This is a genomic window from Natronoarchaeum rubrum, from assembly GCF_024494695.1.
In genome coordinates this window covers 173,015-230,685 of record NZ_JANHDP010000005.1, presented here as the reverse complement: position 1 = coordinate 230,685, position 57,671 = coordinate 173,015, and the positions used below count along the sequence as shown (strand labels likewise).

Here is a 57,671-nt window from a genome sequence, read left to right as displayed (position 1 = left end):
ATCTTCCGGCGACGCTGGGTCTCGTCGATCGCGGCCTCCATCGCGTCGGTCATCTCGTCGGCGTACAGGACGACCTCGCCGTTGACGTTTCGCGCGGCGCGACCCATCGTCTGGACGAGCGTGGTTTCGGAGCGCAGGAATCCCTGCTGGTCGGCGTCGAGGATCGCGACGAGCGACACCTCCGGGATGTCCAGTCCCTCGCGCAGCAGGTTGATGCCGACGAGCACGTCGATCTCGCCCTTGCGGAGCGACCGGATCAACTCGTGGCGTTCGAGGGTGTCGGTCTCGTCGTGCATGTACGCGACGTCGACGCCGGCCTCCTCGAAGTACTCGGTGAGGTCCTCGGCCATGCGCTTGGTGAGGGTGGTGACGAGCGTGCGCTCGCCGCGCTCGATGCGCTCGTCGATCCGGCCCATGAGATTCTCGACCTGCCCGGTGGCTTCGGATACCTCGACTTTCGGGTCGACGAGGTGAGTAGGTCGGACGATCTGCTCGACGATCTGGGCGGAGCGCTCGCGCTCGTAGTCGCCGGGCGTCGCCGAGACGTACAGCGACTTCCCGGCTTTCTCCTCGAACTCCTCGAACGTGAGCGGCCGGTTGTCGTACGCCGTGGGAAGCCGGAAGCCGTTCTCGACCAGCGAGTCCTTTCGGGACTTGTCGCCCGCGAACTGGCCCTTGATCTGGGGGATCGTCTGGTGGGACTCGTCGATAACAGTGAGAAAGTCGTCGGGGAAGTAGTCCATCAGCGTGTAGGGTGCATCGCCCGACTCCCGGTTCGCGAGATAGACCGAGTAGTTCTCGATGCCCGAGCAGTAGCCCGCTTCGCGCATCATCTCCAGGTCGAACGTGGTGCGTTCCTCGATGCGCTGGGCGGCGAGCATGTCGCCCTTGCGCTCGAAGTAGTCGATCCGATCTTCGAGGTCGGACTCGATCATCTCGATGGCGTCCTGCAGGGTGTCGTCCTCGACGGAGTAGTGCTCCGCGGGGTGGAGCAGGACGGCGGGCTCTTCGCTTTTGACCTCACCGTGCATCGGATCGACCTTCGTCATGCGGTCGATCTCGTCGCCCCAGAGCTCGACGCGGACGGCGTAGCGGCCGTACATCGGGTAGATCTCGACGGTGTCGCCCCGAACGCGGAACGTGCCCTGCGTGAAGTCGACGTCGTTGCGCTCGTAGTTCAGATCGACCAGCCGCGAGAGCAGTTCGTCGCGATCGATCTGCTGGCCGTCTTCGAGCCGAAGGCTCATGGCCTCGTAGTTCGCCGGATCGCCCAGCCCGTAGATCGCCGAGACCGAGGCGACGACGATCACGTCGTCTCTGGTGAGCAGCGAGCGCGTCGCGGAGTGGCGCAGCTTGTCGATCTCGTCGTTGATCGAGGCGTCCTTGTCGATGTACGTGTCGGTCTGCTCGACGTACGCCTCGGGCTGGTAGTAGTCGTAGTAGGAGACGAAGTACTCGACGGCGTTGTCCGGGAAGAGATTCTTGAACTCCTCGTAGAGCTGGGCGGCCAGCGTCTTGTTGTGGGCGATGACCAGTGTCGGCGTCTGAATCTCCTCGATCACCCACGAGACAGTGTTGGTCTTGCCCGACCCGGTCACCCCCAGCAGCGTCTGTTCGTCGGCGCCGTTCCGGTAGCCCTCGGCGAGTTGCTCGATGGCGTCGGGCTGGTCCCCCGCGGGATCGAAGGGCGCCTCGACTCGAAACGGGCGTTCCTGTTCCGGCTGGTCCGGCGACAGCGGCCCGGAGTTGGCGTCGCTCATCTGCGCTTCCGTAGGTGCTCGAAGCACTTTACGGGCGCGCTCGCAGAATGAATCGTCTATTTATACACCCTGTCGGCAGGTAAGTTAGCAACTTATATACGAAGAAAATTATAGTAGTGTTCTATGTTCGATCTCAAACAGCAGTGGAGCAAAGTCACGCTGGCCGGCGCGATCGTCGGCATCGTCGGCAGTCTCGGACCGTGGATCTCCTGGGACATCAACGAGGCGGTCGCCGCGCTCGCGTCGATCGAGCCGGAGGCGACCGAGTACGGTTTCCAGGGCGACGGACTCATCACTCTCGCGATGGTGCTGGCCGTCGCGATCCTCGTCGTCTACCGCGACGAGGAGCTGATCGACGCCGCCGTCAGCGCCGTGCTGGGCCTCGCGGTGCTGGGCTTCGGCGTCATGAAGTACAACGATCTGATCTCGATCATCGGCGACATTCCGTCCGAACTTCAGAGCGAGGTTCAGGTTTCGGCTGGGATCGGCCTGTACCTCGTGATACTCGGCGGCACGATCATCGCGGCCGGCGGCATCTACGGCGTCGTGCAGACGCGGCGCGCCGAGGCCGAATCGACGGCGGTCTGAGACGGCGGGTCGACGACCGAAACCGGCGGCTATTATATTCGGGCGTGGATACTCGGAGATATGGCACACGACAAACTCGGCGACGCAAGCGACGCGCTCCGCGACGCGAGCGAGGCCGCAGGGACCGACGAACTACGCGAGCGACTCCACGAGCGCTCGGACGCGCTGGCGACGCTGGCCGACAAGGAGCGAAAGCCCGACCACGGGCGTCTGGCGCGCGAGGACGGGATCCTGCGCGACGTGCTGGCAGACCACGACGCCACCGAGGAGGTCAGCGAGAACGTCGAAACGGCACGCGAGAAGATCCGGGAGTTCCGCGAAGACCTGCCGGGCGTCTAGGATCGAGGACAGCGGAACGGGCGTTCGCGACAGCACTTTCTAGACCGGCGCGGATCACGCGTCCTCGGTCGCAAGCTCACCGAGCACGCGATCGCCAAAGGCGAGAACCAGCACCGCGCCGACGAGATCGAACAGCAGATCGAGGGCGGTGTCGGTCTTGCCGTACGTCACGAGCACCGGTTCGACGCCGATCCGATTGGCCGTGCGGTGGATCGCGTACTCGACGAGTTCCCACAGGACGCCGAAGCAGGCGACGACGGCGATGACGCGCGGGCGGGGATCGCGCCCCCTGCGGCGGCTGATCGCGAAGACGGCGCCGCCGAGGATCGTCGCGGAGTGGGTGTGCGTGAGGTGGTCCCACCACCGGGTATCGTCGTAGGGGCCGAGCATGCCGACGGCGTGCGTGATCATCGCGGTATCGACGTACACGTGCTGCCACGGCCGGAGTTCGAGGCCGTACGCGCGTTCGACGAAATCGGAGACGCAGGTGCCGATCGCGGCGAAGACCGCGTTCGCGACGGCGCCCGGATCTCGCTGGCGGATACCGACGAGGAGCACGGTGAACAGCGCGTACCGGATGCCGCGTTTCGCCGTGCGATCGGTCGATGCCATGGTCGATACTGTTCAGTCGATCTACATAGAGGTGACCGTTTCGGCGAGAGCCTCACGGATCGGGAACGTCGGGTCAGGCTTCGCGATAGCGCTCTGGCACGTACGGGCGGACGGACGCCGGAACCAGGCTGGCGAGGTACGCAGCGAGCGCCGCGAGGGGCTTTCGCAACAGGACGTAGACGGCCGACGCCGCCAGCAGCGCGACCGCGACGGCGGCGGTGCTCCCGTCGCCCGCGACGATCAGCGGCGTCGCCGCGATGCCGGCGAGTCCGAGGTCTTCGGGAGCGCCGTCGTAGCGGATCCACCGACGGGGCGGAATCCAGCGCCCGTGGTGATGGCTGTACACCGCCCGCTCCGAACTGGCCCGCCACGGCCGCAACTCCAGACCGCCGCCCGCGGCGTCGGTCGCCGCGTGGAGCGCCGCAGCGGCAAGGCCGACGGCGAGTGCGACAGTCAGGGTTGACGGCGCGACGATCGCGAGCACGCCCGCCGGGACGGCCGCGAGTGCGCCGTACACCGGATAGTGGAGCGTCTTCCGGTGGCCGGCGTAGAGATCGAGATCGGGAAACACGCCGCCGACGAGTCCGGCGCCGAAGGCGACCGGAGCGAACTCCGGGGCGATCGCGAGGACGGGAAGCGCGAGCGCCATCCCCCAGAGCGCGTGTGTCGTGGCCATCATCGTGACCCACAGTAGAGGACGGAATGTCTTAGGCGTTTCTCGTGGTCGACGTTCGTCCCGTCAATCGAGCGATCGGGCGAGCGGGACAGTACGGCGGGTGCAGAACCTGGATCGACACCTCCGAGCGCGATCGTCCCGAACGACCGCGTCGAGCGCGCTCGGAGGACTCTCGTCGCCAAACGGTGAAGAGCGTGAGGCGCCTATGTGAGAACGTGTACGAGCGCATCCTGCTTCCCGTCGACGGAAGCGACGACGCCGAACGGGCGGCGAAGCGCGGCCTCGAACTCGCCCAGACCCACGACGCGACCGCCGAGGTCCTCCACGTCGTCGATCGCAAGGCGCTTGCACTCACTCGGACGAGCGACGAGAAACGACGGCTACGAGAGCGCGGTGAGGCGGCGCTAGAGAGCGTCGAGAGCCTCGCGTCGGAGCGTGGACAGCACGTCACGACGACGCTGACCGAGGGAAATCCCGCCGCCGAGATCAGCGAGTACGCGGCCGAGCGGGACGCCGATCTCGTCGTCGTGGGACGACAGGGGATGACGGGCGTAGGCAGGCGGCTGCTCGGCGGCGTCACCGAACAGGTGCTCTCCCGGGGCGACGTGCCGGTGTTCGTCGTGCCGGATGACGACCGCGATCCCGAGAGCGACGACTCGTTCTCGCGCGTCCTCCTCGCGACGGACGGCAGCGATCCCGCGGACAGAGCAACCCCGCACGCGGCGGCGCTCGCAGCGAACTACGGGGCGAGCGTCCACGTACTGAACGTCGTCGACCTCCAGGGCGCGGGCGGCGCGTTCGACGTCGGCGGGCTCGAGAGCGAGTTCGTCGACCGACTCGAGGAACGCGGCCGCGACACCGTCGACAGGGTCGCGGCCGAGATAGACGCCACCGCGCCCGACGTTCCGATACGAACCGCCGTCGAACGGACGACCTCTCACAGAGGCGCTGCCGACGGCATCGTCGAGTACGTGGCGGAAAACGGAATCGATCTCGTGGTGATGGGATCGCAGGGCCGGTCGACGCTCAAGCGCCAGCTGCTCGGGAGCGTCGCATCGACCGTGCTCCGGACCGTCGACGTGCCGGTTCTCGTCGCGCAGCGACGATCGTGATCGTCACCACGCCGACCGTTAGCCGGGCAAAAAGAGATTGATCACGGCGACGACCAGGCCGGCGAGGCCCATCCGGAGCGCCGACACGTACCAGCGCTGTCCCGATATCGATCCCATGTAGGCGCCGAAGACGGCGAGGACGGCGATCCCGAGACCGACGCCGACGACGCCCGCCTCCGCCATCGAGAAGACGGTTCCCTCGAAGAGAAACGGCGCGAGCGGGACGAGGACGCCGATCAACGGGCCGAGGCCGCTCGCCGTCGCGTGGATCACGCGTGCGCCGCGCTGCTCGCGCTGCACGCGGGTGTCGTCGAGGTCGGTGAGCATCGCCTCCTCGATCCGCAGGATCTCGGCTCTCGTCTCGGCGCGTTCGATCTCCCAGACGCTCCAGACCGCGGACGTTCCCAGCCCGACCGCGGCGCCGAGGCCGATCGTGACCACCGTGACCCCCTCGGACACTCCCGAGAGGACCGCGCCGACGATCACCCCGATGCTCGTCAGCGTGCCGTCGAACCCGTTCGAGACGAAGTACCGGCGCGATATCGAGCGAACGTCTTCCCGACCGAGCAGCGATCGCAGGAGACGGCGCGTCGAAGACACGGTTGTCAGTCGTCCTGCGGGGTGGGTCGATCTTCGACGACGTACTCCCCGTAGGCTGCCTGATCGACCGAGTGGACGGTGCCGCCGAGTTCGCCGACCGCTGTCTCGATTGCCTCGTAACGCAAGTCCTCGCCCTCGATCGTGAGCTTGACGTTCTGGACCTCCTGATCGAGTTCGATCAGCGACGCCGAGACGCCGTCGACGTTCTCCACCGAGGAGATGCGCTCTGCGAACTCCAGCAGTGACGGATCGTGCGGTTTGAGGATGTCGAGCGCGACGCGGCGAAGGGTACCCATTGTCGTTGCAATCGGTAGCCACTCGCTTAAACTCCGGTGCCGTCCAACCCCGTGGCTGACAGGGTTCGGTCGGGATGATGGCCGACAGTCGTCGTCCGTCCGTTAGCAGACCGGCTTGGGGTTGACGCCCATATCCTCCAGGCGATCGGTGTAGGACTCGTAGGCGGCCTGGATCGCGTCCGTCGCAGCGGCCGCGACTGCGTCGTCGTCGGCGTCGAGGTCGTCGATCAAGTCGAGCACGTCTTCGCGAAGGTCCTCGACGTCGCCGCCGTACCCGCGGAAGAGTGATGCAGTCTGGGGATCGGCGTCGCCGACGAAGAAGCCGGTGAACTGTTCGACGAGCTTGCTGGCGACGAGCGTGTGCCCGAGCAGGCCGCCGAGGCGAGCCGCGGTGTCGTCGGCGTCGCGCAGTTGCGTCTGGATCGCCGGCACGTCGGCGGGGTCGTGGTCATCGAGCTTGCCGAGGACCTGCTCGTAGTGGTCCGCGGTGAGTTGGGCCGCGGCGTCGTAGTACTCGGTCGCGTCGTCGTCGTCTTCCTCGGGGACCCACGCGGCGAACGTCTCGCTGGCGGCGTGGGCGCGGTCCGCCGCGGCGGTGAGTACGGTCTCGCTCTCCATCTCGCCGCCGGTGATCGCGTACAGCGCCTTCGAGGAGCCAAGCCGGGACAGAGCGGTCTCGTTGTCGTCGCGGACGTCGTCGAGAATGTCGGTCGCGGTCATACGCCGTGGTAGGTGCGGCCGGGGTTTGTAAGCGTCGTTGTGTGCGGCGGTAGTGGGGAAGTGCGGTTCGACAAGGGCACAACCACCTCGGTTCCCCGGGGTAGAGAGACTCGTCGTCGAAGAGTGTAAGTACACCAGCCGGGAGATGACCGAAGGCGATTCGGCCGACCTCGAGCGGAGTACAGCACAGATCCAGTGGTCACCGGACGGTGCGACTCGTGAGGATCGCTACTGCTGTTTCTGCCGTTCTGGGGTCTCCGAGGGGTTACACAGGTGGCGGCAGAGCGAGACGACGTGTCGCTGTTCACGCCTACCGATATCGTTACCCAAGTCATTTGATAGAGTATCTAGATTAGTATCTTGAATCTTCACTGTGAAACTATGCAGAGTTTGATTTGTGTCTTCCCGCACGCAACCAGTAGTGCGAGCACAAGGTTTAGTATGCGAGAATATAATTTCCTTTACAATGACTCTCCTGCCGATCGATACGGATATCCTTGAGGATGTCTGCCGAGACATTGCTCAGGACAACTACGGGTTTGTCTACGTCGCAGACCACAAAAAGGAGCTCAAGTCCGGGTATGAGAGTGCTGATATTGGCCTACTCAACGCACGATCCTTGAGTTCGAGCGATATGCGCGAGGCGCTCACTGAGATGACCTCGGACGAGTTCGTCGACCTGGAACAGATCCGCGACGGCGTCTTCTACGTCGATCCGTTCGGCGTGAAAGGAAACATGAAAATCACCGGCGAGCTGACAAACCTGTTCGGACAGCGTCTCGTCGTCACGGGCGAGACACTCCGATCCCGGTTCTCGCTCGCGATCGACGATCTCGAGTTCTTCGTCGACGAACTCGCCGAGCGAGATTACATCAGGCGGATCACGGCCGGGAAACGCGACTACTACACGATCGGACCGCAGCTCAAAGAACACGCCGACGACGTGGGATTGGACTCGCGGCTCGCCCGCGAAGCCTCGAACGGGAAGATCGCCCACGCCGACCTAGAGAGCGTGATCGATGTCGCTGCGACGTCCGACGTGATACGGTATCTCGACCGTGAGGGATACATCGTCGACCTCGATGGCGAGTATCTCGTCGAGGAAGCGATCGACGAGTACGCCCAGTACCTCGCCGGCGAAATCGAAAACGCCGTCGAATCGGAGTTCGAGGAGTCGAGCTACATCCTTCGCGTGGGCGAATTCGAGCAGGTTGTCGAAAACGAGATCACACGCCAGTTCGACGTGCTTTCGGAGGCCCGCAGCGTTCGGCGTGAAATCATCGACGGCGTCCGAGAGACTCTGGTCGAGCAACTCGGGCTCAACGTGGGCCGCGAGATGGTAGAAGCGTCCGAGCCGTTCGCAGCTGTTACCGAGGACCACGCACAGCGGATCCTCACGGAAGTGAAAGCCGACGCAAACCAGCTTCCGGGTACGCTACCAGAATGGGTCGAGCTGGGCGAAGAGCATTTCGAGGAGCTGCGAGTGAGCAGCGCGGAGTCGGTGAACGAGCACGTCCGGGACGCCGTCCGAGAGCAGTACAGAACGCTTGTGAACGAAGAGGAGTTCGGCGGAATGGCCGAGTAACACGGTATCAACAATGCCTCAAAAATACGAATTCGAACGAATCGAAAGCGACGGACAGGAGTACGTAATCGCCGATCCATTGAATCAGACTGACGATCCGGTTCGCCTCGATGCTCAATGGGTCGAAGGAGACGATGTCGATGGGGAGTGGGAACGAGCCATTCGAGCGATCATCAAAACCGATCTGCTCGGCTCGATGGAACTTAAGGAGGGCAACGGCCGGATCGATCGTCGGGAGGCGATCGAGACACTCGCTGCGGCTAGCGACGACCAAGGCGAGATCGTTACCAGCGAACAGCAGGCCGAAGCGTTGATCGAGTTTTTCGCTTCAGAAAACATCCTCGAACGTCAGGGCGGACAGGTCGTGCTCCTTCGCAACCCCAGCGACGACCCCGACGAGATCAACGGGCGGATGATTCTCAACTGGGCTGCTGCGATCGATGCTTGCGTCGAAAAAATCTCCGAAACGATCGACCGAGTCGACAGCGCGAAAGAGAAGCTCGAAGACCGGATGGACGGTATCGAGCAGGACTCGGGGCAGATCGACGAGTACCTCGAGGAGACCGCACAGGAGCTCAAAAGTCTCGGAGACGGAGCGGGCGTCCCCGAGGACCCTTCCAAGCTCACTGAGGAGGAACGCGAGCGGTTTCAGCAGCTCAAGCGCAAACTCGTCTATCACAAAAAGATGAAAGAGGCCGACCGCGAGAATCTCGCGAAGAAGGTAGAGACCGGCGCTGACCGGCTGGCAGACAACATCGAGATGCTGAAATCGGCCAGAACCACACTGTCGAACAAGCAAGAACAGGTCCGAACGAAAGCCCTCCAAGAGCAGTCGTTCCCCGACGAGGCGATGAACATCGTGGATAACATGGGGGAACTGACGACACAGCTTGCCGGCGTCGGCGGTATCGAGGAGGCTGTCGACAACACCGCTGACCACGAGGTCGGGTCGATGGTCGACGACGTGCTCGGCGATATCGAGAACGTCGGCGAAACCGCCCAACAGACCGCGGGCGAGGAGACCCAAGAGACCGAAACGAGCGGACTCGAGATGTAGTCGGATGCGCGCCAACTCGCTGCTTCAGGGGGTTCGCCGGGTCGACCAACAGGGAGCGGCGCTCCTGTCGCTTCGGACGTTCTCCGGAGCAGGCCCAACGTGGCGGATCGACGTCGCAATGAGCGCGCTCGTCGATATCGCGGAACTCCTGCGGGCCGCCGCTCCGTTCCCGCCACACCAGAGGTCTGCGACGGCGATCGACGACTACCGGTCCGACGGCGGGGAAGTAGTCGACGAAGCAGCGGTACGCCGTGACGACCTCGTCCCCGCAGTGCTCGACGCCAGCTACGAGCGTGGCGGCGCGACCGTCGAATCGCTCGAGCCCGACGTCGCGGAGCAGGTCGAAGCCAGCCGACGGCTCCGAACCGTCGACTCGTGGATATTCGTTCCCCTGTCACCGAGCGGGCCGTACGCCCGCAACTGGAAACCGGTCCTCGAGACGTTGCTCGCCCGACTCGACGACGTTCTCGACGACTTCCGGCGGATCGTCGGGCGCGTGCGGGCCGACGACAGCGACGCCGCCCTGACATCGGGATGTGACGCGATCGTCGAAATGGTGGAAACGCTCGTTCGGATCCTTCGGCAGGCCGACGCCGGAACCCGGTACGTCCGCGAGCGCACCGACCACCGGCAGGGCGAACTGCTCTCAGCGATCGAACGCACCACAACACAACTACGGAGTGACGATAATGCTTAATCTCACGCCAATACTGAAACGCGACCAGCCGACGTCCCGGATCAAGATCGGAATCCAGCATATTCGACCCGATACCAGTACTGTCGAGGTCTGCCATAACGACAAGCGAGCGTTCTTTTACGTCGAACCGATCGTCGATGGAAGCGGAAATAAGGCACGACTCAACCGCAACGTCGAGGGAGTGTTCGACGAGATCGACCGGAGCAAGGACTTCCTCGTGGATCCTGACGTGACGACACACGACATCGTAGACTGTGAGGCTGCGAGAATCGTGCCGAATGAGATTGATCCCGACGATCTGGAGCGATTCCTTCGGAAAACTGGCTACTTGTTGCACCCGACAGAAGAGGTCATTCCGCACGGTGACGGCCTGGCGACGTTCGAGGTCGCCGAGATGGAGCCGTCCGGTCATACCACCCTACGAATCACTCCAACCACGGACCTTGAGTTCATTCACGGCAAGGAATCTGAATCTGGAGAGGGAGCGACTGCTGACGAGTCCTCCGAGACACCTTCCGATCGGATGCAGTCAGAAGATCGCCTCCACGAGGGCGTCCGCGAGATCGAAAAAGCAGTCGAGGAGACTGCCGACCATGAGGTCGCGTCGCTGGTTGACGACGTGATCGGCGACATCGAGACCATCGACCAAGATGTACAACAAACAACCGATGACGAAGCCGAAGAGGACGGATCAGAACCCGATACCAGCGATCTCGAGATGGATTAGTATGTACGGGGATTGGTTACTACCACCGACTTGCCGCGTCCCTGATGAATCTGGTACGCTCGTTGACGGCTCCATGAAGTCACCGGTTAAAACGTCGTGGTATGCCGTCCAACGGGCCGACGCCCGGACCTGGTACGTCCGCGAGCGCACCGACCACCGGCAGGGCGAACTGCTCTCAGCGATCGAACGCACCACAACTACGGAGTGACGACAATGCTTAATCTCACGCCAATACTGAAACGCGACCAGCCGACGTCCCGGATCAAGATCGGCGCGAAAAAAGTCGGACCGAACACGGAAACGATCGAAATCCGACACAACGACCGGCAAGCGTTCTTCTACGTGGACCCGGTCGACGATTCGATCGTCGACGGGATCGGCAACAAGGTGCGGATGCACCAGAACGTCAAGACAGTGTTCAACGGGATCGACCGCGCGACGGATTTCCTCGTCGATCCCGACGCGAGCAAACGCGACGTCGTCGAGTGTGACACGGCGAAGATCCACACCAGCGAGGTTTCGCCCGACGAGCTCGGGGCGTTTCTCCGCGAGAACGATTATCTCCTGCATCCGATGGAGGAAGTCGTTCCGAACGGCGACGACAGTCTGGCGACGTTCGAGGTCGCCGAGATGGAGCCGTCGGGCTACACTACCTTGCGCGTCACGCCGGAGACCGAACTGGAGTTCATCGACGCGGGCGAACTCAGAGAACTGCGAGCGACGCGGGACGCTGCCAGCCGTGTCGGGTCGGGGGCTGGCGGCGACGATCCCGATGGAGACGAGGAGATTCAGGTTTCCCTCGAACCGAAGAAGCCCACGGTGAGCTTCGAGGAGGACGTCGCGGGATTGCCGGAAGTGAAACGGACCGCCGAGAACCTGCTCGCGCTGTTCGACCCCGATGTCCGGGACGAGGTCGTCACCCGATACGGCGACGAGTTCGCCTCACGGGGCAACAGCATGCTGCTGTACGGTCCACCGGGCTGTGGGAAGACGCTCATCTCGGAGGCGATCGCCTACGAGGCCAAGTACAACTCGAATATCGAGGACAGCTACGGCGAGGTGAAGTTCCTGGAGGTCAAGGGCAGCGACGTGCTCTCGAAGTACTCCGGCGAATCAGAGAAGCGCGTCGAGGCGATCTTCGAGAAAGCCCACGGGATCGCACAGGAAGGGTTCGCGGTCCTCTTTTTCGACGAGGTCGATACGCTGATTCCGGATCGCGGCGACGACTCACTGCAACGGCACGAACGTTCCCTAACGAACGCATTTCTACAGGAGATGAACGAGATCGAGGACAATCTCCTCGTGATCGGTGCAACGAACATGCCGTTTACGATCGACCCGGCGGCGACCCGCCGATTCCCGATTCAGCAGTTCATTCCCCAACCCGACCAGACGGTGATGGCTGAGGTGTGGCAGAAACATCTGTCCGACATGAACGGTACCGACGGGATCGATTACGATCAACTTGGAAAGGCTTCGGAGGGGTACACCCCAGCCGAGATCGCCGACCGCGTCCTCGGTAGCGAACTGCAACGCGAGTTCGTCGAAAGCGTCCATCTCTCCGACCGGGAACCGATCGATCCAACCACTGATTACTTCCTCGAACGGCTCAACGGCACCGAGCCAAAAACCGTCCGTCAGTACGTTGCAAGCGTCCGGACGAAGGTCGACGACCTCGAAGGGTATCCCGAGCTTCGCAGATACGTCGAGGAGCAGGCCGACAGAGTGGGAATGAATCTCGGGACAGAAACCGCGACACTAGAGGGTCTACTCGGCGACGCCGCCGCCGGGGGTGGTGACGATGAGTGATCTCCGACAGTCGGGGTCCTTCGAGAGTTCGCGTGTGGATGGCGTCGGCATCGACGCCGACGCCGTCGCGATCGGGACGGACGGACGCGTCGAAATCGTCACCGACGACGGACGCGCTGATATCGATCATGGCGAGCGAATTCTCGACGTCGCCCTTGCGAACCGTGTCATCGTACTCTCCGGCAACGAACTGACGGCCTACTCGCGAGACGGCGAGCGGATCTGGAGTCGGCCGGCCGAAAACGCCGAGTCGGTCGCTGCGATCGGTGCAGAGGGGCTCTGTGGCGTTCTCGGTCCGGATCGACTCAGGGCGGTCGATATCGCCAGCGGCCGGGAGCGATTCGATATCGAACGCCCCCGGCCCGGGAACGGCGACGACGACTTCCTGGCCGCCCCGAGTGGCTTCGTGATCGCAACGTGGTCATTCCTCACGAAAGTCACCCCCGACGGCGAGGTGGGCTTCGACCGCGATCTCACCGCCGTCGTCAGAAGTATCGGCCGCTGTGACGGAACGGTGGTCGCGGCGTTACAGAGCGACCAGCTCGTCGGGATCGACGAGTCGACGGGCGAGCCCGAATGGCGGACCGAACTCGAAGCCGATCACGTAGCCCCGGCCGGCGGTGAGAGCCTCCTCGTCAGTAGCGCCGCCGGCCCTCGACGGGTCGGTCTCGATGGCTCTACTGATGCGATCGATTGGCTTTCCCAGGGTGATGTGTACGAGGCGCCAGCCGACTCCGTTATCTGTCTCGTTCGCGAGGGCACCGTCTCGACGTACGTCCCCGATCGGAGCCGGATCAGTGTCGATGTCGTCACTGGCACGGTCGGAGTCGGCGGAGCGATCAGTGTTGAGGTGACGAATCCGACCGAGGAGGAGCGGACGGTCGTAGTTACCGCTGATCTCGAGAACTGTTCGCTCTCGGAGCGCGAGCAGACGGTCACCGTCACGGGAGGCGAGACGACACTCATCGAATTCGGCGTCGATTCGGTACGGACGAAAGGCGACATCGAGGTCGAACTCTCGGTCGACGGTACGCCTGCCGGAGGTGAAACTATCACCGTCGAAGACGCTGCAAGCGGAGGGATAGACGTCGAGACGGAGCTGTCACCGACGCGGATAGACGACGGAACTGTCGAACTCGAACTCACCGTCGAGAACCCCGGGGCTGTCCCAATCGAGACGGTCGAGTTGCTCGAAAAGGATGCAGGAACCGACGAGATCGCTCCTGGTGGGTCGTGGACCGCACCGATCACCCGGTCGTTCGAGGCCGGACGACGCGTCTCCGTCGGTATCGAGGTTACTCGTGGAGAACGACGACGGGAGTATGCACCCACCTGCACGTTACCGTCAGCACCGACGATTGACGTCGATACCAGCGGCGAAACGGTACGGACCACAGTCTCGGTCGACGGTGACGTGACGATTTCCGATCGGCTCGTGATCGAGCTACCGGGCGCGGGGCGCGTTCGTCCACCGGTAACCGTAGCGAACGAGGAGCTGTTGCTGATCGTCCCGCAGTACGAGTCCGGCACCGCGAGAATCGGCTTCGATGCCATCGATGTCGAAGAGCGATTCCGAATCTCCGAGGACGGGCCGTTCATGACGCCGTCCCGTACACACACACAATCTGATAATTTCGGTCGTGAACCGTCCACTCGGAAGGAATCCACTCGACAGGAAAGTCGATCCGGGAGAACACGTACCGAACCGCAGGACCAACATACTGACACGGAGCTATCGGGCGCCAGCTCACCGGAGCCGGAGCTATCGGACCAGATCGCTGAACCAGATGACACGCCCACTCTCTCGGCAACTCGTTCGACTGAGGTCGAGGGAAGCGTCGTCCGAGATCGGATCGAGATCGAGTGCGACGACGCATCCGCCGATGTGATACTTCTGATCGGCGACGACGAAGTCACTCTCGGTCCCGTGATTGGCACCGAGACGCGCGAGCGACTCGTCGCGAGTCCCGCCAGCGAGTCGCTCGCTTTCGATTCCGTCGACGTGATAGTCGACGGAGAGACCGTCGAAACGCTCCCGAGTCGCAGTGTCGACCTTTCGGAACGACGAGTGAACGTTGCCGCAGTCGCCGACCCGATCGCGGAGACTGTGCACGCCGACATCGAGAACCGGGATGATCGGCGCTGCCAACTGCTCGGGGTCGAAGCCCCGAACTACGGGATCAGTGAATCCGTCGACAAGCGGCTCGATCCCGGCGAATCTGCGATCATCACTATCGGAGGAAAAGGCGGGTTCGATGCCGATGCAATCGAATTAGACGTTACCCTCCGGTACGAGGGCGACACTGCAGACACGTTGTCTACTGTCGCTACGGTCACTGATGTCGACGATAGCACTGACGAAACCGGCGACGAAACGACTGCGCTCGCGAGTCGGATCAGCGACGAAACGATGGCTGCCGGGGAGTACGGTTCGGCAGTCCTCGTTTTGGAGAACGAGGTCGAGCAGGTGCTGTCTGACGTGGTTGTGACCGCCTCTGGCGAATCAATCAACGAAACATTCTATTCCAGCGCGCGTTGTGATCGACTCGAACCGGGCGACCGGATCGAACACTTCGTCGATCTTGATCCCGATGCCACGGATCCGAGCTTCGAGGTAACCGTCAACTATGCGATCGATAGTGTCGAACACGAGTTCTCCCTCCGCGCATCCGGGCCGTCTACTGACGCCGAAAGCGAGTGGACCGACGAGCACCTCAATCGGTGGTCGGTCGAACAGATCGAGGAACCGACGACAACCGCTTCAGTCCCCGACATCACCGATACACTCTCGACGCGATTCCGGCGGACGGGTGGGACCGAGTAGTCTGGCGAAACGGCTGTGGAACTGTACTGCGAGCCCAGGGGGATACAGCGTCCTCAGAAATCGGAGCTTTCTGATGTGCGAACGAGACGCGGAGCGTCTCGTGAACGCCTGTGGAGACTACACTCCCTACGGGGACCACTTCGGTCTCTGCAAAGCGCGTCGTGGAAACAGGAAGCCCGTCCCTCAAGCGCGAGCCGTCAGGCGAGGGATGGGGTATTCACTGTATCAGGAAGTCGCCGCTCACGGCTTCCCGAGCGTCTCGAACGTACCAGTACATCCGACGGCCCGTGCGGACGACGATCCCAAGCATAATTACCACGTAGACGCCTGTCGCGACGAACAAGGAGAGCTCGGCGGTTTCGATCGCCTCCATTCGATCCTGTTGTTCCGCGGTGATCGCTTCGGCGCGGCTGGTCTCACCGGCAGACTCGAATTCTGCCGCCGCTTCGTCGTAGGATTCGTCCAGTGAGTCGGCGCGGTTGGTGAACGTATCGTACTCGGCAGGATTCAGCAGCAGCTGCTGCCCGGCGATGGAAACGAACTGTTCGTCTTCCAGTGCCGACCAACGTTCGTTGGCAGCCTGTGCTGCGCGTTCTCCATTCGAGACGGCTTCGGAGTAGCTCGCGAAGGCCTCGTCAGCATCGGCTTCGAGCGCTTCCGCGTTCTCGGTGTCCCCTTGCAGGAGAGCGATCTGTGCAAGCTGGCGTTGTACGGTCGCTTCCTCGAGTAACGAGAGTTCCCCGGAGTCGAGTTGCGTCTCGTAGTAGCGTTCCTGTTCGTCGATGACCGTACCGAGCTCTTCGTCGGCCAGTGTGAGGACGTCTTGACTGCTCGCTCGCTGCTGCCCGTCTTCGATCCGATCGGCGTAGAGCGACATCGAGTTGTACGCCGCGGCAGCGCGGATGATCTGGGACTGGGCTGCCTCGTGATCTCCGTCATCGACGAGCGATCGTGCGTCCTCGATCGAACCAAGATACAGGGTCGTCGACTCACCGAACGTGAGGATCGTCGGGATGTCGTCGCCCGCAGTTTTGCCGGCTTGCATTCGTTCGTCCATTCGATCGACGATCGTGATCGTTTCCGCGGCGACCGGATCGTCGTAGGTCGAGAGGTCGTTACGGATCGGGCCGAGATCCAGCGGAACCGGCGACGCGGTCACGGCTACCGTCTTCGTTTCGACGCCGTTGCCGGTAACGGAGTACTCCCACTGATAATCGTTGCCGAGTTCGGCGTCGGTGTCGAAGTCGAGGGCGAACGCGACCGTCGATGAACTACCTGCGTTCACCTGCGAGGGCTGGCTATCGATGGTCATCCAGTTGTTCGGCCCGCTTTCGAGCCCGATGTCGACGTTCTCGATGTCGTTGTATCCCAGTTCTTCCTCGATCGTTGCTGTACCCGAGTCGGATTCACCGATCGGAACGTCGCCGATTCTGACAGTCGTAGGAGCGGCGAGACGGGTCTCGTGGATCACCTGAGTCGCCGCTTCGTAATCGGTTGCTTCGATCGTGTAACTGAAAAAGGAATCCTGAATGGTTCCTTCGTATTCGGTCTCCTCGATGTTGAACTCCCCGGGCTCTGGCATGACGGAGATGGTGTACTCGTCCTCGCTGAGATCGGTGTCAGCTGAGATTCCGAGTTCGATCGTTCCACGGGACTGTCCGTCAATCTCTTCGGGGAAGTTCTCGACCTGGACGTCGAGCTCGTCGCTGGACGCTCTCACGTCCTCAAGCGGGAGTGCCAGGTCGCCGTCGTTGTTGATCTGGAACTCGTACGTCCTGTCGATCGTATTCACCTCGTCGCGAGGCTCGTCGAAGACGATTTCGTCGTCGATCAGCACGCCTTGCCCGAACTTGGGCAGAGAGATCACGCGTGCTTCGACATCAACCGTTCTAGTCGCTTGCGGATGATCTACGCTGTTGAGTTCGACGGTCCACGAGAGTTCCTCGTACTGTGGAGTCCCATCGTCAACTTCGATCACCCACTCGGCCGTATCTTGTCCGCCCGGAGACGTCTGGATGCCCTCGGAACTGAACCCACCCTCCATGTCATTGAAAAAGAGAGTGGCATCCGGATCAGCGTCGACGACTTCCGCTTCGACGCCATCGAGTCCCTGGTCACCGCCGACTTCCTCGACGACGAGCTCTCCGGCTGTCTCCTCGCCGACCAATACGTCGCCGATATCAATCGGCTCGTCCTCGAATCCAGGCAGCGGTGGATTCACGACCTCTACGTTGAACGCGAACGCCTCTCCATTGACAGTACCACGGATTTCGCCGCTGTCGGCTGTCGCCTCGGCGGTGATCTCGATGGAGACCCGAGTCGTTGCCCCCGGTTCGAGCCTTTCCGCGCCGAGGTGATCGACGGTGACCCCCGTGGGACTCTCAGTGATGGTTACGTCCGCCATCGTCGCGTTTTCGCCAGTGTTCTCAACGAAGAGTTCGTGTTCGATCGTGGTCTGCTCGCCGTCGATCACGATCTCGGTGTCGGTGGCGTCGACATTCGTTATCTCCGCCGCCTGGGCGACTGGCACCGTCGCCATCCCCACCGCGAACAGGATCACGAGGACTCCGACGATTCGTCTAGACATCGGTATCACCCACCGAAACGACTGCTCCGATCTGTGCCCGGTCGTACGTTCGTTGCCAGGTGAACACTCGGCCGAACAGCAGCGAGCTGAGTAGGCCGACGACCACGCCGTAACCCATCAGGACAGAGACCGATGCCAGCGCTAGCGACGTCCGAGCGTTACTGACCGTCTCGCTCCTCGCAGCGAGCTCCTCCTCGCGTTCGGAGAGGCCATGACTTTCGGCTGCCGCTTGGGCGTCCTGTACGTCCGCGTTGACCGCCTGTGCGGTACGGTAATGCTCGAACAGAGCCAGTACGTTCGGGTTCCCGGCGAGAGCGGCTGTGGTTTTCGTACAGTCGGAGCACCCCTCCAACAGCGCCCCGGCGGCCGCTTCCGTCTCGTTGATTTGCTCGAGATCGTTCTCGTACTCGGCGGAGAGCTGCTCGGCTCGGAGATTGAACTCCGCTGCCTCGTCTGGCAAGTTCGCACGTTCGTACGCAGTGACCGTCATCGAGAGTAGTTCGAGCCGGTCCGGTGTGCGTTCGGCAGCCTCTGCGTCCTCCCGGAGGCCGTCACCTAACCGTTCGTAGAACCGAGTCACCGCGAGATCCGCCAACGTCGCCTGTGTCTCGTCATACGTCTCGAGTTCCTCTATTGCGGCGTCGACGTCCTCGACGGTGTCGAGACTCGCCTCGAATTGGCCGTCCTCGGCGTTATTGTAGGCGCTCTCGAACGTCCGCATCGTTTCGAGGACCGCAGCGAGTTCGGCCTCCGCTTCGGCGTCGAGCGTACCGATCTCCTGTGTCTGCGAAATGGCAAACGTTCGAAGCGTCTCGAACTCGTCGTACTCCTCGTAGGCCGCTGTCCCCTCCATCGTACGGAACGTCTCGAAGTACTCTTCGGCGGTTTCGGGATCGTCAACCGCTCCGAGCCTATTGCGTTCGTCGGCGGCCGCTCCGGTAGTGGCTATCGGCACAACCATTGCGGTTACGACGACGAAAGCGGTGAATACTACTGCCACTCGGGCAGGAGTCGGTAGCGGGTCGTCGAGATTCGTTTCACTCATGTTGTTAAAACACCGTCCGTGAGAGTCGTTCGTGGAGGGCGTCGTGCTCGAAGAAAGACGCGACTGCATCGAGCACCAATAGGGAGGCGTAGGCGGTAGCGATCGTCTCTTGGCCACCGCTGGTTGCTCTGACCAGTTCCCAGGCTCGTTGGTGCATCTCTTTGACCGGCCCGATCTCGGAGACGTCACCGCGGGAGCGCTCGATCTGATCGGCAACCTCCTCGTACCGCTCTTTGAGCTCATTTCGCTGGGCCGTCGGCTCGGAGTCGAGCCGTTCGAGGAGGTCCGCGATGTCGAACTCCCCATCCCACCGGACGGTCGAACTCGGCATATCCGTACAGGCGGCAAAGAGGTCGACGTTTCTCTTCGTCGTCATCGCGTCGTTGATCGCCTCGACGGCTCGTTCCGCGGCGTCGAGCGTCAGGTCGGCGGCCGTATCCGGGTCCGTGCTGGTTCCGACGAAATGGTGGCCGGCGTCGGGCAACGATTCGACGCCGTCTAGCATCGACTCGACGACGGAACCGTAATACTGTGGGATCGTCGTATCGCGTCGGGAGTGATCCGACAGCGAACGGACCTCCGTGCGGATTGCGTCGATGCGACTGCGCTGTTCTCGCGAGAGCGTCCAGGTGAAACGCGCGTCGACTTCGGCTGTCGCGGTGCCGCCTTCCCGTACTGTCAGTCGTTCCTCGCCGCCTTTGAACACATCTGAACGGCCGCCCGGCGACGGGATCTCGATCCGATACTGACCCACCATGACATTCTCACGTGTCGCGACCCCGTTCCGGCCAGTCGTCGTTCGACTGCCCTCGGAGCGGTCCCGCAGGAATCGTTCTCCGCTCTCCGGTGTCACCCGAAGCTCCATCGATTCGGTGGGGGTGCCATCTATCTGCGAGACGATGCGGATGCTACCGGTTCTCGGGCGGAGTTCGACCGTGTGGTCACGTTGCTGCCCGAAGGATACCGTCGTCGTCGTGGCCTGATACTTTTCGTGATCGATTTCGATCGTCTCACTCGAATCGTCTTCGGGAGACTCGACCGTTACCATCCCATCCGCCCCTGTGGTGACCGTCGTCCCGTCTTCGCGCCGCACCGTCGCGCCGGTGATCGGCTTGCCACTCTCTCCATCGGTCACGGTCAGATTCGTTGGGAGCGAAATCGTCAGCGTCGCCTCCACGTTTCGACCGCTCACCGGAACGATATCGGATTTGTACTTGCCGTCATCGGTCTTGACGACTGCCATGAGCTCCCACGAACCGCTCCCGGGAATCGTTACCGTCCCGCTCCCGTTTCGGATCACCCGTTTATCTTTCCAGGAGTTGGAGTCCGGCTTTCTGTATACGACCGGTATTCGCCCACTGTGCTTGCGCTCTCCGTCCGTGATATCCACGCTGACGGTTGTTTTCGTAGCGCCGCCGCCTGGCTTCGACCCCAGGAAACGATAGGCTCCCGACGACACGACGGTCCCGAGTAACAGACCGACCACTGCCGATCCGTGGACTGCGAGATCGACCGAGTTTAGATCGTTCCCCGTTATCACCAGTATCACGGTCGTCAGGACCAGCAGGGGCAGGATCGTTAGCCCTGCTGCGAGCACGAGACGCCGCCGCTTCGGTCTCCCACCCAACACGCTGGCGGCCACGCCGAGTCCACCTCCGGCGACGAGCGGAACGCCGAGCAGCGCTCCGATCACCAGATACGGCATCCCGCTCTGGCTTACGCCTTCGGTCGTCGCTTTTGCGAGACTGACAGTGGCAGTTCCGGCGTCAGTCGACAGCAGCAGTTCGTCATCGTGACTCACCCCATCGATCGCGAGCGTTCGATCTTCGCCAATCGTCTGTCTCTCGTCGAGCAGTTGCCGTCCGTCGGATGCGTCCATCGCGGCGCTCACACCGAGCCCTGAAACGCCCTGTTCGAACACCAGCCCATCGTCGGTTACCGTCGCGTTGAGTTCGTGGACGACGAGATCGGTCCCATTGAGGTCGAACGAGAGCCCTCCACCGTCGACGCTGATCTCGTTTCCGACGGCGGTGTGGTTGTCGATCCTGATTTCGGCGTCACGCATCGAAAGCGATTCCGCGTCGACGGGGTCACCATTCACCTCGACCGTGTACTCGTCGCTCTCCTGAATGAGGGGGTGCCAGACGGCGAGTTCGTCGTTCGGAGCCCGCAGCTCCGGATTGTAAGAGATCGGCGCTTCTGCGATCCGGTCGCCGTTCGATCGGACGTCGAGCCTGATCGTCTCGGACGGCTCGACGGCGTCGACAAGCTCTGCGTGATCGATCGAAAGCTGCGTACCGTCATCGGTCACGTTCGCGTCGATCGGGTCGAACGCAGCCTCATCTCCGCTACCCGATGTAACTCCGACCGTCGCACTCCCGCCGAAGCCGGTGGTTGCGTCGCCGTCCATGGGCACACGGACCTCGCCATCGTCGATCCAGGTCGGCGCCGACTCGTCGAACGCCGCGTAGCTGAGATCGACCGTGGCGTTCTCGGCAACTGTTTCGCTACCGTCGTTGGTTTCGACGGTGACGGTTACCGTCGCGGCGGTCAGATCGGTCCCCTCTATCGTGCCTTCGGCGGGGTCTCGAACGTCGATTCTGATTTCGTCGCCCGCGCCGGTCGCGTTTTCGACGTACCGTAACTCGTCGGTCGGTTCGGTGACGTTCACGACGACCTCGTCGGGAGCGTTTATCCCCGAGATATCGACGATCAGGTCGGCGCCGTCTCGCTCCAGATCGCCGGTCTCGCCCGCTGCGACATCCGCGACGAGCGCACCGGCGGTTACGGCGGCGACGAGGAGTACCGCGACGGTAGCGACTCGAATCAGGGGCGAGATCCGATCACCGGCTGTAGATCCGTGTGCGACCATGTCACTCCGCGTTCCGTTCGACGTACGTTTCGAGGTTGTCGACGATACGATCGAGTTCAGCGCTACTGAGGTCGGCTCCGTCGCCGCGGCTCTGCCCGGCGAGACTGTCGCCGAGCATCTCAAACTCGTCTCTGGAGTGTTCCAGCAGCGGGTTCAGATCGAAGCCGCCGAGCAACAGGAGCACGTCGACGTCGCTTCCGCGCCCCCGCTTCGGGGTGAGACTCGCCTGCCCCGCGACGTTGATGTCGTGCTTTCCGGTCCAGTCGCGAAACGCGCCGTACACGTCCGGTTCGGTGATGACCTCGTTTTCGATCATCTTCTCGGGCGCACGGACGATCGCGTACGCGGCAGATGTCGTTCCGATGTCCATCGGAACGTACGTGTTCTCCGCGGCCTGATCGAGCATGTACTCCAGTTCGTAGACGTCCCCATTGAGATCCGTCGCGACGGCGGGCGAGAAGTGATAGGCGTCCATCTGGGAGGGGATCGTCACGTAATCTTTCACGTCGATCACGCTTCTGGTCTCCCGCCCCGCTCCGATCATCAGGTCGATCGCGGTGATGATCGCCTCGTTGATCGAGTCGTAGTGGCGGCTGCCGCCGTTTTCTTCCTGATCGAGATGGGAGTTCGCCGCGAGCAACACCATATCGGCGTTTTGCTTGTCATCCTGCGTTCGGAGCAAGCGGGAGAGGCCACAGACGGCGTTGAAATGACGTTGCGGATTCTCGTAGTAGTATGGCCAGATGCCGAAGGCGGTGTGGATCACGCTGTCCATCCACTCCTCGGAGGCTCCTGCATCGTCGAGGTCGTCGAGCCCGCTTCGGAACTGGTCGATCGTGTAGGGGATCGAGCCGTTGCCGGTGCCCCCGCCCAGCGTCGCGACGTGCATGAACGCGTCGGCGGTGTTGAACTCCTTGATCCGCCTGACGATGCGGTCGAAGTCCTCTCGGGCGCACGCCTCGCCGTTAGGGAAGAAGTTCCCCGCACCCTGTTGGGAGCCGAACTCGAGGGCGTGTGATTCCATCATCTCCTCCTCGTTTCCGTTCGACCCCAGCTGATCGCTCAGCCTGTCGATGGTGTTCCGGAGGTCCGCCCGGTTCGTGTTCATCACCAGTATTCGATCGTCGATACCTGGGTTTTCCGTCCGGTCAAAGAACTGTGAGGCGACCCGGCCGCCGCCCTCCCCGGACGCGATAACGCTCCATCTGGTGAATGTGTCGCTTTGTGCCATTTTAGTTGACCTCGATTGCTGTCTGTGTCGTCGTTACGTCGTACTCGCTGTCGACTCCTGCGACCACGTCCCGAATGACGGCGACGGGGACCGGCGCAGAGAGGAAGTTCTGTTCGAGCTCGTCGTAGGGGAGCTGCTCCCCGACCTCGACGTTGTATCGAAGTACGTTGGTAAGCTCGCGTTCGAGCTGGTCGCCGTCGTAGACGACGATCTCGTCGCCGTCGCGGCAGATGTCGTAGCCCGCCTCGTCGCACCAGACCGCGAGCAAACACGGTGCGTGAGTGTCCCGAACCGGCAGTTCCATCGCAGTCGAGACGTAGCCCTGTTCCTCGAACAGCGACTCCAGCCGCGGACTCATCTCGGGGACGAGCTCCTCCATATCGGCGTCGACGCCTTCACAGAGCTGGTCCCGGAGACTCTGCTCGGTGAAATCGACGCTCGCCGTCGTATCGCCGCCGATCGTTACGTCCCGCTCGACCCGACCGAACGCGCTGTCGCCGGGATCCGCAGAAAGGGTGTGAGTTCCTTCCGGGACCGCCTCGAACGTTACCGATCCGGCGATCCGCGTCTCGACGGTCTTGGTCTCGTCGTAGCCGCCGCCGGTGATCTCGACCGTCGCGGTGCGGGCGTCGCCGCCCCGCTCGTAGGTGAGATCGACGGTGAGATCGTGCGTTTCGACATCGCCCCGCCTGAGAACGGGGACTGCAGGATCGAACTCGACCCCGTCGTTGCGTCGGAAGTAGAGGCCGAGGAACTGGTCGGCGTGACGCATCGGCAGGTCGTCGTCGGTCACCTCGCCCTCGGCGTCGAGCGTGTCCTCGATCGTCACCGCGACGTCGTCGTACGCGTCGACGACCGCCGCCTTCGTGTTGGCCGTCTCGAGGGCGTCGCTCAGCCGCGTCACGACTTCGGACCAGCGCTCGGTGAACCGACCGAGATCGTCGATATCGTCGAGTTCGTCGACGAACCGCTCGTCGACGACGGCTGGCTCCCTGTAGTAGCCCGAGGGAAGCTCCGTATTCCGGAGCGTTCGGACGTCATCTTCAAGCTCGCGCTCCATCGACGCGACGATGTCGAGACAGGTGCCCCGAAGCTCCGAGCGTGGACGGCTCAGTTCGCCGAGATCGAGCGCCGAGTCCAGTTCCTCAATCGTTGCTTCGATCCGATCGACATTGTCGAGATACTCCGCATCAACGTGGCTCGTGATGTCGGCCCGGTCGACGGCGTCGACCAGCTCCAACACTGCATCCCGTTCTTCCTCGAACGAGCCGGAGTACTGATCGCGAAGCCGGTCCTGGGCGTCGAGTATCGACGCGACGGCACGCTCGAACTCGTCGTCGTCGATCGCTCGCTCCGCCTCGTCGAGATCGCTCTCTACGGTGTCGACGCCGCTGGGGCGGTCCTCGCCGCGGCCCATTTCCCGGACGGCCTCGATCGCCGTCTCGACCGTGTCAGTCGCCTCCTCGCGGGCCAGATCGAGCGTGTCGCGGTACTCGGGGATCGATTCCTCGTCGGACAGCGAGTGGATCCGGTCGGCTCGAACGAGTCCGGCCTCTTCGAGCCGTTCGAACGCCGTTTCGATCGCCGTCAACTCCTCGTCGACGAACTCGCGGAACGACGACTCGACAGTCCCCTCTACGTCGTCGATCTCGTTTGAGAGTCGCTCGAACTCCTGAAGGTTCGCATCCTTGATACCGTTTCCGAGGTTGAACGATCCCGTTTCGAGGTCGAACGTGACCGATTGTGATCGGAAATCTCCCTCGATCGACTCCAGTCTGGCGTCGACGCTCGGCGTCCACTTCGGATACGCATCATCAAGGTCGTTCACCTCGCGCACGCAGTCCTGGAACTCCTCGGCGGTCGTCCGGGCCTGCGTCTCGATGAACTGTTGTTCGCTGGTCCCGCTGCGGGCGATGACGCCCCGAACGTACAGTGCGATCGCCGTAACGACGAGGGCCGGAATACCGATAATCACGAACCAGGTCGCCGCTTGCGAACCGCGCCAGACGAAGATGCCGGCGCCGAGTCCGGCAGCGAGGACGATGAGTCCGCCGATGCCGAGTGCAGTTCGGACGTTCGGATTCATCGGACCACCTCCAGTAGCTCCGCGCCGCCGCCGAGAACGATGAGAACAGCGATCCCGGCGAGTGCAAGCGCAATGCCGACCAGAACCGGGATCAGCACGACCTTCCGATCGTAGCTCACGTCACGGCTGAGCTTCATTTTCTCGGAAACGCGCTTTGCTGCCACGATTGGGACGGCCGCTCCAGCAACGATTCCGACGACGAGTCCGCCAAGCAGCGAACCAAACAGCGTCATCCGAACGGTCGATCGGGGGTCCGATCGCCGGTCTTCGACCGCGGTAACGTACGCGTCAGTCGATGTCGCCAGCGCAGCCGTCCGGTCCTCCTGTCGGTCGTTGATCGTTGCTATCGCGTCGAAGGTCCCCGTCGCGTTGCCTTCGCTCGTCGCTGTTAGTAGATACTGTCTGAGTTCCGTTTCCTGTGTAGTCATGTTCTCGTGTCGATCGTCGAGCCGTTCGAGCATCGCCTCCGCCTCGCCGAGATCGCCATCGTTGCCGCCTTCGATCCGGTCGATCGTCGCATTGAGTTCGTCGAGTTCGGTCTCGAACGCTTCGGTCGCCGCCCTGTACTCGCCGACGTGAGCGGCCAGCTCCTCGTCGTTTGCTACCAGATGATCGATCCCTTCGAGCCCGACCGCTTCGGTATCGGCGTTCTCGGCGCCGTTGCCGGCCTCGTTGGCGGCAACGGGTGCGCCGACAGCGGTGGCCCCCACGAGCAACGCGATGACCACCAACAGGACGCATCTCCGCCCAGTCATTGTAACCGCCTCTCGATCCGCCGATTCTTGAGCCAATAGGTGATCCCCGCCGCGGCCACGACGCCGACGCCGATTCCGAGCAACAACCCGCCGCCAGCGATGATGACCATCTGTTCGGAGAGCGACCGGGTCGAACGGAGCAGTTCCGTCGCATCGATCGCGGCACTGATCGTCGAGCCATCACTCGCTGCCATGGCGAGTGTCGCCCCAAGAGTGGCGATTCCCACCGCACTCAGCACGCTGACTGCGATACGGCGTGACCACCGAGAGCTCATGTGAGTAGCTCCTCCGTCTCCTCCTCGTAGGCGTCGGCGGCCCGCTCGATCTCGTCGAGTCGATCCAGATCTTCCCGCTGGTAGGTCAAAAGCGTCGTCACCGACGCGAGGTTTCTGTCGCTGAGTGCGACGCCGATGTTAACCTCGTTCAGGCTACAACTGCGCTCTAGATACTCCTTTACCGTGCCGATCTCGACGCTGTTTGCGCCGGCGGTCAAGTTGCCGCTCGGAGCACGCACCAGGGAAATGGCCTTCTGTGCGTCCCCGGCGTCTGCCCGCGCGAGCGTCTGCTTCGATGCCGACAGGCGGGAGAGTGCCGCGCTGTCGATCTCGCGGTTTCCGAAAAACGGCATCAGATAGCCGGTCAGGGATTTGGTCATGGTCACCGACCGGCCGATCGCCCCGTAGCCCGGTTCGGACTCGTCGTTGCCGATACCGAACGACAGCGACGTCATGATGTCACGAACGTCGATATCGGGGGTGTCGACGCCGTCGACCTGGCTGGCGTCGACACTACTTAGCATCGGCCCCGCGACCATATCGTGGATCGCCGTGGCGACGTACTCGTTGTACTCCCCGAACTCGCCGCCGGCGGAGTCGAGGTACGAGATCCGCTGATTGTCGACGAGCACGATCCCGTCGACGGCATCCTCGAGACGGTCCAGCCCGTACCGGGCGTTCCAGGCCTGGCGTCCGGCATTTGTCTCGTCCGAGTCGTCCTCTCCCGTGCCTCTGGTGTTGGGAAGCACGGCGACCGCAACGACGTGCGTCGACCCGTCGGTAAACTCCTTGATTTGCTGTGCCAGATGCGGTCCGATCCCACAACCCGTACCGCCGCCGAGGCCGAGAAACAGAAACGCAAACTGAATATTGTCGGAGTTCTCGACTGCGGACGCCCCGTCGTCCTCGTTCTCGTCCTCGTCCTCGAGGTCTAGGTCGAGCCCGCCACTGCCGAACCGCTCATCGAGGATCGCCTGCAGCTGGTCGGTGTGTTCGCTCATGACCTCGTCGGCGTCCACCGGGTTCCGCCCGAACCCGCCGGTCACCATCTCCTCGAACCCCGGCTCGGTCCCCTGGATCAGTCCGTGGTCTTTTGCCACACCGTACTGGTCTTCCTCGGGAACGTTCGACAGGTTCTGGAGGTCACGCATCGTCGAGTTGAACACCAGCGGCCGACCGAGCGTCGAGATGTCGGTCGATTCGAAAAGTCCCAACATCGAATCGTCGGTGTACTCGAAGATAGCGTCGACGATTGCACCACCCGCCTGGCCTGCCCCTACGAACAGGTACGTCATGTGAACATCAGCTACTGTTTTGTTTACTTTGGTTAGTGACTGTCAGACGATACATGGTTCAACGCTACGTAGTACTCTATTATTACCTAATAAAGATAGTGGGTTCGCTGACAGTTTTGCCAGCGCTACGCTGAATTCAACCGCGAAGGCGGCGCAGCATGACGCTGTACTCGTTGCGTTCGTACAACTGTTCGACGTGTTCGAGGAGTTCATCCGACGCCGATAGGATCCCAGCCGCTCGCTCCGGCCGGTCGTCGCTGACGCTTTTGGCTTCGGCACAGAGATTCCCAGCCAGTGACAGGAAGTGGTTCGGGATCGTGTGATTGTGGTCGGCCCTGACGGTAACGTACTCGTCTTCGATCCGGGAGCGTCGCGACTCGACGTCGTCGAGTAGACCTCGTACGTCGACCGACTTCCCGCCAGTATCCTCCCGAGAGAGCCGCGGAAGCAGCGTCCGGTCGTAGAACGTACACTCCTGGTAGATGGCGTACAGCTGGACGCCGTCGATGTCATCCCGCTCGACCATCGTCTCCATCTCGCGGATGCGATCCGCGAGATGGCGATAAACCGCACCCTCCTCGCGCTGAAGTTCGTCGTCGAGCGAGGTCAGCCGCCGCCGAACGTCTCGCTGACTGATTTCCGCGACTGCCGCCTGAAGCTCGTCGTGCTCGTCGAGCGATTCTACCGTCGAGCGCAGTACTTCGGTCAACTCTCCGTCGTCGTGCTCGTCGAGTGCATCGAGTAGCTCCCGAGACTGCTCGGTGCGTGGACGCGCCGATCGTTCAACGTCGTCGACGACGGACGAGAGCGGTGCCGACGACGTTTCGGCCGTCGCCGCCGCAGTTTCGACCGCTTCGGTCGCCTGAGAGGCCCGTTCCGCGGCATTGTTCGCTCTGATGCGTACGTCGTGTTCGCGTTCGACGGTATCACAGAGCTCTCCGGTCGCTCCCGAAAGTCGTTCGTGGCGGGATTCACACTCCGCTAAATCGCCGATAAGACTCGACGTGCCGTCGAGAACCGGCTCGATAGCAGTCGCGAGGTCACCCTCCTTGCTGGCTACCGACCGCTGGGCCGACTCCACCTGGGTCTGATCCGTCGGATCGGTAATTTGGTCGACCGCGTCGGTCACGGCCGCCGAGCGCTCGATCGCCTCCACGGCATCAACTAGCGCCGTCTCGACACGCTGGCGATCGGGATCATCGTCGGCCAGCGCTCTGCATAGCTCATCGGCGGCTCCGGACCGTGGTCGACGGTTCGTGAGCACGGATTCCGCGACTGCGGTTACCGGATGATCGGCAGTCTCCGGTTCGGCCGTCCGGGTTGCTTGCATTCCTTCGGCGGTAGTGGCGTTGGTGTCGTCGGATGTGGTGGTCCCGGTATCTTCGGACTGCGAAGCGGTGAACGGGTCCTCGGTACCGCACTCGGGACAGAAATCGACGTCGGCATCGACGAGCTCACCACAGTCGAGACAGCGGTCACGCTTTGCGACGGTCGACGTTGTCGACTCGTCCTGTTGTTCTTGCTGTTCGCTCCGGCTATCGGACGATGAGCTGTTGTCGGTGGTATTTTGCGCCTGACGTCCCTGCTGTTGGTTCTGGCGCTGGCCACCCGTCTGCGTTTGCTGTCCGCCTGCTGGTGCCTGTTGTCCACCTCTCGGCGCCTGCTGTCCGCCTGCCGGCTGCTGATACCTCCCCTGACCGGGTTGGTTGGCAGCCTGCTGTTGTTCCCGAAGCGTCCGAGCGACTTCTTCGTAGTTGCCGACGCCATCGATGGTGAACTGCTCGCGGGCCGAGTCGGTGACCGAAACGGTTCCCTTGCCGAACAGTGATTCAATGAACCCCGCCTGAGTCGAGATCCCGTTTAGCGTCTCTAGCCGGGCTTCGTTCGTTGACGTCCCCAACAGTCCGGATGTCTGCTTTACGCGCTGGTTCGTGACGATGTACCGGCTGGCCCGCCGGGAGAAGTATACGCTAAGAAAGAGCACCAGCGCCAGCATCATCAGGAAGCCCCCAGGACTGCCCCCGATACTGAGTCCCAGAACGAGCAGAAATGCCGCAAAAAAGAGCCGCCGCAGCCAGTTGACCCACGACTGATGAGCGTTCTGCAGGACGATCTCGCCGTCGAGGGGGTTGATTCCGGCCGTGCTCGCCTTGTGTCCCTGATCGTCAGACATGGCTACACCCCCGAACTGCCGCTACCGGGATGGCCGCATCCGCGACGGCCGCCGGTACGGCGACGCTCGATTCCCTTTCGGTTCGACCGTTGCTGCGTCTCCACGAAGGACGCGGCGGATGACAATATCATAGCACTGTCGTGTTTCATTGTCGTCCTTTATTTAGCAAGTAACTGTAATACTTTTCATTTAATTTCCTATAACTTCCGCCGGCATTTCGTCCACTGACGCGGCTTGCGGTCCTCCGGTCGCCTCGATAGAGAGCGATCGACTCCCCGCGACAACTATGCCATGTTTTCTCGCCCGAGACAGGCGAACAGCGACTCGACTTCGTCCCAGACCCCGCGGACGTTTTCGGCTTGCTGGGTGTTGCCCTCCTGTTTGAGCGTGCGAGCGTGCTCGTACATCCCGTCGAGCGACGGCATTTCGGGGTTCCAGAGCGTTCCCCAGAGGTACACGTCGTCGAGGTAGGGAGTAACGAGCTGTTTGAGGTGGATGTCGACGGATTCGATCCCCGAGGTCCGTTCGGCGTCGAGGAACTGCTCGTCGGCGATGATACTCGACAGCGTCCCGTCGGCGATGAACTCCGAGACCTCCTGCATCTTCTCTTCGGGGCCGTAGACGAGGAACGTGCCGCCCCAGGCGGTCGTCGGATCGAACTCGGCGAGCTTGTTCTGGAACAAAGCGTTTCTGACGAGAATCTCCAGCTTCGATCGGTTGAACGAGTTCGCTCGCGAACGGCCCAGTACCGGTGCGAGGATCACCGCCGGTGTGAACTCCCGATCGGGATCCTGCTGGTACTTGTCCTGCACCGGTCGGAAGCTGTCGGCGGGGTCGAACACGTCACCCATGATCGACATCGTCGCCTCGCGGTCGAGGAACTGCGGTACCGACGACATCGTGAACGCTTCGAGAAAGGCTACCAGCGGTTTGTTGATCTCCTCGTACTGCGGCGGGTTGTACTCTCCGAGCCGATTGATTCGTGGCCGGATATCGGTCTGCACGTCGCCGAGACGGTTGTTATCGAACGGGACGATCGCATCGACGGCCCGCGACGCTCGGGCGAGACCGACGATTCCGTTTACTTTCGCTCGTCCACCGAACTCCGAGTACTCGGATCCCTCCGAGGGAATGACGATGCTGCTAAACAGCGGCTTCGGGACGACGAAGTCGTCGTTGAGGACCTGCGTCCGGATCTTCTCGGCGAGGGGAGGCGTCGAACCACAGCCGGTACCCTTCGTAACGCTGTGAACGAACATCACCGCTTGCGAGTCCTGGATATCCGACTTCTTCATGTCCCAGCGCTCCTGAAACGGGTCAGCGCCGGACTCGAAGTCGGCTTCGATGAGCTCCCGGCCGATGTCCCATCGGTAGCCAGCACCGGCGTAGTCGTGTTTTCCCCAGCCGATGATGCAGTTCGGAAGCAGATCGTTGCGGGAGTAGCCTTTCTCCTCTTGTGCGTAGTAGGTCTGTTCGAGTTCGCTCACGTTCGTGTTCAACAGCCCGTACCCTGCGAGTCCACCCTGCCAGATCCGGGCTCGCCGTTCATTGTTTTCGGCTAGCGTCTCCCGGCGCAGTAGGATCGCATCGAGAATATTGTTCCCCGCGCCGCCGACGCCGATCATATACCACTTTTTTCCGTAGGAATCGTCCATCAGGTCGTCGCTGGGGACTTCCGTAATCGGCTCCGGTGAGCTCGGGTCGTCCGACGTCTCTTGATTCTCGGTATCACTAAACACTTCCTCCTGCAGTTCCGGATACACCTGTTCGACCGACGCCGGTTCGTCGCGATGGGCCGCACGGAGGTGGTCGACGAGCGTCCGTTCCTGCCACTCGTTTGCGCGACGCATACAGATTTTGCAGACGTTACTCATCAGTCGTACTATCCGTGCGGCCGAAGTGTCTAAAGGATTACGTGCGTGATGAGCCGTGGCCGTGTTGTTCGGCAAACCGCTCTCTGAGCGTTTCGAGTCCATCTCGGGCGTTCATCCGGTCGGAAAACTCCACCTCGAAAAAGCCGGGTGGCGCATCCTCCTGTAACCGGACATCGTCGACGAGATCCGTCTGACGACGGCAGAACGTCGCCAGTTCCGTCAACACCTCGGGGGAGAGAATACTCTCGGGGAGCCCTTCAGTCTGACATTCCACCCGGTTTCCGTCGTCGCCATCGAGTTCCCGGAGGACGAATAGTATCTCGTCTGCGACATCTTCCGGCGCAACCCGCGAACGGCTCTCTGATTTCTCGGCGTCCCGATCCGCCGGCTCGGTAGACGCTCTCCCTGTGGTGCCGTCCGATTCTGTCTTTTCCCTCGACTCTTCGACGACGACGGTTTGATTCTCGACTGTCGTCGAAGCGTCGTATGCTTCCTCGATAAGCGGAATGACCTCCGAGACGAATGCGACAGGAACCGCCGATGGGATATCAACCCTCCCCTCCCCGTGTTCGACGGTCCCAACCAGTCCGCCGAGGAAATCCACCGTAACGAGGAGTTCGTCGGCGTCCCGTTCGGTACTGTCGAGTTGACGGGTCGCGTCTTCGAACGAGCAGTCGTGGAGCGCATCACGGGCTGCTTCGAGTTCCCGCTCGATCTCGACGGCACCCGTGACTGAGCCGTGTCGTCCTTCTATCACGAACTCGCCGACGCGCTCGTTCAGCGAGTCCTCGAGTCTCTCCGTGAGGGAGCGAACGTCCTCCAGCGTCTGCTCTATATCCTCGTATTGGTCGGCAAAGGAGTCCTCGTGACGGCCGATGTACGTCTCGATCTCACGACAGTGATCGTATAGCATCGAGAGCGTCCTCGTCGCGTTCCGGAAATCGTCGTCGACGGTGTCGCTGGCGGCAGCCTCGATTTCCGTGATGTGGAGCGTCTCTTGTGAGGTAGGAAGCGTCACCTCACGGTACTCACTTGTGAGGTTCACGATTTCGTACGCGCCGCCGTAGCGCGATTCGACGCTCGGGTCAAACGTCCCCTGTGCGATGGCATCCTCGATGCCGTTACGAAGATCACGTTCTATCGCGTCGACATCCTGTCGAGTCCCCGATCCGTCGAGTGGCAGTCGGCTCCGAACTCGGCTGACCGCGGACGGTGCAATCTCCTCTATCCGTTCGATCGTCTCCTCGCCGATTCGGTCCTCGAAATCGAGCTGTGGGTCGTCTACTCGCTGTCCAGGGGACGTCGAATCGCCACTGGTCGCGGTATCTGTGTTCTTGCTAGTAGTTTCAGATGGGTCCCCTCCCCCGCCATCAGAGCGGCCATCGTCGACGACTAGCTTTCCGAGACCGAGTAGGCCCAGCAAACCGATAGCCACGAGGACGATCACAAATGTTGTGTTCTCCTGTAGCAGGAAGATGCTGGCTGGCCGGTCAAGTACTAACGCCGATGATTCTGCCGTTCCTTGATCGAGAGGAAAGTTCGATACCGCATACCGCTCGAAATCCATATACGACAACTGAACGACAAAGGCGTAAAGAGCTATCGACCTACTCGACAACGGTGTCTACTGTCGTTCAAATTCGCCGGTCAGACGCCGTTCGGCTTCGTCGCGATCCTCGTGGTAGCCGATGTCCATGCGCCACCCGTCCCGACACAACGCATAAGTCATTATTGCAGTAATCATTATCTAGAGTATGACCTTCTACGATCGGGACGACGAACTCGAGGCCCTCGAAACGGCGTACAAGTCCGCCGGGCACGATTTCTACGTCGTCTACGGTCGACGCCGCGTCGGCAAGACGGAGCTTCTCAAAGAGTTCTGTGGCGATCGGGCCCACATCTACTTCCTCGCGGCCCAGGAGGCCGAACACCGCCAGCGCGAGAAGTTCGTCGAGCAGGTCGCCGATCACTTCGACGACCGGATCCCCCGTGTCGAAGGGTGGGACGACGCGTTCGAGTATCTCGGCGAGAAGCTCGCCACCGAGTCACTCGTCGTCGTGATCGATGAGTTTCCGTATCTGATCGAGGAGAACGACTCGCTTCCGTCGTACATCCAGTCGTTCGTCGACGAGCAGCTTCAGGACACCGAATCGATGCTCGTGCTGTGTGGCTCCAGCGTGAGCACCATGGAATCGGAGGTGCTTGGTCACGAGAGCCCGCTCTACGGGCGCCGAACGGGACAGATCGATCTCCAGCCGTTCTCCTTTCGACAGGCTCGCGAAGCCATCGATGACGATCTCGAGGACGCGATCCGATCGTACGCCGTCACCGGCGGGACGCCGATGTATCTCACGCTCTTCGATTACTCCCGAACGCTCTCCGAGAACGTCCGCGAACAGATTCTATCGCCGACTGCCGTCCTGTACAACGAACCCGAGTTCCTGCTGCGAACGGAGTTGCGCACTCCCGCTCGGTACATGAGTATTCTAGAGGCGGTCGCGACGGGCCACACGACGCCAAACGAGATCGCGGGGGCGACCGGAATCGGCTCCGGACCACTGTCGAAGTATCTTCAGACGTTGCGACGGTTGCGCCTCATCGATCGCGAGGTCCCCGTAACCGCGTCGGCCAAACACTCGAAGCGATCGCGATACCGGGTCGCCAACGAATTCTTGCGATTCTGGTTTCGGTTCGTCGAGCCGGATCGTTCGAGTATCGAAGGAGCTCCGGGCGTTGTCTACGACGGGACGATCGAACCGAACCTTCCGGATCACGTCGCGACGACGTTCGAGGACATCTGTCGAGAAGCCGTGTGGGAAGCGATCCGACGCGGCGAGCTCGGCCCCTACTCCGAGGTCGGCCGGTGGTGGTACGGCGAAGACGAGATCGACATCGTCGGCCTCGCTCCAGACGACGACAGGGTGTTGCTCGCGGAGTGCAAGTGGACGACGGAACCGGTCGGCCGCTCGCTTGCGGAGTCGCTACGTGAGAAGGCCGAGCGAGTTCGATGGGGGCCGGACACGCGCAACGAGGAGTTCGCGCTCTTCTCGAAGAGTGGGTTCGTCGACGGGCTCGCCAACGAACTCGGCGACGACTGGTCGCTGTTTGACCTCGGTGAGATGGACGAGCTTCTCACGTAGGAGAATAGACGACCAGGAGCAGGAAATTGGAGGACGGTGTCGAGGAGAAGTAGATTAGTAAAATCGCAATTAGTAAAATCGTGATTTAGATAATCGTCAGCATTATCGTTGACGCGGTGCAAGATGGTGTATGGACCACCCGCGTTTCGTCAATCGTGACGAAGAGCTAGCAATACTTGACTCGAAGTTCGAGAGCGAGACGGCGGAGTTGGTGGTCGTGTACGGCCGACGACGGCTCGGGAAAAGCGAGCTCGTTCGCGAGGCGATTCGCGACCGCAATGACGCCGTTTACTGGCAGGCGACCGAAGAAACGCCGGACGCCCAGCTCGCGAACTTCGTCAAAACCGCCAGCGAAACGTTTCCGATGCTGGAGGATATTCGACGTGACTGGGAAGCGCTCCTTCGGGCGCTGGGTCGACAGGATGCGATCGTAATCCTCGACGAATTTCCGTACCTCGTGGAGTCGGACGAAGCGCTCCCCTCGAAGATTCAGCGCGTCTGGGACATGCATCTCCAAGATACGAACGCCTCACTCGTGCTCGTCGGGTCGTCGATCAGCATCATGGAGGACAAGGTTCTCAGCGGTGGCAGTCCGCTGTACGGTAGGCGAACGAGTACGATCGATCTCCCGCCGCTCGATCTCGAAGACGCCCGACAGTTCTACCCTGAAGACGAACCCGACACGGCCATTCAGACGTGGGGAGTCTTCGGGGGGACGCCGTACTACCTGCAAGCCCTCACTCCGTCGGCATCGCTCGCAGAGAACGTTCAGTCGCATGTTCTCTCGGAGCACGGCGTTCTCCACAACGAGCCCGAATTCCTCCTGCGAACGGAGTTCGGAATCCGCGAACCGCAAACGTACTACACGATTCTGCGGGCGATCGCGACCGGTAAGCGCGCGGCCAACGAAATTGCCGACTTCGCCGGCGTCGACTCCAACGCGCTTGGATCGTACCTCTCGAAACTCCGACGCCTTCGACTCGTCGAGCGCGACATTCCGGTAACTGCGGACCCGAACTCGACTCGGAAAAGCCGGTACCGGCTGAAAGAACCGCTGTTCCGGTTCTGGTTCCGGTACGTGTACGGCCAGCAGGGCCACCTCGCGCAACTCGGCGACGACGCGTACGACCAACTCGTCGCACCGACGTTCACCGAGTATATGGGGACAACGTTCGAGCGCGTCTGCCAGAACGCACTCCCCAAACTACGTCCGAAGACGTACCGGAGGATCGGCTACTGGTGGTACCAACATCACGAACTCGACGTCGTCGGCCTCGCGAGCGACGGGACGCTCGTCGCCGGAGAGTGCAAGTACACTACCCGAGAGATGACCGAAGGCGATCTGGCCGATCTCGAGCGTAGCGCAGCGCAGATCCAGTGGTCACCGGACGATGCGACTCGCGAGGAACACTACTGTTGTTTCTGTCGTTCAGGATTCTCCGAGGGGCTGCAACAGGTAGCTGCGGAGCGAGACGACGTGTCGCTATTCACGCCCGCCGATATCGTCGAGTGATTCGGTGGTATCCTCGAATGAACTGAAAATCTGCTCTCGATGAGGCCCAGAATGCGCAAGAACCGAGTTCAGTCACTGGTCGCCGCTACCGCCTCGTCCTCGGCCGTCTCGCCGGCCAGACGCCGTTCGGCCTCGTCGCGGTCCTCGGGGTAGCCGATGTCCAGGCGCCAGCCGTCGAGGCCGATCGCGTCGATCGTGCGCCCGCTGGCCAGCAGCAGGTCGACAGCCTCACTGATCTCGTACTCACCGCGATTGGAAGGCTGGACCAGGTGGCAGGCGTGGAAGATCGCCGGCGTGAACGTGTAGAAGCCCGTCATCACGAGGTTCGTCGGCGGCTCCTCGGGCTTCTCGATGACTTCGGTGATCTCGCCGTAGTCGTTCGTGTCACAGACGCCGTAGCGTGAGGCCTCCTCATAAGGGACCTCCTCGACCAGAAATGCGGCGTCGGCGCGATCTTCGTTGTGTCGGCGCACGACATCCTGAAGGTTCGCGTCGAAGATGTTGTCGCCGAGCATCAGCATGAAGTCCTGATCGACGTGTTCCTCGGCGGTCAGCAGCGCGTGGGCGAGGCCCTGCTGCTCGCGCTGGTGGGTGTAGGTGATCGGCACGCCCTGAAACTCGTCGTCGTAATGCTGGATGATCTTCTCTTTCTTGTACCCGACAACGACGATCAGCTCCTCGGCGCCGAGTTCGACGAGCTCTTCGAAACAGTGAGTGAGAATCGGCTCACCATCGACCTCGACCATCCCCTTGGGTTTGTCTTCGGTGAGCGGCCGAAGGCGAGTCCCTTCGCCACCGGCGAGAACAACGGCTTGCATACCCCATTGATTTCAATTGACCTATAAAATCTTTGCGTGTCATTGTGCTATAGCACAGAAAGCGACTGAGAACAGAAGACTACTGGACGTTAAGTACGGAACGTTAATGCGACCCGAGCAACCCATCTCGGATAATGAACATCAACGTCGTCGGCAGCGGCTACGTCGGGACGACGCTCGCGGCCTGTCTCGCGGACCTTGGCCACGACGTCACGGCGATCGACATTGACGAGGATGTCGTCGCAGAGTTGAACGCGGGACGGCCGCCGATCCATGAATCCGGACTCGACGAGCTGGTCGCCGAACATGCTGGCGAGAACCTTCGTGCGACCACGTTGTACGAGAACGTCGCCGAGGCAGACGCGACGTTCCTGGCGATCCAGACGCCCTCGCGCGAGGACGGCAGCATCGACGTCACGCCGCTGGAAGCCGCCGCCGAGATGACCGGCGAGGCACTCGCTGACGCCGGCGACCATCTCGTAATCGTCAAGAGCACGATCACGCCGCCGAGCATCGACGCGATCCGCGATGCCGTCGCCGAGGGTGCTGGCGACGTGACTGGGCGCATCGAGGTCGCGACGAACCCCGAGTTCCTGCGCGAGGGGACAGCGGTAGAGGACTTTTTAGCCCCACAGAAGATAGTCTTCGGGACCACCTCGGAGTGGGCGACCGAACGGCTGGAAGAGATCTACGCACCGCTGTTGGCCGACCACGATGCTCACGTCGTGCGGACGGATCCTGAGACGGCAACGATGATCAAGTATGCGAACAACGCGTTCCTCGCCACAAAGATTTCGCTGATCAACGATCTGGGGAACGTCTGCAAGGAGTTCGGCATCGACGCCTACGAGGTCGCCGACGCGATCGGCCTCGACGACCGCATCGGCGAGCGTTTCCTGCGCTCGGGCGTCGGCTGGGGCGGGTCGTGTTTCCCCAAGGACGTCGCCGCGATCATCGCCGCCGCGCGGGAGTCCGGGTACGATCCTGCGGTGTTGGAAGCCGCTGTCGAAGTTAACGACCGCCAGCCCGAACGGATGCTGGAGTTGCTCGACGAGCACGTCGACGTGGAGGGTAAGCGTGTCGCCGTGCTCGGCCTGGCGTTCAAGCCCGGGACGGACGACACCAGAAATTCGCGCGCGATCCCGGTGATCAAAGGGCTACAGGATCGTGGAGCCGACGTGGTTGGGTACGACCCGGTGGCGACCGAGAACATGCGCGAGCGGTTCCCGGAGATCGAGTACGCGGACTCGGCTGCCGCGGCGCTGGAAGGGACTTTGGGAGCGCTCGTCGTGACCGACTGGGACGAGTTCGCGGCGCTCGATGAGGAGTTCGACGCGATGGCCGATCCCGTCGTGGTGGACGGTCGACGTATTATTGATCGGCACGAAGGGATCACGTACGAAGGACTGACCTGGTAGCGACGTGAGCTGACCTACTCACTACACATCACGAAGCCCGAGACTGTACTCGAGTGCGGTATCGACCTCTGCCATCCGGTCATCCGGGATAGATCCAATTACATCGGAGATGCGCTGGTCGATGGAGACGGTCCGGATCTGACTGCAGACCGCGACCGAATCCTCCCGCAGTGCACACTCTTCGGCAGAGACCAGTACTTCGAACGGATAGCGTTCATCACTGAAGGATGTCGTGAACGGGATGACGATCGTCGTCGGGGCGTTCTCGTTGCCGACATCGTTCTGGACGACGAGACAGGGGCGTGTGCCACGCTGTTCGGATCCTCGTGTTGGGTCTACCTCGACGATGACAATATCGCCACGGTGAACGTGCATCGACGCCACCTACCACACCGGCACGTCACCGAGACTGTCATCAGCTTCCTGTGAGACATCAGCCATCTCGTCAGTCAGCGCTCGATGCTGGTCGGCGCGGCGACGGTACCCCTCTGCGAGATCTTCACGAGAGATGGGTTTCTCGATGATGATATGTCCCGACTCCTTCCGGATCGTAACCTCGTCGCCGCCGTGGAGACCGAACTCCTCACGGAACTCTTTCGGGAGGGTCACCTGGCCGCGTTCACCGACTGTACGTTTCTCTGCGCCGGCCATACATACTCATACCGTATTCATATCTATAACGCTATCGGCGCTGCTGATCTTCTCAGATAAATTCAATCTCCAGGCTGGAGTCTGAGACGGTATCTACCGAGATCACGATGGCTTGTTTCCGGAGGATGCATGGCGACGCCAGTACCAGTCCGTCGAGAAGACGGCTCGAATTCGAGAGCTGGAGACGATGCCACGTCCCGACGCCTGAGACAGCCCGGTAGACCGGTGGTGCAAGTAAGCGGTAAAGACACTATAACTAACCAGTTAATACCGGTAATCCCGTGTATGGCTGGAGCCGACCACGCCGCGGGGGGAGCATCGCAACGGAGTGCGGCGGCCCTGCTGTCGACGGCGACCGACCGGCTCGAACGCGCCCTCGAGCGCGTCGACCTAGAAGACGAGCCGGAGGTGGCGGACCAGATCATCGAGGCGATGGAGGCGGCCGACGAGGCCGAAACGTTAGCGTCCGAAACGGGCGACCAACGGCGTCGGGCGAAGACGCTCACTCACTAACACAGCGCGAGCAAGGGAGTACCGCGAATCGGACGCACCGATTGGTCTGAACACATAGGTGCCCCACAGCCGATCTGACGACCCGAGTGACGTCGATACTCTCAAGTCGGTCGTCCATCGAACGGACGGACGACAACCGTGAACCGATACGTTCGGATGCTGGCGTGCGGGCTCCTTCTTCTCGGCACCGTCGGTCTCTGTGTCCACTACGGAACCGTCTACGAGGACCGGTGGCCCCACCCGACGGCCGAGGAATTCGACGAGGACTTCGAGTCCTACAGCGGATCGGAGGCGCTGGTGTTCGGCGAAGTGCAGTCCGTCGACGGCGAACGGGCCGTGATCCACGTGCTTGATCGGAACGACGAGGTCGTCGCCGAGTTGACGGTACACGGATTTCGCGGCAATGTCTCACCCGGCGGTCTGATACAGGTGTACGGCACGCTGCACGCTGACCGGACGATGGACGCCAGCAGGACCGTCGTGGTGACGCCCGACAGCACGAGTCAGTACTACAAGCTCGGTATCTCCCTGGTCGGTGCAATGCTCGCGCTCGGCTACTTCTTCAGCCACTGGCGGATCGGCGTCAGGCGACTGGCAATCATTCCTCGCGAGGAGGGTGATCGTTGATGGCCGATCTACTCACGCACGTCCTCGTCGCGTACGCCACGTTCACGGTGATAAGCTGGTACGTCGAGCGGCTCACGCCGAAGTGGGTCGCGATCGGCGCCATCGGCTCGATGGTGCCCGACTTGAATCGGATCGGCATGTTCGTTTCCGAGGTATGGATCGAGTCGGTGCTCGGCGTTGGCTTCCGCTTCGACGCCCTCTCAACGCTCGGCGGCGCCGTGTTTCTCTGTGGCATCGGTGCGACGCTGTTCGCTCGCGAGCGTCGCTACGCGTTCGCAGTGCTGGCTGGCGGCGCCCTAACGCACCTCCTCATCGACGCGGTCAAGGCCTGGGCGGACTGGCAGGCCGCGGCGTGGCTCTACCCCGTGACGTGGTGGCGCCACGCGACGCCGAGCCTGTACGTCTCTGCTGACTGGTGGATGGCTGTCGGAGCGGTACTCGTTGCAGGGGCTGTGTGGTTCTGTGATCGGCGCTGGTTCGGGAATACGGACGTGGCGACGCAGTGAGCCGTTCGTTTGCGATACATCACCGTCGACGGATCACACTCCAAGCGAAAAGCCCATCACATCCGGCTATAACCAATTGTAGCAATGCCACCGGAGGCCGGCCAGTCGTCGACCGTTCGCGAGGCCGTCCGCTCATTTCTGGACGACCGCCCCAACACCGAGGATACCCTCGAAGCCGTACTGGAAGTTGATGCCGACCGAGAGACGTGGACGTTCGAGGATATTCCTGCTGATTCGGGGACCTTCGGCGAACTTGTCTCGCGGGGGGTCGTCGAGAAGGCCGACGGTGAGTACCAGCTCGCCGATCCGGATGCCGTCGCCGCGGCCATTTCGGGGGAATCCGTGGGGACTGACGAGGAGAACTCGTTCGGAGCGGACTTCGATTTCGACTTCGATATCTCAGTCGACCTTCGAGCGATGGCCGGACTCGCCGGCGCGCTCGCCTTCCTGTTCGTCATGCGGATCACGGCGTACGGGTCGGTGATGCGCGAGGAACACGTGATCTCGCCGGGGAACGATCCCTACTACTTCCGGTACTGGATGGAGGAATTGCTGGCGCGATCCTCCGGGCCGACTGACTGGGGCGTGATCGCGAATATGCCGGAGGAAATAGGCCATAAACGACCATTCACCCATGCCTCAAACTGGTTTATCGCAGAACTACTGGGTGGAGGTCAGACTGCTGCAACAGTCGTCGCAGCGTGGCTGCCGGTAGTTGCCAGCCTCGCTGTTGGCATCATATTGTACAAACTTGCGACAGTACTGACTAACGATTCCCGTGTCGGCATTGCGGCAGTACTTATATTGGCGACGACCCCAGCCCATGCAGTCTATACTAGCATTGGTTTCATAGACCATCAGACCTATCAGTATTTTTGGCTTGGCGTGATGGTGCTGGCGCTAACATGGTTAGCCGTTGATCTCCAAAGACACCGAAAGGGGGAGATGGCAGATAAAATCGCCCTTGAAAAACACCTAGCCAATAGGTGGATGCCCTTCGCGGTTGTCGGGCTCGGATTAGGCGTCAGTTTCTCAACGCATTCGTGGGGAGGTTCGCCGCTAGTGCTTATTCCAGTGGCGGGATATCTCGGACTTCGGGCTGCGATGGACGTCCGAGAGAATATCTCACCGATAGCAGCCAATCTCCCTGTGTTAGTGGGGCTGGGGATCGGGGCTGGACTCTCGTACTTTTTCCACGCTTGGTGGGGGTGGCACGAAACGTTCGTGGCGTACACACCAGGGCTGGTATTCGGAGGGTGCATTGCCGTGATGGTCTTGGGGGACCTTTGGCGCCGTTTCGAATGGCCGATTTCCAGTATGCTCGGTATCGAGTTGATCGGGACAATCTGCGGACTGGTGCTATTTCTAATGCTCCGTCCCAACGAAGTCATACAGTTGCGTGGGCGTGTCAACGACTTGTTCGTCCGTGAAGCGGGTACCGAGGCGCAGTCGCTGTTCGCAGCAGAGTATGGATTCATATTCGGTCCGCTAACCCAGACAGGATTAGCCTTCTACCTCGCGCTAGTACCGTTAGGTTGGGCGACTTTGAAAGCGTATCGGCACTACAAGCCCGGATGGTTACTGATAACAGTATTTAGCTGGTACTTCACAGTTCTCGCAGGTATCCAAATGCGTTTTACTGGACAGCTCTCGCTCTTCGTGGCGATATTGGGAGGTATCGGGCTAGTGTACGTACTGTCAGCAGTAGACTTAGCACGAAAACCGGGCCCGCTAAGAACCCAAAACAAGGACGGGATAGCGGCAACCTCATCACGACCTACGGTATCGATCGCAGTACCTGACGAACGAGGTAAAATCGTGTATCTTTCTGGTCTCTTCGTATTGTTTGCAGGGCTTGGAATGTTGTTAGTCCCGTCATTAGTGAGTCAGGTCACCTACAGCGATTCAGCATACGAAACGGCAGTCGCTATTGAGGAGCACTCAGATGATTTGGGGAGAGAATACCCCGAGAACTACGTTCTGAGCAGTTGGGACGATAATCGGATGTACAACTATTTCGTGAACGGTGAATCAAGCTGGTATGGATATGCGGAAGACAACTATGGAAGTTTAATAGCATCCGAGGACCCAGATGGACAGTACAGGGAATTTGACGGGCGAGTGGGTTATGTGGTAGTGACGGAGAACGATGACCCTGCCATATCCGGGAGTGCTTACGAGCGCCTGCTCAGAGGCTTTGAGAGAGGGAAAGATAGTGGTGAAGATCTGTCGCACTTCCAGCTCGTGAGTTTAGACAACGACCGGTCCACGGCAGCGTACGCATTAGTTCAGGGAGCAACTATCAACGGGTCAGTAACGACCAATGAGACGATGGTCGTCACGACTAACGTCAGCGTTTCTGGAACGTCGTTCACATACGATCAGGAGACCGAAATAGACGAAAATGGGCAGTTTGAGGTGGTTGTCCCGTACCCTGGCGACTATACTGTCGCAGACCAACAAGTGACCGTCACGGCCGACGACATAGAGAACGGAAGTGTAGTTAGAGTGAAGGAATAACAGTCGGGCTGGTACTCTGTGTCTCACCGTCCACAGTTTCGCTGTCGTGGCGAGTCCGTGAAACCTTACAGGAATACGGCAGAGGAGAGACTCTCATGCGGACAATAGTCCGGGCTCGATCGGATACGTTCAAGCCGTGAACCACCAAGCGGTTTTACTCAAATTACGATAGCCTGAATGCGGAACTGTTTTATTGGCCAAGAAAGCACAGAGAGTCAGAAAATGCCGCTCATCCCGTCATTCGATTCTTTCTCCGATTTCGTTGCGGAGGTGGGTGACCGACTGTACACTGACAAACACAAAGGGATATCTTGGGCAGGTCTACGGACATACCAGCGCCTCTGTATTGATAACTTTCCGGAGAGGTTTGACTACGAATGGACAAACGCGTTCGAGCGCGAGTGGGACATCCTCGTGCTTCTGGATGCGTGCCGCGTGGATCTCATCGAAGCAGTGGTGGATCAATACGACTTCCTCGAAGCGGCTGAGCGAGAAACAGTGTACTCTCCCAGTGGGGCCTCATACGGGTGGATGAACAGGACGTTGACCCGGAACGTCGCACCGGAAATGGGCAAGACAATATACGTTACGGGAAATCCACACACGGAATTCATCGAAACGGCCGACAAGTTCGCCGAGCTCGACGAAGTGTGGCGAACCACTTGGAACGACGAAACCGGGACAGTCCCGGCAAAAGAACTCACCGATCGGGGGATTTGGCATTGGCGAAGTTCGGATGCCGAGCGGATGATCGTCCACTACATGCAACCACACTTCCCCTCCGTTCCGTGTCCGGAGATCGGTTCTGGAATCGACATTGATCGGATTGGATCGAAATGGGAAGGAAATGTATGGGACCGACTTCGCCGGGGCGAACTCGATAAAGAACGTGTTTGGGAAGCGTACCGGTTGAATCTCGAATACGTGCTCGAAGAGGTGGAGGTGCTGCTCAACAACGTTGATGCAAAAAGGGCAGTTATCAGTGCCGACCATGGGAACGCGATGGGAGAGTACGGCTTCTACGGGCACGGGAAGTACCCACTGGAGAGTGTCAGGAAAGTACCTTGGTACACGGTGTCTGCGAACGATCGTAGAACTCGCGATCCAGAGAGACCGACGAGTGTCGATCGAGATGATGACGAGGTCAGGTCGAAGCTTCGAGCACTGGGATATATTGACTAAGTCTCAATGTCACTGAAAGTACTCCACCTCACGAACAACCTGAAAAGTGGCGCGATTCCGCATACCATTGTCGACCTCACCCGAGGATTCTCGGATGACGTTGACGTGTTCGCCGGAGGCCTGTTAGCAGGAGACGACAGTAGAGTTGACGACGAAGTGATCGCAGAACTAGAAACCGTCGGCGCGACGCCGATTAGATTCGAGTTCGACACGAAACCGACCAGAGTCGCTCTCAGAGATCTTCATCAAACACTCACCGATGTCGACGTTCTGAACACGCATTTGGTCCGGTCCGGCGTGATCGGACGCATCGTAGGGACGATCGCACGGACGCCGTGTATCGTGTCGACCGAACAGTCAGTTCACGCAAAGGATCAGTACAACCGAAAGCAGTTGTTCCTCAACCAGGCGACGCTACCCCTCGCTGATCACGTTGTTCCGATTTCATCTGCGGTAGAACAGTCGTTCAGTCGGTGGACGAGAGTGACGTGTCCAAGCGAACGACGCACAATAATACACAATCCGATCGACACCGAAGCGATAGTGGAACGGCGTGGAGAGCCCCTTCCCGACGAGATCGCGAGATTCGTGGCGAGTGCATCACCAGTTGTCGGGTGCGTCGGACGACTTGAACGAGTCAAAAATCAGGACCTACTTCTGGAGGCCATCGCTACGCTGTCGGACCGATATCCAGACATCGGACTTCTACTAGTGGGCGACGGGAGCCGCGAAGCGGCCCTCCGCAACCGCGCAACCGAATTGGGAATCGAAGATGCTGTCCTGTTTACCGGACGAATCGAGCGAAAGTCGGTGTACGCACTACTCCATGAGTTGGATGTCTTCGCTCTGGCATCGCTCCATGAAGGTCAAGGGGTCGCTCTGTGTGAGGCGATGGCTGCAGGGACGCCGGTGGTTGCATCCAAAATCCCAGCCTTTGAGGAGATACTCGGAGAGACAGAGTACTTAGTTGATTTCGAGGTGGATTCTTGGGAGAGGGGAATCTGTGCTGCGATTCACGATAACGAAATCGGTGATGATCTTCAGAAAATCGCCAAGAATAGATTCTCCTACGAAAGCGTATCACAGCCATATGTAAGTATTTATATGGACGAATTATCTACTTGATAATTGAGTACAAAGGGGAAAGAACAGCCTTTACCTCACTTCTATAAATCCCCCCAACTATATACAGCGCTATGAAATATATAACTGCTGCAGTTACTATTTCCAAGGGTAGAACTTGTACATCTATATAGAGAAAGATGGATAGCATAAGAGTCGATGAGAAAAGGATCTTAACGAGGTCCATAGGATCATAGTACATACCTAGACTATCAGTAGACAAATATAATATTATAATCATTACGGCAAAGTAAGAAGCAACTGTGCTTATTACTGCACCAAATAGACCAAATGCCGGTATCAATACTATATTCAAGAATACATTCAGTAACGCACCGAAGAGACGAAGAAGCCCGATCGGTTTTGTTATCTCAGCGGCGAAAAATAGGCTACTTTGTAGTCGTATAACGCCCCAGCAAGTAATACCAATACCAAGGAAAGGAACCAGTATCGCTGCATCACTGGCTTCGGTTGCAGGGATAAGATAATGGAGAAGATTGTTTCCGACTAGAAAGAAACCAGCGATTGAAGGGCAACTCAGAATGAGGAAATATTTGATACCTGAATTAAGGAAACTCCTCGCTTCACTCTTCTTACCAGCTTCCCAGAGGCGGCTAAATTCAGGGAAGAATGAACTATTGATAGGTAAGGCAAATAGGAGAATAGTATTTGCTAATTTATAAGCCGCAGTATACACGCCAACAGATGTTGGACCAAGGAAATATCCAATTAGTAACCGGTCAGCTTTGCTCAAAAAGTTACTAGAAACTTGACTAACCATAAATGGAATAGAGTATCGTAGACTCTTTTCGATAGTGGTAAACCGCGGTACATGAGTCCCAATACTACGTACAATATCAAACTGTATTATGAGGAAAAATAATCCCTCAACCATAACTAGCGTGGTTATTATACTGCTTAGATTTGCAGACTGGAATATGACGATATAGGAAACAATACCAATTATAGCATACGTTTTGATGCCATCGATGAGAGAATAGGCCTTGACCCGCATTTCCGCCCGGTAGTAGTTTTGGGACACCATTAGCCCTATTTTTATTGGAATGAGTAAAGCACCAAGTTGAAAGATAGAACTATATGTAGTTGTTCCAAGAGTCAGTGACGATATAAAGGCGGATGAGAAGTAAACAAGTAGGTAAAATAACGTGCTAGCACAGAGAGTGAACGAGAGGATATCAAAATAGAGTTCCGCTTTCTCAGAACGACCGGATGACTTTTGGAAATAGCGAATTAGCGCTGATTGCAACCCGAATGACAATAATCCGGAGAATAGATTAGTGATAACAAGAAGTTGCGTATAAACACCGAAGGAGCTGGTCCCCAGATAGAACGAAATAAGTGGGATAAAAAGCAGTCCACGTGCCTTTTTTGCTACTGCTATTATCGTAGAGACGATAGCATCAGATACAATTTTATCTTTTAGTTTCATCATTACTCATCCAGTGAGGATTCAATGTATCCCAGTACAAGTAGTGGAGATAGAAGTAAGAGATGATTTGAAATCATCCACAAGGAGCCATTCAGGAATCCTTGGGTTGCTATCGAGCTGAAAATAAATGCATAGAAGAGCAGGAAAATTGGCGAATGGCGATTCCTTCGAAGGAGTAAATAGAGTAAACGTAGTATAAGACCAAAAAGAAGGGCCCCAAGCAGAATCGCTACAGGTCCACCATCTAAGAAGAATCGACCGATCATCCCAGGAGGCCGACCGCCTGTCCCATCTGGGAGAAATAAGCGGCGGAGCAAGGAACCAGATGTTAGTACAGGTTTGTCAGACCAGATAGATCTAGGGATGTAATTGAGGGGCACTCGTAGTATGAAGGTACCCCAAAAGAATCCGGAATCTTCGGGGATGATCGAGAGCGTCACCAGAAGGTTATCCAAGTGGCTATTGTGAATCCCAAATGTTGCCATCTGGACAAGGAGATCTGGGTTAAATAGATTATCTGTATCGCGCCAGCTGCGGGCCAGTCCTGCAAAGACCGTCATGAAACCGAGTACTATGCCGGATAATGGTAGGAACGCTAGTTTAATATAGTCATGTAGATTGTCTGAAAGTATTCGGATATAGCGAGGCTTAGTTTCAAATATTTCAAATATATGTACATAATAGAGAATGGTGGCAGTCACAAGGACTATAAGAAGTACTTGTCCTCGTCCACCTAGTAGCAAGAAGAGGAATAAGATCGGTAGAATAGGAAGGAGATGTACAATGCCGGTACGTCGACCATCAAGAAGTGTTCCAGTCAACCAAACTAAATACCCAACATAGACTGCTCTAGAACCAAGCATAAAATGCGTTGTAGAGTCGAATATTTGACTTCTAGGTTCAGCTGTTGAATAAAGATATAATAGATCCCAGCTAAGTGATTCTTTAATAAGTAGCACATAGCAAACCATCCCAATAAAAACGTAAAGAAGTCCTAATTTCTTCAAAGTGTTCCCCGATAAATCATCAACCTGTGAGGGGATCTCTGGTATCATCATCCAACGTTCTATCTTAACATAATATCCCGCCAAAACAAACGTGTAGAATACAACATAAAGGACCGTGAGAATGAGAAATGCAGTTGAAGAATTCCATTGTACCCATTCAGGGTATAGGAGATATGGATCTGAGAGATAGACGCGATCAAAGATGGCGATAGAGGTCATAAACATAAACAGCGAGTGAAACACGATCGGTTCAAAAATATCGAATCGGCCACGATAGAGAGAGACGAGAGTCGGCGTGAGGCAGATCAAGAAGAGTACGCTCATCAAGAGACCCTGCAAGCCCGTCTTGGTGAATAGGAGACTACCGAGGAACGCGGCAAGACACACCGCCAGAATAGCAGATCGGTGTCTGATCCCAGTCTTCATCTAGTGTGTTATACCTAGGTTGGTCCGTATGTGCTTTTCGACACCGTTCGTGAGGTCATTCGTCGACGAGTGATGCAAGGAGAGATTCGTACCGCTCAACGTACGAGTCGACAGAATGTTCGCGAACAATGAGTTCATGACCGCTTTGCCCCATTTCGACTGCACGTTCTGGCTCATCAACGATCCGTTCGACCGCATCAGCGATCGCATTCGCATTCCCAGGTTCGACCAAAATACCAGTCTGACCGTCTTGGACGACTTCACTAGTACCACCGACGTCAGTTGCAACAACAGGACGTTCCATCGCTAAGGCCTCTCGAACGGCGCCAGGAATACCCTCCCCGAACGATGGGAGTACAAACACGTCAAGCTCGTCGAAAAACGACGGCATATCTTCGACCCATCCAAGAAGTCTTATAGAATCGCCTAAATCGTTCTTTTGAATCTGTGTCCGTAGTTTTTGCTCGTATTCGTTTTCGCTGTTGTCTGGTGACTCCCCCGCAATCCGGAGCTCAATATCTTTCCCGTTTTTCTGAAGTGTTGCAACAGCGTCAATCAGATATTGAAGCCCTTTCCGCTCCGAGAGAACAGCTGCCGTCCCAATGACGGTCGTGTCCGTACCCGGTGAGGGACTTCGAGTCGGCGAGTACGAACTCACGTCGATTCCTTTGTGGAAGAAGACAAACTCGTCGTCGAACTTAGAATACTGTCGTTCCGTGAACACTTGCTCTGCCTGCTCCTCGTATTCCATGAACACCACGTCAGCAAGCCACAATCCGATCTCGTTTAGATACGTAAGAACGCCATCTGACTCAAGGCCGAGGCCGATATTCCAAATGACTGGCGTTTGAGAGAGTATTGCATAGGGGCTAATCGTGAACAAGGCTCGAATATTGTGGCACCAGATAACATCAGCCTCAGATAAGACAGAAAATGCTTCTAAATTAAATTGGAGTAATCGCATGCTCGCTTTCGCCTGGTTGAACGTCGACATCTGGAGAAGTGTCTTATTGTAGCTATCAAGAATCCCTTTGAAGGGTACGATTTCAACGTCTACGCTGGCATTTTCGGCTTGATCAGAAAGTTTATCCTTCCGTTGAGTGAGAACTACTGGATCAAACTTGTCCCGATCAATACGTTGTAGTAGACGCCAAAGCATCTGGGAACCGCCACCGAAAGATTCGGATCCGATATGGAAGAAGACTGCGCGAATTGGCACTGAGACAAATTCACAGTTCGACATCAAAAAGTATTCGATTGCCTGTAGATCGTGCAAGAGAAGATTGGAGCAGTAGGGATTCTTATATGAATTCATCAGATGGCCCCAGATCACAGTACCGAATAAAAGATCTCCTTCCCCAATTTTCAAGATAGAATTAGACCAGACCAAGTAGTGGCAGCAATAGAATATTATCGAGGCGGTTCGATGGAATCCACAAAGTGAAACCATTCTTGAAATGAACTCCAAATTGAGATAGAGGTACGACAAACCCATATACGGCCCGGGGGAATATAGGCACTAAACACAATGCACAGCCTGGTGCAAATGAAGGGAAAGACATTATGAGACAATAGTTATGAATAAAAATAATGTTGTCGTCGTTGTAATGGATACCGCACGCGCCGAAGAGTTTGGAGAACAGACATCATTCGAGACCTATTCAGAACTTGCGAATGCGGGAACACACTATACTAATAGTTATGCCTCTGCTCCATGGACGCTACCCTCGCACGCCGCCCTGTTTACAGCAACCTACTCCTCTCGACATGGAGCACACGCTGGGCATAAACATCTCAATGAAGATCTAACACGACTCAGTGAGGCATTCAGTCAATCCGGATACCAAACAGTTGGTTTTTCGAATAATACATGGGTGAGTGGGGAGTTTGGATTCCAACGCGGGTTTGACAACTTTCTGAAAGGGTGGCAATATATCCAGTCGGAGAACGACTTGAGCGATATCGCAAGGGAAAAAGAAGGTCTAAATCAAGTACTGGCAGCTATGCCCCGGATTATTCAGGGGAATCCAATTGTAAATGTGGCGAACACTGTTTATGGAAAATTCATCCACAAGCAAAGTGATTATGGCGCAAATCGAACGAACTCGAGGTTCAAGAAGTGGCTCTCGAACCGAGAGACAGAACAACCATTCTTTACCTTTATCAACTATCTTGAACCGCATTTAGAATATCAACCGCCCAAGGCGCACGCAGAACGATATCTTCCGGAAGATGTGCCCTACGAAGAGGCATTGTCAATCTCACAAGACGCGTGGGCCTATATAAGCGGAAAAAATTCGTTGGATGAACGAGACTTCAAGATTCTCAAATCTCTATACCGAGCGGAAATCGCCTACGTAGACGATCGGATCAATGAGCTCCAGACAATGCTACAGGAAGCCGGAGAATGGGAAGACACCGTCTTTGTCATCACTGGTGACCACGGAGAAAACATTGGTGATCACGGCTTCATGGATCACCAGTACTGTCTCTACGATACCCTGCTTCATGTTCCACTCGTAATCCATGGCGGAGAATTCACGGGTGGCGATACGGTCAATGATCTCGTTCAATTGACTGATCTCGGACCAACATTACTAGATGCAGCAGGAATCGATGCACCCAAATTCCGAGAGCAGGCACAGGGACGATCACTCCATCCCGACGCTAACACGTCGGACAGGGAATTCGCATTTGCCGAATACATGGCGCCACAGCCATCGATGGAAGCACTCGAACAACGGGTAGGGACACTCCCGGAGTCAGTCCGAGAGTACGATCGATCACTCCGAGTAGTCCGAACAGAGAAGTGGAAATTGATTCGCGGATCCGATGGCCTCATTGAGCTGTACAACGTCGATGACGACCCGAAAGAGACCGAGAACGTTGCGGACGAAAATCCGGATCAAGTATCGACCCTAGAATCGAAGTTAGACGAGTGGCTCGCTTCCTTTGAGCACGCCGAGAATGACAAAGAGGTATCTATGAGAGAACAGACAAAGCAACGCCTCGAAGATCTCGGATATATTCAGTGAACGAGAGACCGAAGACTGCTTGTTGTCTCTTCAACGGTGCTTTCCCATTCGTACGTGGACTCGAATTCAGCATGTGAAGAACCGCCAGTGATCGAGTCGATAACAGAAATTGAGAACGCTTTCTTATCGTCAGGATCAACGAGTGCCCCACCGCCCGCAATAACATCGTGAAGCTGTTCAAGAGGTGAACAGACAACGGGAAGACCAGATGCCAGAGATTCTAAGACAACCCGTGGAACACCCTCCGCTCTACTCGGGAGGACAAGTACGTCGCTACTCCGATACACCGCGGGCATTTCGTCGTAGGGGACATGACCGAGAAACGTGACTGATTCCGCAATCTCCAACTCAGCGATGTCCTGTTCGAGCTCGTCGCGCAGAGGACCGGAACCACAGAGATACAATTCGGCGTCGGTGAACTCCTCCAGCACATCATCGAACACCTCGATAACAGCTTTCGGACGCTTCCCATCCACGAGCCGTCCGACGAACAACACCACTGGACCGGTACTGTCGATGAGATCACTTTCCGGTCCTTTAAGTCTAAACCGCTCCGTGTCGATCCCGTTCGAGACGACATCGATACGCGTTTCGACCCCAAGGTCGCGCAGGCGCTGCTCATCCGTCTCGGTGTAACAGAACACAACATCCGCCCGGTTGAATGTCCACCGACCGAGCGTCTTCAGATACAGATCGAACACCCACTCGGGTGCGGACTGCGAGTAGAGCCCGTGGTTCGTGATCGCCAACGGGATATCCCCTAGTCGCCGCTTCAGCGCGGCGAGGTTCGTCGAGAAGTACAGATGCGAGTGCGCGTGGATCACGTCGAACGACTCGGTGTCGACGCCCCACAGGTACTGCGCCACGGCGGGCGACACGTCGTTGCCCGCGATCGTCACCCCCGGAGAGACGCGAACGACCGTATAGCCGTGCGTTTCCTCAATCCGCGGTAGCGACTTGTCGTCGCGTGTCGTCAGAACGGTGACGTCGTGGCCCATCTCTGCCTGATCGCGACTCATCGCGTGGACGTGGTACTGTCCGCCCCCTTTCGTGTCGGGATAGAGCTTCTGGGCGACGCGGAGGATGCGCATCTACGAATCGGTAGTTAATGGACCCCTATGAACGCGTTGATGCCCAACCGGCCGCCTCTCGTCCTCGATAACGTTCAGGAACGACACCGACTGATAGAATAGCCAATACTTAGTAGTAGGCTCAACAGAAAAAGGGGTAAGAAATGGTTACTCTCGTCACGGGCGGCTCAGGATTCATCGGATCCCACCTCGTCGATCTCTATATAGAGGACACGGACGAAGACGTACTCGTCCTCGATGACCTCTCGACCGGCCAAAGAAGAAATCTCCCCAAGTCGGGCAGAATCGAGTTCGTCGACGGAGACGTTGCCGATTTCGACCTCGTAGAACAGCACGTTCGACGAGCCGATAGCGTCTACCACCTCGCAGCTGCCGTCGGCGTCGAGAAGATCGTCGACAACCCGCTCGACTCGCTGCAGACGAACCTCGTCGGGACCGAGAACGTACTCGAGGCGGCGTCAGAACACGACATCCCCACGTTCATCGCCTCCTCCTCGGAAGTTTACGGTAAGTCGACCGCGGTTCCGTTTTCCGAGTCTGACGACCGCGTCCTCGGCCCGACGACCAGCCCGCGGTGGAGTTACGCCTCCGCGAAGGCCGTCGACGAGGCCTACGGGCTGGCGTACCACGACGCCGAGGATCTCCCGGTCGTCGTTGGTCGGTACTTTAACATCGTCGGCCCGCGCCAGTCGGGCCAGTACGGGATGGTCATTCCGACGTTCGTCGAGCAGGCGCTCGCCGGCGAACCGCTGACTGTCTACGGCGACGGCACCCAGACGCGAAGCTTCACTCACGTCGAGGAAGCCGTTCGCGCGACCTACGAGCTCCTCCAGAAGCCCGAGACACACGGTGACGTGTTCAACGTCGGCGCGCCACAGCCGACCAGTATCAACGCGCTGGCCGAGCGCGTGATCGAACTCACCGACTCCGACTCCGAGATCGAACACGTCCCCTACGAGGCCGCTTACGACGAGGATTTCGAGGACCCACAACAGCGGGAACCCGACGTATCGCAGCTCGAATCGATGCTCGGGTGGCGTCCCGAGACAGAACTCGATCGGATTCTCAAGGACGTCATCGCAGAGCGGAGAGAGAAGACCGCAGTTCCAGAGGTAGCAGAATGAACGGCGTTCGCGACCGGGTCATCCGAGCAGATGCGACGATAGCGGTCGTCGGACTCGGATACGTCGGGCTGCCGCTCGCCTGTCACTTTTCGGAAGCGGGCTTCGACGTTGTCGGATTTGACATCGATCTCAACCGTGTCGAACAACTCCGCGATGGCACGTCGTACGTAGAAGACGTCGACGACGACGCAGTTCGACGAGCGCTCGATCAGGGATTCGAGCCGACGACGTACGCGAACGCGCTCGAGGAAGCCGACGCGTTCCTCGTCGCCGTTCCGACCGGCGTGGAACAGTCCGAACCGGACATGTCCGCCGTGCGCAAAGCGACGGAGAGCGTGGCGACGAACGCCCCCGATCGCGAGGTGCTCTTCGTTTGCTGTAGCACCGTCTACCCTGGTGCGACCGACGAGATAATCAGAACCACGCTCCGAGAGAACGGCCGAGAACCGGGCGAGGACGTGCTCGTCGCGTTCGCGCCCGAGCGCATCAACCCCGGCGGTTCGTACGACTTCGAGGACATCCCGATCGTCGTCGGCGCCGACACCGACGAGGAGCGGGAGGCCGCGAAGACCCTGTTCGAGGCCGTCGTCGACGACACCGTCCCGGTCGACTCGACCGGCGCGGCGGAGATGGCGAAAGTGCTCGAAAACACCTACCGGATGGTGAACATCGCACTGGTGAACGAAGTCGCCCGACACGCCGAGGCGATCGGCGTCGACGCGTGGGAGGCGATCGAAGCCGCCGGGACGAAACCGTTCGGATTCCAGGCGTTCTATCCCGGCCCCGGCGTCGGTGGGCACTGCATCCCGGTCGATCCGCAGTTCCTCTCCTGGCAGGGCCGTCGTAACGGACAACAGCTGAACCTCGTCGAGCAGGCGCACGCGATCAACGAGTCCATGCCGAATCACGTCGTCGACCGCGTCGAGACCGCGCTTGCTGGTCGCGGTGTGTCCCTTGAGTCTGCATCGGTATCGATACTCGGCATCACCTACAAGCCCAATGTCGGGGATATCAGGAACTCTCCCGCGTTGTCGATCTGTGAGTTGCTTGATTCACGCGGCGCAAATATCGACGTGGTTGATCCCTACGTTGACGAGGTACTCGTGAACGAAACGACGTTCGAACCGACTGACGAGATCGAACGTGACGCGATCGCCGACGCCGATGCCGTTCTCCTGCTCGTCGATCACGACGCGTTCGACTACGACGTTCTGAACGACGCCCCGATCGTCTTCGACGGACAGGATGGACTCCCGGACGATCTATCGACGATCACTATGGCGTTAGGAGATGGAACGACCGTGGAGCAGGATCATTCTCCGCACACGAGCCCGACGACGTCCTCGAACACTTTCCAGAGCTGACGGCAGAGAATCTTTACGTCGTACAGAAACGATTGATTGCGGATGTACTGAAGGTCGTACTGTAACTTCCGAGCGGGATCCTTACTCGTGGCTTCCTTGATCTGTGCGAGGCCGGTAAGACCCGGTTTGACGAACCAGCGTTGTCGCCAGCCGTCGGCCTCGTTCTCGAACTCGTCTTCGATCTCCGTCTGGGCAGGTCGGGGACCGACAACACTCATCTCACCGACCAGAATCGACCACAGTTGCGGGAGTTCGTCGAGATGCGTCGTTCTGAGGAACTGACCGAGCGGCGTGTGACGGTCCTCCTCGATCGTCGTACCGACCTCGCCCCCCGGCTCTGGTTTGAGCGTTCTAAACTTGCGAATCTCGAAGGTGTTGCCGTAGAGGTACGTTCGGGTCTGCGTGAAGAATACAGGGCCTTCACCCTCTAGTTTGATCGCGAGTACGATGAGGACGATCGCCGGAGAGAGGAACAGAAGTGCAGCCCCGGCAAACACGACATCAAACACCCTCTTGAAGAGATAATCCTGCGAGTCCCACGGCTCCAACTTGACATCGACCAACGTATCCACGGCATCCTGTGAGATCAGGACGGTATTGGCGTACTCCCGGTGAACTTTCGCGGCGACGCCATGGTCGTGACAGGCGTCGAGTGCCCCGAAGAACTCCGCGCGGTCCGGTTCGTGGAACGCCAATACGACGGTGTCGATGTCAAACTCTACGAGGACATCTTCGAGCCGAGAGAGTCCGCCGATGCGTTCTATTCCCTCGACGCCGCCATCCGCGAGAGCTGTAGGAGCAGTCGCGTCAGCAGTTACCCCGTTTTCAGCCCCAGCAGATGCACTCGTCGGACAGAGATACCCCAGCAGCGGCAGCGACGTTTCGGTCACGATCGTCTCGATCTGGTCGGCATCGTCACCGACAACCAGCACGCGCTCACCGGCGCCGTGTGGCCGTCGTCGAATCCAGACAAACCAAACTGGGACGACCACCGATAGCACGCCGAACGTCAGGAGAAGCGTCGTCCGCGGAACACGGTATGACCAGTCGAAAAATCCGACCGTCGCAAGCGCGAGTCCAGCGGCAACGATGCGTTTGAGCGAAATGTGAACTGTATCCAATATCCGCCGCGGCCGGGGTTTGTACAGTGGTACGAGGCTGACGAGAACAGCTAGAGTAGTCAGTGAGAGCATCCTGAAGAAGGGAATACCGCTTTGGGATACAGTGCCGAATCGATCCAGCAGCGGGACGTACGCTGTCGCAAACTCCTGAGAAACAGGGACGTTCGCGACGAAAATGGCCCCGATAGTGAGCAACAGCGCCCCGGTCGCCGCGGCGATCCGGTAGCGCCATCCAGTGAGCATTGATTAAGCAAAGCGTGTCGGGCTACTATAGCTTCTTTGAAACTATTGACCACTGCGTCGTACAGTGAAATCTACTACGATCGATACGGTCATGATATCGTTCCACAAAAGACCTCAAGCGCTCGCAACCAGTAGTCAGATCGGGAAAGATTTTACTCGCCCGGAAAAAGTCATCCCGCATGAACAACGTGGGTGAATCATGAAGATCATTGACGAGGACGGCGACCTCTTCGGCCTCGTCAATGTCGTCGACGCGCTCGTCGTGCTGGTAGTCCTTGCCGTAGCCATTGCAGGGGCGACCCTCGTCCTCGGCGCCGGATCCGAACCAACCGACAGCTCGGGCGACGGAACGACGCCGAACACCACTGTAAAATACGCAACGCTTGATCTCGGCAACCAGCCGGACGAGATCGTCGACGGAGTCCAGACCGGCGACGAGATGGACCTCGACGGGCCGGGCAATCTCACAATTACGGACATCCAGGCGACGCCGGTCGCCGGGGATGGCGACGGCGGTGACACCCGGATGATCGTCCGCACGCGCCTTACCGGTACCGAGAGCGGCGACGGATTCATCTTCGGCGAGAATCGCCTCCAGCTCGGTCAGAGTTTCACCGTCGACACAGTGGACTATTCGGTCGAGGGAAGCATCAAGGCGATCGACGACGAGGGAGAAGCTCTCCAGATCAATCAAACGCCTGTTGTCGTCGAGACTGAACTCGACGCCGCCACCGCCGAGGCGATTCAGGTCGGCGACGAACACCGTGTGAAGAACGAGACGGTCGCAACCATCCGAAACGTCACCGCGTACCCGATCTCTGAGAACACCCGCCGCGTGTTGGTCGGGCTCGAACTGGCGACGAGCGAAAGCGGAGATGCTTCGACATACGCCGGCCATGAGGTTAGTCTCGGAACAACCGTCGCGTTCCGGACCAGCGACTACGATCTGACGGGATCGATCACCCGCCGCGGGAGTACCGTCGAACCGGGCGAGCAGACGACGACCACCGCGACGCTGAAGCTCGAAGACATCAGCCCCGAGTTCGCCGAGAGCCTAGAGGCCGGACAGACTGAAACCGAGCGCAATGAGACGCTCGCGACGATCCAGACTGTCGATGTCCAGCCAGCGGACGTCATACTGAAGAGCGACGACGGAAACATCTACCTGCGCGACCATCCCACGCAGAAGGACGTCACGCTCACCG

General features: G+C 59.4%; 48 protein-coding genes and 1 pseudogene (2 of these 49 running past the window's edge). 23 read left to right on the top strand and 26 right to left on the bottom strand.

What is annotated here, in order from left to right; all coding sequences use genetic code 11:
* A protein-coding gene (gene uvrB, locus NO931_RS14625) for an excinuclease ABC subunit UvrB (RefSeq protein ID WP_256393095.1) crosses the window boundary here: on the bottom strand, positions 1-1,760 show its 5' portion. 304 nt of this gene lie to the left of the window's left edge; the window shows 1,760 of its 2,064 coding nt (coding positions 1-1,760); its start codon is at positions 1,758-1,760; its stop codon lies beyond the left edge, outside the window.
* 123 nt (positions 1,761-1,883) lie between these two features.
* Here uvrB and NO931_RS14620 point away from each other — a divergent pair, with 123 nt between their 5' ends.
* On the top strand, positions 1,884-2,348 hold the full coding sequence (locus tag NO931_RS14620) for a hypothetical protein (RefSeq protein ID WP_256393094.1): 465 nt from the start codon (positions 1,884-1,886) through the stop codon (positions 2,346-2,348).
* Positions 2,349-2,408: 60 nt separating this feature from the next.
* Positions 2,409-2,687, top strand: a complete 279-nt coding sequence (locus tag NO931_RS14615; protein ID WP_256393093.1) for a DUF7553 family protein — start codon at positions 2,409-2,411, stop codon at positions 2,685-2,687.
* A 54-nt stretch (positions 2,688-2,741) separates the two neighbouring features.
* On the opposite strand, the gene NO931_RS14610 is transcribed toward NO931_RS14615, so the two are convergent.
* Both NO931_RS14610 and NO931_RS14605 read right to left on the bottom strand, forming a co-directional pair.
* A complete protein-coding gene (locus tag NO931_RS14610; protein WP_256393092.1) occupies positions 2,742-3,299 on the bottom strand; it encodes a DUF2238 domain-containing protein in 558 nt (185 codons plus the stop codon).
* A 73-nt stretch (positions 3,300-3,372) separates the two neighbouring features.
* Complete coding sequence (locus tag NO931_RS14605) at positions 3,373-3,978, bottom strand: metal-dependent hydrolase (RefSeq protein WP_256393091.1); 606 nt, start codon at positions 3,976-3,978, stop codon at positions 3,373-3,375.
* A gap of 212 nt (positions 3,979-4,190) precedes the next feature.
* Here NO931_RS14605 and NO931_RS14600 point away from each other — a divergent pair, with 212 nt between their 5' ends.
* Entirely contained in the window at positions 4,191-5,087 is an 897-nt protein-coding gene (locus NO931_RS14600; RefSeq protein WP_256393090.1) for a universal stress protein, read from the top strand.
* Positions 5,088-5,105: 18 nt separating this feature from the next.
* On the opposite strand, the gene NO931_RS14595 is transcribed toward NO931_RS14600, so the two are convergent.
* From NO931_RS14595 to NO931_RS14585, 3 genes are all read right to left on the bottom strand, one after another.
* The gene (locus NO931_RS14595; protein WP_256393089.1) at positions 5,106-5,687 is read right to left on the bottom strand and encodes a VIT1/CCC1 transporter family protein; all 582 of its coding nucleotides are present in this window, start codon (positions 5,685-5,687) and stop codon (positions 5,106-5,108) included.
* A 5-nt stretch (positions 5,688-5,692) separates the two neighbouring features.
* Positions 5,693-5,983, bottom strand: a complete 291-nt coding sequence (locus NO931_RS14590) for a DUF211 domain-containing protein (RefSeq protein ID WP_256393088.1) — start codon at positions 5,981-5,983, stop codon at positions 5,693-5,695.
* 102 nt (positions 5,984-6,085) lie between these two features.
* Positions 6,086-6,703: a rubrerythrin family protein gene (locus NO931_RS14585; RefSeq protein WP_256393087.1), complete on the bottom strand. Its 618-nt coding sequence runs from the start codon at positions 6,701-6,703 to the stop codon at positions 6,086-6,088.
* A 619-nt stretch (positions 6,704-7,322) separates the two neighbouring features.
* Here NO931_RS14585 and NO931_RS14580 point away from each other — a divergent pair.
* The 6 genes from NO931_RS14580 (at position 7,323) to NO931_RS14555 (ending at position 15,402) form a co-directional block, all read left to right on the top strand.
* A complete protein-coding gene (locus NO931_RS14580; protein WP_256393086.1) occupies positions 7,323-8,288 on the top strand; it encodes a hypothetical protein in 966 nt (321 codons plus the stop codon).
* A 13-nt stretch (positions 8,289-8,301) separates the two neighbouring features.
* Positions 8,302-9,345, top strand: coding sequence for a hypothetical protein (locus NO931_RS14575; RefSeq protein ID WP_256393085.1), 1,044 nt, complete (start codon positions 8,302-8,304; stop codon positions 9,343-9,345).
* Positions 9,346-9,349: 4 nt separating this feature from the next.
* A complete protein-coding gene (locus NO931_RS14570; RefSeq protein ID WP_256393083.1) occupies positions 9,350-10,042 on the top strand; it encodes a hypothetical protein in 693 nt (230 codons plus the stop codon).
* The gene (locus NO931_RS14565) at positions 10,035-10,769 is read left to right on the top strand and encodes a hypothetical protein (RefSeq protein WP_256393082.1); all 735 of its coding nucleotides are present in this window, start codon (positions 10,035-10,037) and stop codon (positions 10,767-10,769) included. Before NO931_RS14570 ends, NO931_RS14565 begins: the two co-directional genes overlap by 8 nt.
* Before the next feature lie 213 nt (positions 10,770-10,982).
* Positions 10,983-12,578, top strand: coding sequence for an ATP-binding protein (locus NO931_RS14560; protein ID WP_256393081.1), 1,596 nt, complete (start codon positions 10,983-10,985; stop codon positions 12,576-12,578).
* Positions 12,571-15,402, top strand: coding sequence for a PQQ-binding-like beta-propeller repeat protein (locus NO931_RS14555; protein ID WP_256393080.1), 2,832 nt, complete (start codon positions 12,571-12,573; stop codon positions 15,400-15,402). Before NO931_RS14560 ends, NO931_RS14555 begins: the two co-directional genes overlap by 8 nt.
* A gap of 217 nt (positions 15,403-15,619) precedes the next feature.
* Here the strand turns inward: NO931_RS14555 and NO931_RS14550 are convergent, their stop codons facing one another.
* Genes NO931_RS14550 through NO931_RS14540 form a run of 3 tightly spaced genes read right to left on the bottom strand, consistent with a single transcriptional unit; the run spans position 15,620 to position 20,955 of the window.
* Positions 15,620-17,989 (bottom strand): hypothetical protein, encoded by a 2,370-nt coding sequence (locus tag NO931_RS14550; RefSeq protein WP_256393079.1) that lies wholly within the window; start codon positions 17,987-17,989, stop codon positions 15,620-15,622.
* Entirely contained in the window at positions 17,982-19,034 is a 1,053-nt protein-coding gene (locus NO931_RS14545; RefSeq protein ID WP_256393078.1) for a hypothetical protein, read from the bottom strand. The genes NO931_RS14550 and NO931_RS14545 overlap by 8 nt, the downstream gene beginning before the upstream one ends.
* 4 nt (positions 19,035-19,038) lie before the next feature.
* Positions 19,039-20,955: a hypothetical protein gene (locus tag NO931_RS14540; protein WP_256393077.1), complete on the bottom strand. Its 1,917-nt coding sequence runs from the start codon at positions 20,953-20,955 to the stop codon at positions 19,039-19,041.
* A gap of 33 nt (positions 20,956-20,988) precedes the next feature.
* On the opposite strand from NO931_RS14540, the gene NO931_RS14535 reads away from it, so the two are divergent.
* Positions 20,989-21,678, top strand: coding sequence for a hypothetical protein (locus NO931_RS14535; protein WP_256393076.1), 690 nt, complete (start codon positions 20,989-20,991; stop codon positions 21,676-21,678).
* 229 nt (positions 21,679-21,907) lie between these two features.
* Here NO931_RS14535 and NO931_RS14530 read toward each other — a convergent pair whose 3' ends face one another.
* The 9 genes and pseudogenes from NO931_RS14530 to NO931_RS20885 form a co-directional block, all read right to left on the bottom strand.
* Positions 21,908-23,137 carry an FtsZ/tubulin family protein gene (locus tag NO931_RS14530; protein ID WP_256393075.1) on the bottom strand — a complete coding sequence of 410 codons (1,230 nt, stop codon included), beginning with the start codon at positions 23,135-23,137 and terminating at the stop codon, positions 21,908-21,910.
* A gap of 1 nt (position 23,138) precedes the next feature.
* Positions 23,139-25,223: a coiled-coil domain-containing protein gene (locus NO931_RS14525; protein ID WP_256393074.1), complete on the bottom strand. Its 2,085-nt coding sequence runs from the start codon at positions 25,221-25,223 to the stop codon at positions 23,139-23,141.
* Complete coding sequence (locus NO931_RS14520) at positions 25,220-25,978, bottom strand: hypothetical protein (RefSeq protein WP_256393072.1); 759 nt, start codon at positions 25,976-25,978, stop codon at positions 25,220-25,222. Before NO931_RS14520 ends, NO931_RS14525 begins: the two co-directional genes overlap by 4 nt.
* The gene (locus NO931_RS14515) at positions 25,975-26,172 is read right to left on the bottom strand and encodes a hypothetical protein (RefSeq protein ID WP_256393071.1); all 198 of its coding nucleotides are present in this window, start codon (positions 26,170-26,172) and stop codon (positions 25,975-25,977) included. Before NO931_RS14515 ends, NO931_RS14520 begins: the two co-directional genes overlap by 4 nt.
* A 77-nt stretch (positions 26,173-26,249) precedes the next feature.
* A complete protein-coding gene (locus NO931_RS14510; RefSeq protein ID WP_256393070.1) occupies positions 26,250-27,548 on the bottom strand; it encodes an FtsZ/tubulin family protein in 1,299 nt (432 codons plus the stop codon).
* A gap of 136 nt (positions 27,549-27,684) precedes the next feature.
* The gene (locus NO931_RS14505; protein ID WP_256393069.1) at positions 27,685-29,721 is read right to left on the bottom strand and encodes a PH domain-containing protein; all 2,037 of its coding nucleotides are present in this window, start codon (positions 29,719-29,721) and stop codon (positions 27,685-27,687) included.
* 284 nt (positions 29,722-30,005) lie between these two features.
* Positions 30,006-31,595, bottom strand: a complete 1,590-nt coding sequence (locus tag NO931_RS14500) for an FtsZ/tubulin family protein (protein ID WP_256393068.1) — start codon at positions 31,593-31,595, stop codon at positions 30,006-30,008.
* A 37-nt stretch (positions 31,596-31,632) separates the two neighbouring features.
* The gene (locus NO931_RS14495) at positions 31,633-33,162 is read right to left on the bottom strand and encodes a hypothetical protein (protein WP_256393067.1); all 1,530 of its coding nucleotides are present in this window, start codon (positions 33,160-33,162) and stop codon (positions 31,633-31,635) included.
* A gap of 57 nt (positions 33,163-33,219) precedes the next feature.
* A pseudogene (locus NO931_RS20885) lies at positions 33,220-33,315 on the bottom strand (UTP--glucose-1-phosphate uridylyltransferase); the annotation flags it as partial.
* Positions 33,316-33,349: 34 nt separating this feature from the next.
* Between NO931_RS20885 and NO931_RS14490 the strand changes: the two are divergent.
* Positions 33,350-34,735, top strand: coding sequence for an ATP-binding protein (locus NO931_RS14490; RefSeq protein WP_256393066.1), 1,386 nt, complete (start codon positions 33,350-33,352; stop codon positions 34,733-34,735).
* Positions 34,736-34,865: 130 nt separating this feature from the next.
* Positions 34,866-36,248, top strand: coding sequence for an ATP-binding protein (locus NO931_RS14485; protein ID WP_256393065.1), 1,383 nt, complete (start codon positions 34,866-34,868; stop codon positions 36,246-36,248).
* 68 nt (positions 36,249-36,316) lie between these two features.
* Here NO931_RS14485 and aglF read toward each other — a convergent pair whose 3' ends face one another.
* Positions 36,317-37,066, bottom strand: coding sequence for a UTP--glucose-1-phosphate uridylyltransferase AglF (gene aglF, locus NO931_RS14480; protein ID WP_256393064.1), 750 nt, complete (start codon positions 37,064-37,066; stop codon positions 36,317-36,319).
* Positions 37,067-37,200: 134 nt separating this feature from the next.
* Between aglF and aglM the strand changes: the two genes are divergently transcribed.
* Positions 37,201-38,484, top strand: a complete 1,284-nt coding sequence (aglM, locus tag NO931_RS14475) for a UDP-glucose 6-dehydrogenase AglM (RefSeq protein ID WP_256393063.1) — start codon at positions 37,201-37,203, stop codon at positions 38,482-38,484.
* 21 nt (positions 38,485-38,505) lie between these two features.
* Here the strand turns inward: aglM and NO931_RS14470 are convergent, their stop codons facing one another.
* Positions 38,506-38,859 carry a type II toxin-antitoxin system PemK/MazF family toxin gene (locus tag NO931_RS14470; RefSeq protein ID WP_256393211.1) on the bottom strand — a complete coding sequence of 118 codons (354 nt, stop codon included), beginning with the start codon at positions 38,857-38,859 and terminating at the stop codon, positions 38,506-38,508.
* A 9-nt stretch (positions 38,860-38,868) separates the two neighbouring features.
* Entirely contained in the window at positions 38,869-39,135 is a 267-nt protein-coding gene (locus tag NO931_RS14465; RefSeq protein ID WP_256393062.1) for an AbrB/MazE/SpoVT family DNA-binding domain-containing protein, read from the bottom strand.
* A gap of 285 nt (positions 39,136-39,420) precedes the next feature.
* Between NO931_RS14465 and NO931_RS14460 the strand changes: the two genes are divergently transcribed.
* The 6 genes from NO931_RS14460 to NO931_RS14435 all read left to right on the top strand — a co-directional run bounded on the left by NO931_RS14460 (position 39,421) and on the right by NO931_RS14435 (position 45,608).
* Entirely contained in the window at positions 39,421-39,648 is a 228-nt protein-coding gene (locus NO931_RS14460; protein WP_256393061.1) for a hypothetical protein, read from the top strand.
* Between the two features lie 138 nt (positions 39,649-39,786).
* Positions 39,787-40,275, top strand: a complete 489-nt coding sequence (locus tag NO931_RS14455; protein WP_256393060.1) for an OB-like fold-containing membrane protein — start codon at positions 39,787-39,789, stop codon at positions 40,273-40,275.
* Positions 40,275-40,781: a metal-dependent hydrolase gene (locus NO931_RS14450; protein ID WP_256393059.1), complete on the top strand. Its 507-nt coding sequence runs from the start codon at positions 40,275-40,277 to the stop codon at positions 40,779-40,781. The genes NO931_RS14455 and NO931_RS14450 overlap by 1 nt, the downstream gene beginning before the upstream one ends.
* Positions 40,782-40,865: 84 nt before the next feature.
* The gene (locus tag NO931_RS14445) at positions 40,866-43,301 is read left to right on the top strand and encodes a hypothetical protein (RefSeq protein WP_256393058.1); all 2,436 of its coding nucleotides are present in this window, start codon (positions 40,866-40,868) and stop codon (positions 43,299-43,301) included.
* A 222-nt stretch (positions 43,302-43,523) separates the two neighbouring features.
* Complete coding sequence (locus NO931_RS14440; RefSeq protein WP_256393057.1) at positions 43,524-44,483, top strand: hypothetical protein; 960 nt, start codon at positions 43,524-43,526, stop codon at positions 44,481-44,483.
* 6 nt (positions 44,484-44,489) lie between these two features.
* Positions 44,490-45,608 carry a glycosyltransferase gene (locus NO931_RS14435; RefSeq protein ID WP_256393056.1) on the top strand — a complete coding sequence of 373 codons (1,119 nt, stop codon included), beginning with the start codon at positions 44,490-44,492 and terminating at the stop codon, positions 45,606-45,608.
* Here the strand turns inward: NO931_RS14435 and NO931_RS14430 are convergent.
* Genes NO931_RS14430 through NO931_RS14420 form a run of 3 tightly spaced genes read right to left on the bottom strand, consistent with a single transcriptional unit; the run spans position 45,601 to position 49,803 of the window.
* Positions 45,601-47,058: an oligosaccharide flippase family protein gene (locus NO931_RS14430; protein WP_256393055.1), complete on the bottom strand. Its 1,458-nt coding sequence runs from the start codon at positions 47,056-47,058 to the stop codon at positions 45,601-45,603. The two genes, NO931_RS14435 and NO931_RS14430, sit on opposite strands and share 8 nt — an antisense overlap.
* Positions 47,058-48,488: an oligosaccharide repeat unit polymerase gene (locus NO931_RS14425; RefSeq protein WP_256393054.1), complete on the bottom strand. Its 1,431-nt coding sequence runs from the start codon at positions 48,486-48,488 to the stop codon at positions 47,058-47,060. Before NO931_RS14425 ends, NO931_RS14430 begins: the two co-directional genes overlap by 1 nt.
* Before the next feature lie 55 nt (positions 48,489-48,543).
* Positions 48,544-49,803, bottom strand: coding sequence for a glycosyltransferase family 4 protein (locus NO931_RS14420; RefSeq protein ID WP_256393053.1), 1,260 nt, complete (start codon positions 49,801-49,803; stop codon positions 48,544-48,546).
* 262 nt (positions 49,804-50,065) lie between these two features.
* Between NO931_RS14420 and NO931_RS14415 the strand changes: the two genes are divergently transcribed.
* Positions 50,066-51,523, top strand: a complete 1,458-nt coding sequence (locus NO931_RS14415; RefSeq protein ID WP_256393052.1) for a sulfatase family protein — start codon at positions 50,066-50,068, stop codon at positions 51,521-51,523.
* On the opposite strand, the gene NO931_RS14410 is transcribed toward NO931_RS14415, so the two are convergent.
* A complete protein-coding gene (locus NO931_RS14410) occupies positions 51,517-52,614 on the bottom strand; it encodes a glycosyltransferase family 4 protein (protein ID WP_256393051.1) in 1,098 nt (365 codons plus the stop codon). The two genes, NO931_RS14415 and NO931_RS14410, sit on opposite strands and share 7 nt — an antisense overlap.
* A 143-nt stretch (positions 52,615-52,757) precedes the next feature.
* Between NO931_RS14410 and NO931_RS14405 the strand changes: the two genes are divergently transcribed.
* The gene (locus NO931_RS14405; protein ID WP_256393050.1) at positions 52,758-53,738 is read left to right on the top strand and encodes an NAD-dependent epimerase/dehydratase family protein; all 981 of its coding nucleotides are present in this window, start codon (positions 52,758-52,760) and stop codon (positions 53,736-53,738) included.
* The gene (locus NO931_RS14400) at positions 53,735-55,102 is read left to right on the top strand and encodes a nucleotide sugar dehydrogenase (protein WP_256393049.1); all 1,368 of its coding nucleotides are present in this window, start codon (positions 53,735-53,737) and stop codon (positions 55,100-55,102) included. Before NO931_RS14405 ends, NO931_RS14400 begins: the two co-directional genes overlap by 4 nt.
* On the opposite strand, the gene NO931_RS14395 is transcribed toward NO931_RS14400, so the two are convergent.
* Complete coding sequence (locus tag NO931_RS14395; RefSeq protein ID WP_256393048.1) at positions 55,051-56,466, bottom strand: sugar transferase; 1,416 nt, start codon at positions 56,464-56,466, stop codon at positions 55,051-55,053. The genes NO931_RS14400 and NO931_RS14395 overlap by 52 nt on opposite strands.
* A gap of 199 nt (positions 56,467-56,665) precedes the next feature.
* Here NO931_RS14395 and NO931_RS14390 point away from each other — a divergent pair, with 199 nt between their 5' ends.
* Positions 56,666-57,671, top strand: the 5' portion of a protein-coding gene (locus tag NO931_RS14390) for a DUF4330 family protein (RefSeq protein WP_256393047.1). It continues 128 nt past the right edge of the window; 1,006 of the gene's 1,134 nt are visible here — the first part of the coding sequence; the start codon lies at positions 56,666-56,668; its stop codon lies beyond the right edge, outside the window.

Coding starts and splice junctions, on each gene's coding strand:
- NO931_RS14525 (WP_256393074.1), bottom strand. CDS start 25,223: ATGAATCCGAACGTCCGAACTGCACTCGGCATCGGCGGACTCATCGTC.
- NO931_RS14400 (WP_256393049.1), top strand. CDS start 53,735: ATGAACGGCGTTCGCGACCGGGTCATCCGAGCAGATGCGACGATAGCG.
- NO931_RS14510 (WP_256393070.1), bottom strand. CDS start 27,548: ATGACGTACCTGTTCGTAGGGGCAGGCCAGGCGGGTGGTGCAATCGTC.
- NO931_RS14485 (WP_256393065.1), top strand. CDS start 34,866: ATGGACCACCCGCGTTTCGTCAATCGTGACGAAGAGCTAGCAATACTT.
- NO931_RS14520 (WP_256393072.1), bottom strand. CDS start 25,978: ATGACTGGGCGGAGATGCGTCCTGTTGGTGGTCATCGCGTTGCTCGTG.
- NO931_RS14440 (WP_256393057.1), top strand. CDS start 43,524: ATGCCGCTCATCCCGTCATTCGATTCTTTCTCCGATTTCGTTGCGGAG.
- NO931_RS14575 (WP_256393085.1), top strand. CDS start 8,302: ATGCCTCAAAAATACGAATTCGAACGAATCGAAAGCGACGGACAGGAG.
- NO931_RS14505 (WP_256393069.1), bottom strand. CDS start 29,721: ATGTCTGACGATCAGGGACACAAGGCGAGCACGGCCGGAATCAACCCC.
- NO931_RS14620 (WP_256393094.1), top strand. CDS start 1,884: ATGTTCGATCTCAAACAGCAGTGGAGCAAAGTCACGCTGGCCGGCGCG.
- NO931_RS14470 (WP_256393211.1), bottom strand. CDS start 38,859: ATGCACGTTCACCGTGGCGATATTGTCATCGTCGAGGTAGACCCAACA.
- NO931_RS14415 (WP_256393052.1), top strand. CDS start 50,066: ATGAATAAAAATAATGTTGTCGTCGTTGTAATGGATACCGCACGCGCC.
- NO931_RS14410 (WP_256393051.1), bottom strand. CDS start 52,614: ATGCGCATCCTCCGCGTCGCCCAGAAGCTCTATCCCGACACGAAAGGG.
- NO931_RS14610 (WP_256393092.1), bottom strand. CDS start 3,299: ATGGCATCGACCGATCGCACGGCGAAACGCGGCATCCGGTACGCGCTG.
- NO931_RS14590 (WP_256393088.1), bottom strand. CDS start 5,983: ATGGGTACCCTTCGCCGCGTCGCGCTCGACATCCTCAAACCGCACGAT.
- NO931_RS14435 (WP_256393056.1), top strand. CDS start 44,490: ATGTCACTGAAAGTACTCCACCTCACGAACAACCTGAAAAGTGGCGCG.
- NO931_RS14430 (WP_256393055.1), bottom strand. CDS start 47,058: ATGATGAAACTAAAAGATAAAATTGTATCTGATGCTATCGTCTCTACG.
- NO931_RS14565 (WP_256393082.1), top strand. CDS start 10,035: ATGCTTAATCTCACGCCAATACTGAAACGCGACCAGCCGACGTCCCGG.
- aglM (WP_256393063.1), top strand. CDS start 37,201: ATGAACATCAACGTCGTCGGCAGCGGCTACGTCGGGACGACGCTCGCG.
- NO931_RS14560 (WP_256393081.1), top strand. CDS start 10,983: ATGCTTAATCTCACGCCAATACTGAAACGCGACCAGCCGACGTCCCGG.
- aglF (WP_256393064.1), bottom strand. CDS start 37,066: ATGCAAGCCGTTGTTCTCGCCGGTGGCGAAGGGACTCGCCTTCGGCCG.
- NO931_RS14425 (WP_256393054.1), bottom strand. CDS start 48,488: ATGAAGACTGGGATCAGACACCGATCTGCTATTCTGGCGGTGTGTCTT.
- NO931_RS14465 (WP_256393062.1), bottom strand. CDS start 39,135: ATGGCCGGCGCAGAGAAACGTACAGTCGGTGAACGCGGCCAGGTGACC.
- NO931_RS14585 (WP_256393087.1), bottom strand. CDS start 6,703: ATGACCGCGACCGACATTCTCGACGACGTCCGCGACGACAACGAGACC.
- NO931_RS14405 (WP_256393050.1), top strand. CDS start 52,758: ATGGTTACTCTCGTCACGGGCGGCTCAGGATTCATCGGATCCCACCTC.
- NO931_RS14495 (WP_256393067.1), bottom strand. CDS start 33,162: ATGGATTTCGAGCGGTATGCGGTATCGAACTTTCCTCTCGATCAAGGA.
- NO931_RS14615 (WP_256393093.1), top strand. CDS start 2,409: ATGGCACACGACAAACTCGGCGACGCAAGCGACGCGCTCCGCGACGCG.
- NO931_RS14450 (WP_256393059.1), top strand. CDS start 40,275: ATGGCCGATCTACTCACGCACGTCCTCGTCGCGTACGCCACGTTCACG.
- NO931_RS14555 (WP_256393080.1), top strand. CDS start 12,571: ATGAGTGATCTCCGACAGTCGGGGTCCTTCGAGAGTTCGCGTGTGGAT.
- NO931_RS14515 (WP_256393071.1), bottom strand. CDS start 26,172: ATGGCAGCGAGTGATGGCTCGACGATCAGTGCCGCGATCGATGCGACG.
- NO931_RS14530 (WP_256393075.1), bottom strand. CDS start 23,137: ATGGCACAAAGCGACACATTCACCAGATGGAGCGTTATCGCGTCCGGG.
- NO931_RS14545 (WP_256393078.1), bottom strand. CDS start 19,034: ATGAGTGAAACGAATCTCGACGACCCGCTACCGACTCCTGCCCGAGTG.
- NO931_RS14550 (WP_256393079.1), bottom strand. CDS start 17,989: ATGTCTAGACGAATCGTCGGAGTCCTCGTGATCCTGTTCGCGGTGGGG.
- NO931_RS14420 (WP_256393053.1), bottom strand. CDS start 49,803: ATGAATTCATATAAGAATCCCTACTGCTCCAATCTTCTCTTGCACGAT.
- NO931_RS14395 (WP_256393048.1), bottom strand. CDS start 56,466: ATGCTCACTGGATGGCGCTACCGGATCGCCGCGGCGACCGGGGCGCTG.
- NO931_RS14570 (WP_256393083.1), top strand. CDS start 9,350: ATGCGCGCCAACTCGCTGCTTCAGGGGGTTCGCCGGGTCGACCAACAG.
- NO931_RS14500 (WP_256393068.1), bottom strand. CDS start 31,595: ATGAGTAACGTCTGCAAAATCTGTATGCGTCGCGCAAACGAGTGGCAG.
- NO931_RS14490 (WP_256393066.1), top strand. CDS start 33,350: ATGACCTTCTACGATCGGGACGACGAACTCGAGGCCCTCGAAACGGCG.
- NO931_RS14605 (WP_256393091.1), bottom strand. CDS start 3,978: ATGATGGCCACGACACACGCGCTCTGGGGGATGGCGCTCGCGCTTCCC.
- NO931_RS14460 (WP_256393061.1), top strand. CDS start 39,421: ATGGCTGGAGCCGACCACGCCGCGGGGGGAGCATCGCAACGGAGTGCG.
- NO931_RS14445 (WP_256393058.1), top strand. CDS start 40,866: ATGCCACCGGAGGCCGGCCAGTCGTCGACCGTTCGCGAGGCCGTCCGC.